We start from the raw sequence: 56,180 nt of genomic DNA, 5'->3' as shown, positions 1-56,180 counted from the left end.
CAAGCTCGAGAACGCCACCCTCGACCTGCTCGGCCGGGCTCGCAAGATCGTCGTCACCAAGGACGAGACGACGATGGTCGAGGGCGCCGGTGACCCGGAGCAGATCGCCGGCCGGGTCAACCAGATCAAGGCCGAGATCGAGAAGAGCGACTCCGACTACGACCGCGAGAAGCTGCAGGAGCGGCTGGCCAAGTTGGCCGGCGGCGTCGCGGTCATCAAGGTCGGCGCGGCCACCGAGGTGGAGCTCAAGGAGAAGAAGCACCGCATCGAGGACGCCGTCTCCAACGCGAAGGCTGCGGTCGAGGAGGGCATCGTCGCCGGTGGCGGCGTGGCTCTGCTGCACGCCAGCAACACCGCGTTCGAGAAGCTCGACCTCGAGGGCGACGAGCTGACCGGCGCCAAGATCGTCCAGCTCGCGCTGGAGGCGCCGCTCAAGCAGATCGCGGTCAACGCCGGTCTCGAGGGCGGCGTCGTGGTCGAGCGGGTGCGCGGCCTGGAGGTCGGCAACGGCCTCAACGCCGCGACCGGTGAGTACGTCGACATGATCAAGACCGGGATCATCGACCCGGCCAAGGTCACCCGCTCGGCGCTGCAGAATGCCGCGTCGATCGCGGCGCTGTTCCTCACCACCGAGGCGGTCATCGCCGACAAGCCGGAGAAGGCCGCACCGGCCATGCCCGGCGCCGGCGGTGGCATGGGCGACATGGACTTCTGACAGTCCTCCTTCACGACAGGGGCGGTCCCGCTGCGGCGGGGCCGCCCCTCGTCATGAGCAGGCGTGCCGGTCGGGCCTCAGGCGGCGTCGTCGCGTCGCGGTACGGCGCACGCGGGAGTGCCCCCGGGCAGCGAGCTGCGGTGGTCGGCCACCCATCGGTAGACGGCGTTCCACAGCGGGTCGAGCACCTGGCGTCGCAGCGGCCAGGCCAGCAACCGCCACGGTCCGCCGCAGTCGTGCAGCAACGCGGCCACCGCGTGGTGACCCGCGTAGACGGCGCCGGAGGCGTCGACGTACTGCACCGCGGCCGAACACTCCTCCGCCGACAGCGAGAACCGCGCGAGGTCGAGATCCTGGTAGGCCGCGATGCGGGCCCGGGTGGGCAGCCGGGCGGCGGCGCGGGCCGAGGTCGTGCAGAAGCCGCAGTCGCCGTCGAAGATCAGGGTGGGCTCGGCCACCTGTACAGGCTACGGCGGCCGGCGGCTGGCGCCCAGCGTGCGCCCGCGCCACGATGCAGCCATGGCCCCTCTGTCCTACGCATCCGGCACGTCCACGACCCCGCTGCTCGGCGAGACGATCGGCGACAACCTCGCGCGCATCGTCGAGCGGTCCGGCGACCGCGACGCCCTCGTCGTACGCCACCAGGACGTGCGGTGGACGTATCGCGAGCTCGACGAGCGCGTCGACGACGTCGCCCGCGGGCTGCTCGCCGCCGGCATCGAGAAGGGGGACCGGGTCGGCATCTGGGCGCCGAACTGCGCGGAGTGGGTCCTGGTGCAGTACGCCACGGCGAAGATCGGCGCGATCCTGGTCAACATCAACCCGGCCTACCGCACGCACGAGCTGGCCTATGCGCTGAGGCAGTCGGGGATCCGGTTGCTGGTCAGCGCCACGGAGTTCAAGACCAGCGACTACGTCGCGATGATCGAGTCGGTGCGGGCGGACGCGCCGGCGCTCGAGCAGACGGTGTTCCTCGGCACCGGGTCGTGGGACGCGCTGCTGACGGCCGGGCAGGCGGTCCCGGCCGGCGCGGTGAGGCAGCGGATGGCGACGCTGGCCTTCGACGACCCGATCAACATCCAGTACACGTCGGGCACCACCGGCTACCCGAAGGGCGCGACGCTGTCGCACCACAACATCCTCAACAACGGCTTCTTCACCGGTGAGATGTGCGGCTACAGCGAGGCCGACCGGATCTGCATCCCGGTGCCCTTCTACCACTGCTTCGGCATGGTGCTGGGCAACCTCGCGGCCACCACCCACGGCGCGTGCATGGTGGTGCCGGCGCCGGCGTTCGAGCCGGTCGCAACGCTGGCCGCGGTGCAGGAGGAGCGCTGCACGTCGCTGTACGGCGTACCGACGATGTTCATCGCCGAGCTGGCGCTGCCGGACTTCGGCTCCTACGACCTCACGTCGCTGCGCACCGGCATCATGGCCGGCTCCCCGTGCCCGGTCGAGGTCATGAAGCGCGCCGTCTCCGACATGCACATGGCGGAGGTCACGATCGCCTACGGCATGACCGAGACCTCGCCGGTGTCGACGCAGACGCGCGCCGACGACGACCTCGAGCGGCGGGTGTCGACCGTCGGGCGGGTGCACCCCCACGTCGAGGTGAAGATCGTCGACCCGGACAGCGGGCGGCCGACGCCGATCGGCGAGCCGGGGGAGCTGTGCACCCGCGGTTACTCGGTGATGCTCGGCTACTGGGACGACCCGGAGCGCACCGGCGAGGCGATCGACGCCGGGCGCTGGATGCACACCGGCGATCTGGCGACGATCGACGCGGAGGGCTACGTCAACATCGTGGGGCGCATCAAGGACATGGTCATCCGGGGCGGCGAGAACGTCTACCCGCGCGAGATCGAGGAGTTCCTCTACACCCACCCGGCGATCGCCGACGTACAGGTGATCGGCGTCCCGGACGAGCGTTACGGCGAGGAGCTGTGCGCCTGGGTGACGCTGAAGGAGGGCCAGTCGGTCACCGACGAGGAGGTGCGGGAGCACTGCCGCGGGCGGCTCGCGCACTACAAGGTGCCGCGCTACGTCCTGTTCGTCGACGAGTTCCCGATGACGGTGACCGGCAAGATCCAGAAGTTCAAGATGCGGGAGGAGTCGGTGCGCCGTCTCGGCCTCGAAGCCGCGGCCGCGCAGCGTCACGCATAGCCGGCCACATCAGCAGGGCGGCGCCGATGGGCAGCAGGAACGCCGTCGAGGCCAACCACAGCGGTTCGCCGCCCAGCGGGTAGAAGAACGGGCCGAACGCGCAGATCAGCGCGCCGAGCCCGACTGCCGCGAAAACCACGCCGAGCACGGACCGGAGGTCTGCGCCGGCCGGCGGTGCGCCAGGAGGCTTGCCCGCCGCGAGCGCGGCGTCGTCGTCACGCGCCACGGCGGCCTCGTCGGTCACCGGGTCAGGCTAAGCGCCGGGGTCAGGGGGTGCGGCCCTCGCCCTTCTGCCGGGCGCCGCGCTCGAGCATCTCGTCGTAGGCCTCGCCGGTCTCCTTCGACGCGGTCAGCCCGTCGGCCGCGGCCATGTCCTGCTCGTCCTGGGGCCCGCCGTCACGGCCGGGCACCGTGCCCGATACGGCTTCGTGATCGGCGCCCACTGCCTCGTCGACACTCCGACGGTCCTTCGGCTGGTCGTTCACCGGACGCCCCTTTCCTCGACGATCGGGCTCCTAGCGCTCACCTGCCCGCGCTCCACGGCGCCATAACCGGATTGGGTGCGGCGCCTGTCGGCGGCTACGCTGGGCGTTTGCTCTCCGGTCCGACGAGTCACCGAGGTCAGGCGTGCCCAGCGGCAAGGTCAAGTGGTACGACGCGGAGAAGGGCTTCGGCTTCCTCACCCGCGACGACGGCGGTGACGTCTACGTGCACTCGTCCGCGTTGCCGACCGGCGTGGAGTCGTTGCGCGGTGGTCAGCGCGTGGAGTTCGGCGTCGCCGAGGGCCGCCGCGGCGAGCAGGCGCTGTCGGTGCGGGTGCTCGACCCGTTGCCCTCGCTCGCCGCTGCGACGCGCCGTCCGGCCGACGAGTTGCACGGCATGATCGAGGACATGATCAAGGTACTCGAGGCCCGCGTGCAGCCGGCGCTGCGCAAGGGCCGCTACCCGGACCGGCAGGCCGCCCGCAAGGTCGCCGAGGTCGTCCACGCCGTCGCGCGGGAGCTAGAGGCCTGACGGCCGGCTCGTCAGCGCCCTGCGTGCAGGCCGTCGCCGGAAGTGCCGCAACGCGCCGACCAGCGCGAGCACCATCCCGACGCTCGCCAGCGCGAAGCCCGCGGTGCCCTGTGACGGCAGGGCGATCGCGATGCCGCCGCCGAGCACCCAGGCCAGCTGCAACACGGTGTCGGAGCGGGCGAACGTCGAGGTCCGGACATCCTCCTCGACGCGTTCCTGGATCGTCGCGTCGAGGGAGAGCTTCGACAGTGACTGGCCGGCGCCGTTCACCACCGACAGCACGAGCACGGTGACCAGTCCGGTCGACAGCGCCGCGATCAGGCAGGCGGCCGTCGACGTCGCGACGACGATGGTCGAGACCAGCAACGGGGCGCCGAGCTGCATGCGCGCGCCCAGCGCGGTGCCGGCAAGCCCGCCGCCCGTGAGAGCGATCGCGAACAGGCCGAGGGTGAGCTTGTCGCCGATGCCCGACAGGCCGCCGTCGCGGGCGAGGAACGCCACGAAGAGGATCACGAAACCGTTGAGTGCCCGCAGCGCGGCAGCGGAGCGCAGGACGCCGGAAACTGCCGGCCCGACGGTGCGGGGGCTGGGCAGCAGCCGCCCGAAGCCCGGCCACAGCGGTCTGCGGGCCAGCTGGGCCTCGCCGACGCGGGAGTTGACCTTCGAGGGCACCCGCAGCGCGACGAAGCCGGCGAAGAGGAAGACCAGCATCGCCAGTCGCAGGCCCCATGCCCCGCTGAGCGCCCAGACGACGCCCGCGCCGAGCGGAGCGGCGACGGCCGCGGCGATCGAGCCGGCCAGCGACAGCTTGGCGTTGGCCTGCACGAGCGTCGCGCCGGCGGGAAGCACGCGAGGCACGGCCGCGCTGCGACTGATGCCGTAGGCGCGGGAGAGCACGAGGATCCCGAACGCTGCCGGATAGAGCGCCAGCGGCGTGGAGGTGGCGAGCGCCCGGGCGATGAAGTAGGCGAGCACCGCGCGGCCGAACATCGTGGCCGCCATGGCGTAGCGACGGCCGTGCCGGAACCGGTCGAGCACCGGCCCGACCACGGGCGCCACCAGCGCGAACGGCGCCATCGTGATCAGCAGGTAGAGCGCGACCCGTCCCCGCGCCTCACCGGTGGGCACGCTGAAGAACAGCGTGCCGGCCAGGCCGACGGCGATGAGTGCGTCGCCGGCCGAGTGGACCGCGTGCAGCTCGATCAGCTTGTCGAGGCCGCTCTCCGCCGCCCCGCCGGAGCGGATCGCGGCCCGCACCCGAGCCGCCCCGCGCGAGGCGCCCCGGGCCGCCGACCGGGCCGCGTGCCGGTGCGGCGACTCGGTCTGGGCGCCGGGCGACTCCATGGCGGGGATCCGTCCCTCTCTGCTGGTGCGGTAAGAGACACTCTCTCTCGTGACCACACCGACGCGCACCAGATCGGCCGCAGCCGACGCGGCGTGCCGCGACGCGGTCGACCTCGCGCGCGCGGCCGCCGAGGCGGACGCCGGCTGCGACGAGGTCGGTGACTACCTCGGCAGCAGCGTCGACGGCGAGCGCGTGGTGACGCACTACTTCGCGAACCGCAACGGTGCCTACCGCGGCTGGCGCTGGGCCGTCAGCGTCATGCGCGCCGCGCGGGGCCGCACGGTCACGGTCGCCGAGGTGGTGCTCCTCCCCGGCGACGACGCGCTGCTCGCGCCCGCGTGGGTGCCGTGGAGCGACCGGCTGCGCCCCGGCGACCTGGGTGTCGGCGATCTCCTGCCGACGCCGGCCGACGACGAGCGGCTCACGCCGATGCTGTTCTCCTCCGAGGACCGGGCCGAGCAGGAGGTCGCGTTCGAGGTCGGCCTGGGCCGCGTGCGGGTGCTGTCCTTCGAGGGCCGCACCGAGGCGGTCGAGCGGTGGTACGCCGGGGACCACGGTCCCGAGGCGCCGATCGCCCGGGCCGCACCTTCGGACTGCGCGACCTGTGGGTTCTTCGTGCCGTTGAGCGGGGCGCTACGGCAGGCATTCGGGGTGTGTGCCAACGCGTTCGCGGCCGACGACGGGCGCGTCGTCTCGGTCGACCACGGCTGCGGGGCACACTCCGAGGCTGTCAGCATGCCGGCCACGCACGACCGCGACCAGCCGCTCGTCGACGACTTCGCCTACGACGTCGTGCCGGTCGTCGTGCCCGAGCACTCGCACGGCTCGGTCAGCGACGCCGACAGCAGCGAACCTCTGGGCCACTCGTGACCGCCGGCGAAGGCGAGGGTCAGCGCCTCGCGCGCTGAGATCTGCGCCAGAGGAAATACAGCCCGTAGAAGCCGAGGACGAACCCGGCGACGCAGGTCCAGATCCACCACATCGCGATGTGGGCCGCGCCCGACACCCGCAGCCCGTAGAGCACGCCGATCGCGACCAGCCACAGCGCCATCCCGACCGCGATCGTGGCGAGGTCGTTGGTCTGCAACGGCTGCACGCCGGGCCGCGACGCCTCCGGTCGCTGCGCGGTCTCGGTCGGTTGCGTCATACCGCCAGCGTACGGCGGGACGCATCTGGCACTCTTGCTGCGCCCGTTTCCGCTCTTCCCCCCGCCCGCCTGGAGTGTCACTCCGTCATGTCCACGTCCACGGAAGCACCGATCGACCCGACGCCGCTGTCGCGCCGACCGACGAACCCGGTCGACCGGTTCTTCCAGATCAGTGAGCGCGGGTCCACCGTGCAGCGCGAGATGCGTGGTGGCCTCGCGACCTTCTGGACGATGGCCTACATCGTCGTCCTCAACCCGATCATCCTGGCCGGCGCGACCGACAAGTTCGGCCACCACCTGTCGGTGCCCCAGCTCGTCACCGTCACCGCCCTGGCCGCCGCCATCATGACGCTGATCATGGGCGTCGGCGGCAATCTGCCGCTCGCCATCGCCGCGGGCCTCGGGCTCAACGGGGTGGTGGCCTTCCAGCTGGCCCCGACGATGTCGTGGTCGAGCGCCATGGGCCTCGTCGTCCTCGAAGGCCTCGGCATCGTCGTGCTGGTCGTCACCGGCCTCCGGCAGGCGATCATGGACGCCATCCCGATGGACCTCAAGCACGCGATCAGCGTGGGCATCGGCCTGTTCATCGCGTTCATCGGCCTGGTCGACGCGGGCTTCGTCACGCCGGCGCAGGGGACCCCGGTGCAGATGGGCCAGGGCGGCCACCTCAGCGGCTGGCCGGTCCTCGTCTTCGTGATCGGCATGCTGCTGACGTTCGTCCTGCTTGTCCGCCGGGTGCCGGGCGCCATCCTGATCAGCATCATCGTCTCGACGGCGCTGGCGATCGTGATCAACGCGGTGGCCGACATCCCGTCGAAGTCGTGGGGCCTCATCGTCCCAGCGCTGCCGAAGGACCCGGTCTCCTCACCCGACTTCGGCCTGATCGGCCACTTCGACGTCGCCGGGGCATGGTCGCAGGCCGGTGCCGTGACCGCGCTGGTCTTCATGTTCACGCTGATCCTGTCGGACTTCTTCGACGCGATGGGCACGATCGTCGGCATCTCGGCCCAGGCCGGTCTCCTCGACGAGCGCGGCCGCCCGCCGCGCATCGGCCGGGTGCTGTTCATCGACGGCCTCGCGGCGGTCGCGGGCGGGTCGTTCTCGGCATCGTCCAACACCGCGTTCATCGAGTCGTCGGCGGGCGTCGGCGAGGGCGCGCGCACCGGCTTCGCGAACCTGGTCACCGCGGCGCTGTTCGCGGGCGTGCTGTTCCTGACGCCGCTGGCGACGATCGTGCCGCAGCAGGCGGCGACCCCCGCGCTGGTGGCCGTCGGGTTCATGATGATGACCCAGGTGCGGCACATCGACTGGACGCGGTGGGAGCTCGCTTTCCCGGCGTTCTTCACGATCGTGCTGATGCCGTTCACCTACTCGATCACCAACGGCATCGGCGCGGGCTTCATCACCTACGTGCTGATCAAGACGGCCCGCGGCCAGTGGCGCGAGCCGGGGATCCTGCTCTGGATCGTGTCGCTGTTCTTCGCGGCGTACTTCGCCATCGGCCCGATCGAGCAGGCACTCGGGGTGAAGTGAAAACTCACTAGTCGTTAGCAAGGCTACTGAGTTAGGCTAACGATGTGTCCGCCAACGCTTCCGATCTGGCCATCGCCAGTGCGTTGCGGATCGCGGTCATGCGGCTGGCGCGCCGGCTGCGGACGGAACGCGCGGAGACCTCGCTCACCCTGACGCAGCTGGCGGCGCTGGCATCTCTCGACCGCCACGGGCCGATGACCCCGGGCGAGCTGGCGGCGCACGAGAAGGTGCAGCCGCCGTCGATGACGCGGGTGCTCGGCGTGCTCGGGGAGCGGGGGCTGATCGACCGCGCCCCGCACCCGACCGACGGCCGGCAGGCGCTGGTCGAGATCAGCGCCGAGGGTCGCCGGCTGGTCGCCGCCGACCGGCGGCGGCGGGACGCCTGGCTGTCCCAGCAGATGCACGACCTGTCCGACGACGAGCTCGCCCTGCTGCGCGAGCTCGCGCCGCTGCTGGACCGGCTGGCCAGCTCGTGACGATGTGGGAGTCACTCCGGGTCCGCAACTACCGGTTGTTCGCCTCGGGGCAGGTCGTCTCCCTGACCGGCACGTGGATGCAGCGGGTGGCGCAGGACTGGCTGGTCGTCGAGCTGGCCGGGCCGGGGCACCGAGGCATCGCGGTCGGTGTCACGACCGGGCTGCAGTTCGCGCCGACGCTGCTGCTCAGCCTCTACGGGGGAGTGCTCGCCGACCGGCACCGCAAGCGGCGCCTGTTGGTGCTCACGCAGGCCGCGTCGATGCTGGCCGCACTCGTGCTGGGTGTCCTGGTGGTGACCGGTGCGGTGCAGCTGTGGCACGTCTACGCCCTGGCCTTCGCCCTCGGCCTCGCCACCTCGATCGACAGCCCGACGCGGCAGGCCTTCGTCAGCGAGCTGGTCGGCCCGGACCTGGTCGCCAACGCGGTGAGCCTGAACTCCGCGACGTTCAACATCGCGCGGATTCTCGGCACTGCCGCCGGCGGCTTCCTCATCAAGTTCGTCGGCACGGGTGCGGTGTTCCTCATCAACGCCGGCACCTTCCTCGCGGTCATCAGCAGCCTGCTGCTGATCCGCGAGGCCGACCTGATGCTGGGCAAGCGGCTCGCCCGTCGGGCCGGTCAGCTGCGCGAGGGGCTGGCCTATGTGCGGCGCAGACCCGACCTGCTGCTGCCGATCGTGCTCGTCGGGGTGGTGGGCACCTTCGGCTTCAACTTCCAGCTGACGATGGCGCTCATCGCGAAGGGCACCTTCCACAAGGACGCCGCGTCCTACGGCCTGCTGTCGACCGCCATCGCCGTGGGCTCCCTCGGCGGCGCGCTGCTCGCCGCGCGGCGCGAACGACCGCGGCAGTCGCTGCTCGTCGGGTCGGCTCTGGTCTTCGGCGCGCTGGAGATCGCCGACGGCTTCATGCCCTCCTACGCCGCACTCATCATCCTGCTCATCCCGACGGGCGTGGCGGCGCTGACGTTCACGACCGCTGCCAACTCGACCGTGCAGCTCGGCTCCTCGCCGCAGATGCGCGGGCGGGTCATGGCGCTCTACGTCATGGTCTTCCTGGGGGGCACGCCGATCGGTGCGCCGCTGATCGGGTGGCTCGCCGGGGTGCTCGGCCCGCGCTACGGGCTCATCATCGGCGGCGCCGTCTGCACCGCCGTCGCCGGCGCGATCGCGGCCATGCTGCTGCGGCTGCGCATGGCGCAGCAACCGACCCGGTCGGTGCAGCCGGTCTACGACGAGGTCCGCACGACGACGTGAGGCTCTTCGTCGCGGTCGACCCGCCGGACGAGGCGGCCGACTCGCTGCGCGCGGCGCTGCCCGCCGACGACCGGTTGCGCTGGAGCGCGCCGGCGCAGTGGCACCTGACCCTCGCCTTCCTCGGCGAGGTCGCTGCGCCGGCGCTGCCGGAGCTGAGCGAGCGGCTGGCACGGGCCGCGGGCCGCAGCGCGCCCGTGCGGCTGCGCCTCGCCGGTGCCGGCCACTTCGGCCGGCAGGTGCTCTGGGTCGGCGTCGACGGCCACATCGCCGCGCTGGCCCGGCTCGCCGACCGGTGCGCTGCTGCCGCCCGCCGAAGCGGGATCCCGATGGAGGAGCGCAGGTTCCGGCCGCACCTCACCGTGGCCCGCGCGCGTGGACGTGGCGCCGACCTGCGCGGCGCCGCCCGTGCCCTGTCGGCCTACGCCGGTCCGTGGTGGGTCGCGGCCGACGTCCGGTTGGTGCGCAGCCACCCCGGCCCCCCGCTGGTGCACGAGGCGCTCGCGACTCTGCCCCTGACGGGACCTCCGGACGCCGGTGCCGGGACCGGGACGTGATCGGCTACCAGGCGTAGTCCTCCGGCGCCGTCTTGTGTCCCGGCCAGATCTCGTCCAGCCGGCCGAGCTCCTTGTCGGACAGTGAGATCTCGAGGGCTCGCAACGCGCCGTCGAGCTGCTCCATCGTGCGCGGCCCGACGATCGGCGCGGTGACCGCGGGCTGGTGCATCAGCCACGCGAGGGCGACGTCGGCGGGCTCCTCGCCGAGCGACTCGCAGAAGTCCTCGTAGGCCTGAACCTGCTCGCGGTGCTGCTCGAGCCCCTCGACCGCGCGACCCTTGGAACGTCGCCCGCCCTCGCGCTCCTTCTTGAGCACGCCGCCCAGCAACCCGCCGTGCAGCGGGCTCCACGGGATCACGCCGAGCCCGTAGTCCTGGCAGGCGGGCAGCACCTCGAGCTCGACCTCGCGCTTGAGCAGGTTGTAGATCGACTGCTCGGAGACCAGCCCGTAGAAGTTGCGCCGACGCGCCGTCTCCTGCGCCTTGGCGATGTGCCAGCCGGCGAAGTTGCTGCTGCCGACGTACAAGATCTTTCCTTGCTGGCGAAGGACTTCCATCGCCTCCCAGATCTCCTCCCACGGCGTACGGCGGTCGACGTGGTGCATCTGGTAGATGTCGATGTAGTCGGTCTGCAACCGGCGCAGCGATCCCTCGCAGGCGCGGCGGATGTTCAAGGCGGACAGAAACGTCTCGTTGGGCCAGTCGCCCATCGAGCCGTAGAGCTTGGTCGCGATGACCGTGTGCTCGCGGCGATTGCCACCCTGCGCGAACCAGCGGCCGACGATCTGCTCGGTGACACCCTCGCCCTTCTGCCAGCCGTAGACGTTGGCGGTGTCGAAGAAGTTGATGCCGTGCTCGTGGGCGCGATCCATGATCGCGTGGGAGTCCTCTTCCGAGGTCTCGGGCCCGAAGTTCATGGTGCCGAGGCACAGGCGCGAGACCGACAGACCGGTGCGGCCGAGATGGGTGTAGTCCATGCCCGGGACGCTACGCCCCGCGTTGATCGCGGCGCTGCGGCGGTTGGGCGTACGACGAAGGGCCGCCCCGGCAACCCGGGACGGCCCTCCTCGATGTCTCCGGCTAGTTCTTGCTCTGGTCGTGCGGCACGGTGACGGTCGGGATGTCCGAATTTGGGCCGGAGATGACCATGGCACAACGGTCCGACCTCGGGCCGAGGCCCTCGTGACCGCCGCGATGGAGCAGCTAGAGGTGCTCCACCACGTAGTCGATGCAGGCCGTGAGCGCTTCCACGTCGGACGGCTCGATCGAGGGGAACATCGCGATCCGCAGCTGGTTGCGGCCGAGCTTGCGGTAGGGCTCGGTGTCGACGACCCCGTTGGCTCGCAGCACCTTGGCCACGGCAGCGGCGTCGACGTCGTCCGAGAAGTCGATCGTGCCGACGACCAGCGAGCGGTGAGACGGGTCGGCGACGAACGGCGTTGCGTAGGTCGACTTCTCGGCCCACGTGTAGAGCCGGTTCGACGAGTCGGTGGTACGTCCGACCGCCCACTCGAGGCCGCCCTGGTCGAGCATCCACTCCACCTGCTCGGCCAGGAGGAACAGCGTGCCGATCGCCGGGGTGTTGTAGGTCTGCTCCAGCCGGGAGTTGTCGATCGCAATCTGCAGGTCGAGGAACGCCGGGACCCACCGGTCCTTCGTCAGCCGGGCGGCACGCTCGACGGCCGCCGGTGACAGCGCTGCGAGCCAGGTGCCGCCGTCGGAGGCGAAGCTCTTCTGCGGCGCGAAGTAGTAGGCGTCGCACTCGGTCAGGTCGACGGGCAGGCCGCCCGCGCCGCTCGTGGCGTCGACCAGCACCAGCGCGCCGTCGTCGGCGCCGGTCGGCCGGCGGATCGTGGTCATCACGCCGGTCGACGTCTCATTGTGCGGCAGGCAGTAGGCGTCGACGCCGGCCTCGGGAGCGAACGCCGCCGCGGTCCCCGGCTCGGCCTTGACCACCGAGGGGTCGGCGAGGAACGGCGCCGCGGCGGCCGCCGAGGCGAACTTCGCCGAGAACTCGCCGAAGGACAGGTGCTGCGACTTCTGCGAGATCAGGCAGAACGTCGCAATGTCCCAGAAGGCCGTCGAACCGCCGTTGCCGAGCACGATCTCGTAGCCGTCGGGCAGGGAGAACAGTGACCCGAGGCCGCGGCGTACCCGGGCGACGACGTCCTTGACCGGCTGCTGGCGGTGCGACGTGCCGAGCAGGTGTGCGCCGGTCGCGGCGAGCGCGGCCAGCGTCTCCGGCCGGACCTTCGACGGCCCGGAGCCGAAGCGGCCGTCGGTCGGCTTGAGGTTTGCGGGGAGGGTGATGTCAGGCACTTACAGTCCTTGCGCTCGTTTCGGGACGTCCTCGACCTTCCGCGACGGCGGCCCGACGTACCGGGCCGACGGGCGGATCAGCTTGCCGAGCCGCTTCTGCTCCAGGATGTGCGCGCTCCAGCCGGCCATCCGCGCGCAGGCGAACATCGACGTGAACATGGGTGCCGGCACCTCGGCCAGGTCGAGCACGACCGCCGACCAGAACTCGACGTTGGTCTCGAGGACCCGGTCGGGGTAGCGCTCGCGCAGCTCCTCGCGGGCGGCCTTCTCGAGCGCATCGGCGACGTCGTAGCGGGGGGAGCCGAGCTCCGCCGCCGTACGCCGAAGGACGCGCGCCCGCGGGTCCTCCGCGCGGTAGACGCGGTGGCCGAAACCCATGAGCCGCCGGCCGGCGTCGAGCTCACCCTTGACGAACCCGACCGGGTCGCCGGTGCGCTCGACGTCGTCGAGCATCGCCAGCACCCGTGAGGGCGCGCCGCCGTGCAGCGGTCCCGACAGTGCGCCGACCGCGGCCGACAGCGCCGCGCCGACGTCGGCGCCCGTCGAGGCCACGACCCGGCCGGTGAAGGTCGAGGCGTTCATGCCGTGCTCGGCCGCCGACACCCAGTAGGCGTCGATCGCCTTGACGTGCTTCGGGTCAGCCTCGCCGCGCCAGCGGATCAGGAACCGCTCGGGGATCGAGGTCGCCTTGTCGATGTCGCTTTGCGGCACCGGCTCCTTGTCGCCACCGCGGGCGGACTGCGCCACGAACGACATGCCGGTCACCGAGCAGCGGGCCAGGTCGTGGCGGACCTGCGCGGGCTCGATGTCGAGCATCTGCTGAAGACCCCAGATCGGCGCGAGATCGGCCAGCGCGCTCTGCAGGTCGACGCGGACGTCGCCGAAGCGCAGCGGGATCGGCTGCGGCTCGGCCGGGGGCAGCCCCGGCTCGAACGCACCGTCGACAAGCAGACCCCAGACCTGCTCGTAGGGCACCCGGCCGACCAGATCCTCGATGTCGACGCCGCGGTAGCGCAGCGCCGAGCCCTCCTTGTCGGGTTCGGCGATCTCGGACTCGAAGGCGACGACACCTTCCAGCCCGGGCTTGAACACGGTCTCGTCGGCCATTGGTCCGCGGCTCCTGTCGCTGATGGTCGGGCCCTTGCGGGCTCTGCCTTCATTCTGCCGCCTGCGCGGCGGGCCACCCCACTCGGGCCGATCGCCCGTGCTAGAGATCCGATGTGCAGCAACGGGGGCGCCGCGCTCGCGTCGTCGGCTTCCTCGGTCGGCACGCGGCCGACATCACCCCGCTGCGTGAGTTCCCCGCCTACCGGCGGCTCTGGGGTGGGCTCACGGTCTCCATGGTCGGCAACCAGATGACCTCGGTCGCCGTGCCGATCCAGGTCTACGACCAGACCCACTCGTCGCTCTACGTCGGACTCGTCGGCCTCGCCGGGTTGATCGGACTGCTGGCCTTCGGGCTGTACGGCGGCGCCATCGCCGACTCCATGGACCGCCGGCGGCTCGCGCTGTTCACGTCCAGCGTGCTCGCGCTGCTGTCCGCGGCGCTCGTCGCGCAGGCAGCGCTGGGACTGCACTCGCTGCCTCTGCTCTACGGCATCGTGCTGCTGCAGGCCGCCGTCTTCGGGGTCGACAACCCGGCGCGCAGCGCGATGATCCCGCGGTTGCTGCCGAGTGCCCGGCTGCCCGCGGCGTACGCCCTCGCCCAGGTCGGCCAGAACGTCGCCCTCACCGGCGGACCGCTCGCTGCCGGTGCGCTCATCGCGACGTCCGGGCTGTCCACCGCCTACCTGGTCGACACGTTGAGCTTCGCCGCCGCGCTCTACGCGATGTGGCGGCTGCCGGCCATCCCGCCGGAAGGCGGTGGCGCGAAGGCGGGCTGGAAGTCGGTCGCCGAGGGGCTGCGCTTTCTCGCCGGCCGCAAGATCCTGCTGATGACGTTCCTCGTCGACATCAACGCCATGGTCTTCGGCATGCCGCGGGCGCTGTTCCCGGCGATCGCGCAGAAGTTCTACGGCGGCGGCGCGACCGTGGTCGGCATCCTGTACGCCGCGATCGCCATGGGCGCCCTGCTCGGCGCGACCTTCGGCGGCTGGCTGGGCCGGGTGCGGCGCCAGGGGCTCGCCGTGATCGTCGCGATCCTGGCGTGGGGCGCGGCGATCACCGGTTTCGGCTTCACGAGGGTGCTGTGGCTCGGCGTGTTGCTGCTCGCCGCGGCCGGCGCCGCCGACATGGTGAGCGCGGTGTTCCGCAACACGATCCTGCAGACGGCGACCCCGGACGCGCTGCGCGGCCGGTTGTCGGGAGTGTTCATCGTCGTCGTCGCCGGCGGGCCCCGGCTGGGAGACGTCGAGTCCGGCGGCATCGCCGCGGCCGCCGGCCTGACCGCCTCCGTCGCCAGCGGCGGACTGCTGTGCATCCTCGGCGTGCTGCTGCTCGCGGCCGCCGTACCGGCGTTCGCCCGCTACGACGCCAGCGAGGTCGCCACGACCCGCAGGTCGGAGACCAGCCCCGCGTAGCCGTCATCTCGCCGCTGCGAGCGCGGCACCGCCGACGGGTGACGCGTGGCCCCGGTCGCCTACCTACCGCGAGCGGGAGGAGACCGGAGCCCGGCGTCGAATGGTCCCGAGAACGAGGGAAGCGGCCCCGCCCGTGACCGTGCGTCACCACCTCGGCGGGTCGTCGTTGGACAGCGCGTACGACGAGTCGCGAGGAGGTCACGGCGTTGCTGGAGCGGTTCGTCGCTGCGGGGGTGGCCGTGACCTTGGCGGCCGGCACCGCAACGGCGGTGGCCGGCGTCGCCGATCACGCGCACACCGACCGTCCCCGGGCAGCGACCACAGCGTTCTCCAACCCGCTGCCGTGGCTGCCCTCGGCCACCCCGTCGGCCTCCACCGGCGTGGCGTCACCGGCGGCAACGGCCGCGCCCGCGCGGTCGGTCCGCCACGGCGCTCCCGTCGTACAACCGCTGACGGCGTTGCACGAGGCCGACTTCCTCGTCATCGACAACCACCAGGTGACCGCCGCCGACATGCAGCGGATCGCGCGGGTGCAGGGCGTGCAGGCGCTCGACCTGGTCGACTACGGACGCATCACGGTCGCGGGTCACCCGGCCACCGCGATCGGCGTGGGGCCGTCGACGTTCCGCGCCTACACCCCGAAGCTGACCGCGCAGTCCGACGCGCTGTGGCACAGCGTCGCCGCCGGCGAGCTGACCGCGTCGTTCGGCATGGGCAACGACGCCGGGCTGCCGCTCGGGCAGACCGTCCACGTGCGCGGCACCCGGCCCATGGACCTGCGCATCGGTGCCTTCGCCTCGATGCTGCCCGGCATCGACGCCGTCGTCGCCCGCAACGAGTCGCACGGTCTCGGCCTGCCGACCTCGAACGCCGTCGTGGTGAGCGCGCCGGGCGCCGACCCGCTGAAGGTCCAGAGCGCGCTGCGTGCGGCGATGGGCGGCAGCCAGGTGCAGCTGCTGCGCAAGGTCGTCGTCATCCGTGACGCCGGCTCGTTCCTCGACCGGCGCCAGATCAACACCGTGCTGAAGGCGGCCTACAGCCGCATCGGCGCGCCCTACGTCTGGGGCGCGACCGGCCCGGCGGCGTTCGACTGCTCGGGGCTGGTCGGCTGGGCGTACCGGCAGGCGGGCATCCTCCTGCCGCGCACGTCGCAGCAGCAGTGGTACGCCGGCCCGCACGTGCCGCTGGACAGTGCGCGACCGGGCGACCTGCTGTTCTGGACCTACAACCCGGCCGACCCGTCCGACGTCGACCACGTCGCGATCTACGCGGGCGACGGCAAGATGATCGTCGCGCCGCACACCGGCGACTTCGTGCGGGTGCGCGACGTGCCGCTGTCGCACCTCGCCGGAGTCGTCCGCGTCGATCCGGCCATGGCCGCACAGGTGGGCGGCCCGCACTTCTGACCGCGCGCCGGCGTCGCCGCGCCGAGCGTCTCGGACCGGTCAGTCGTGGCGGCGCGGGTGCGCCGGGCCGCCGTCGTGCGACAGCGTGCGGGCGGTCTCGATCAGCGGCACGTGGCTGAACGCCTGCGGGAAGTTGCCGACCTGGCGCTTGGCCGCCGGGTCCCACTCCTCGGCGAGCAGGCCGACGTCGTTGCGCAGGTCGAGCAGTCGCTCGAACAGCTCGCGGGCCTCGTCGTGCCGCCCTTGCATCGCGTAGTTGTCCGCGAGCCAGAAGCTGCACGCCAGGAACGCTCCTTCGCCGGGCGGCAGGCCGTCGGGTGACTCCTGTGCCGGCTGCGTGTAGCGCATGACGAACCCGTCGGAGAGCAGCTCACGCTCCACGGTCGCGACCGTGCCGAGCATGCGGGGGTGGTCGGCCGGCAGGAAGCCCACCGAGGGCAGCAGCAGCAGTGCTGCGTCGAGCTCCTTGCTGCCGTAGTACATGGTGAAGGTCTGCCGCTCGCTGTCGAAGCCCTTCGCCATCACCTCGGCGTGGATCTCGTCGCGCAGCGCCCGCCACTTCTGCAGCGGGCCCGTGAGCCCGAACCGCTCCATCGACCGCACGCTGCGGTCGGCGGCCACCCACGCCATGACCCGCGAGTGGGTGAACTGCCGGCGCGGCCCGCGCACCTCCCAGATGCCCTCGTCGGGCTCCCGCCAGTGCTCCTCGACGAAGGCCATCAGCTCGCGCTGCAGCGACCAGCCGGACTTCTCCGGCTCGAGGCCGTTCTGCCGGGCGAGGTGCAGCGCGTCCATGACCTCGCCGTAGACGTCGAGCTGGAACTGGTCGACCGCCGCGTTGCCGATGCGCACCGGTGCGGAGCCCTCGTAGCCCGGCAGCCATTCGGGGGTCCACTCGGCGAGCCGGCGCTCGCCCGCGACGCCGTACATGATCTGCAGGTCCTCCGGGCTGCCGGCCACCGCGCGCAGCAGCCACGACCGCCAGGCGCGCGCCTCCTCGACGTGACCGGTGTAGAGCAGCGCCGTCAACGTCAGCGTCGCGTCGCGCAGCCAGCAGTAGCGGTAGTCCCAGTTGCGTACGCCGCCGAGCTGTTCCGGCAAGGACGTGGTCGCGGCCGCGACGATGCCGCCGGTGGGCGCATAGGTGAGCCCCTTGAGGGTCACGAGCGAGCGGTGGACCGCCTCGGTCCACTCGCCGTCGTAGGAGCACCTGTCGATCCACTCCTCCCACCACGACGTGGTGTCGTCGAGGGAGTCGAAGGCGTCGACCGGTTGGGGGGCGGGCAGGTGGGAGGCCTGCCAGGTGAGGACGAAGGGCACCCGGTCGCCCTCGCCGACGGTGAACTCCGCGACCGTCGTGAAGTCCCGGCCGCGCGTGCGGACCGGCGTGCGCAGCCAGAGCGCATCGGGGCCGGCGACGGCGACGAGGTCGTCGCCGAGCCGGCGCACCCACGGGATCACGTGGCCGTAGTCGAGCCGCAGCCGCAGCTCCATCCGCATCGGCACGCGGCCGCGCACGCCCTCGACGATGCGCACGACGTCGGGCGCCTCGCCGCGGATCGGCATGAAGTCGACCAGCCGGACGGTGCCCTCGTCGGTGTCCATCTCGGTCTCGAGCACCAGCGACTCGCCCCGGTAGCGCCGGCGGCTGGTGCGGACCTCGCCGACCGGGCTGAGCAGCCACCGGCCGTTGTCCGGCGTGCCGAGCAGCGCCGCGAACACCGCGGCCGAGTCGAAGCGGGGAAAGCACAGCCAGTCGATCGAGCCGTCGCGCCCGACCAGCGCCCCCGTCTGCGTGTCGCCGAGCAGGGCGTAGTCCTCGATCCGTTGAGCCACGCCCGAACCCTGCCACGATCTTGCCCGGCGGACACCTATAGCGTGCGCCACGAGAGCCTGACGAGGAGGTAGTCGCGTGGGCGACTTCGACGGCAAGACGGCGATCATCACCGGCGGTACACGAGGCATCGGCCTGGCGATCGCCGAGGAGATCGGGCGGCGGGGCGCCCGGGTGTGCGTCACCGCGCGCAAGCCCGAGGAGCTCGAGGCGGCGGTCGAGAAGCTGGGCGGCCCCGACCGGGCGATGGCCTCGCGCGGCAGCGCCGACGACGAGGACCACCAGCAGGAGACCGTGCAGGCGGTGCTCGATCGGTGGGGTTCGGTCGACATCCTGGTCAACAACGCGGCGGTCAACCCGCACTTCGGTCCGATGATCGAGGCGCCGCTGTCGACCATCCGCAAGGTGATGGAGGTCAACGTCGTCTCGCCGGTGTCCTGGGCGCAGAAGTGCTGGGAGGCCTGGATGCGCGACCACGGCGGCGCGATCCTCAACATCGCGTCGGTGGGCGGCGTACGCACCGGCCCGTTCCTCGGCGCCTACAACGCCAGCAAGGCCGCGCTGATCCACATCACCAAGCAGCTCGGCGGTGAGATGGGGCCCAAGGTGCGGGTCAACGCCGTCGCGCCCGCCGTGGTCAAGACCTACTTCGCCCGCGCGCTCTACGAGGGGCACGAGGAGGAGTCGTCCCGCGCCTACCCGATGAAGCGCCTGGGCGAGCCGGAGGACATCGGCAAGCTCGGGGCGTTCTTGCTCTCCGACGACGCGTCGTGGATCACCGGCGAGTGCGTGGTCATCGACGGCGGCGTGACCACGATGGGCGGCGCCGGCGGCTGACCGCTCGGCATGCGGGTCGAGGGGACCGAGCGGCCGAGCGGGCGGGGTTACGCTGGGGGTCGTGACGATCCCCAGCCAGCAGACGCCGGCCGAGCGCTGGGCGGCCCGTAAGACGCGGCGCCGGTCGCGGCGCGACCCACGGATGCGCGCGGCCTACTGGATGTGCGCGTCGGTCGTCCTCTTCGCGATCGCGATCATCTATCTCGTCGAGCCGTCGAAGAAGCTCCCGCACTTCCTCCCCGGCTATGACCCGGACCTCGCGCTCCACCAGATCGCGCACGCCGTCATGGCCGGTTTCTTCGCGATCGTGGCCTTTTTCGGTGCGCTCGCGTCGCTGATCGCCGGCGGCATCCCCGACGTGCAGGAGCCACCGTCGTCGCACATCCACACCGTCCCACCGGGAGACGGTGACCGCTGACGGGAAGCCGTCCCGCGTTACTGAACTCACGTCCAACGTGGGTTGACCGGCCCGACCGTGACCTGCGACGGTCGGCGCAGATCTCATCCGAGGAGTGGACGTGGCGCATGTAGCAGTGGTGACCGGCGGTGCATCGGGCATCGGCCGGGCGGTCAGCGAGGGCCTGGTCCGGCGCGGCTCGCACGTCGTGATTGCCGATATCAACGCGCAGGGCGCGTCCGAGGTCGCCACGATGCTGTCGTCGCTCGGTCCGGGGACGGCCTCGGGGGTGGCGCTCGACGTACGCGACGCCGATGCCGTCGCCGCTGTCTACCAGCAGGCGCAGATCGAGCACGGCCGGCTGGACGCCGTCTTCAACAACGCGGGCGTCGCGGTCGGCGGCGAGGTCGAGGAGCTGACCGTGGCCCACTGGGATCGCGTCATCGACGTCAACCTGCGCGGGGTCGTCTACGGCGTGGCTGCGGCCTACCCGCTGATGATCAAGCAGGGGTTCGGCCACATCGTCAACACCGCATCGTTGGCCGGGCTGATCCCCGCGCCGTTGCTCACTCCCTATTCGATGACCAAGCACGGCGTCGTCGGGCTCTCGCTCGCGCTGCGGGCCGAGGCGCGGCCGTTCGGAGTCAAGGTCACTGCGGTCTGCCCGGGCTTCGTCGACACCCCGATGCTCGACGGCCTCGGCCCCGAGGACCTGCCGCAGACGTCGATGGCCCGGCGGGCGCAGGAGATGCAGGCCAGCGCCGAGCGGCAGCTCGGCCGCCCCTACCCGGTCGACAAGCTCGCGCGCGACGTGCTGCGGGGGGTGGACCGCAACAAGGCTCTGATCGTGACGCCGCTGTCGGCGCGGGCGCTGTGGCGGCTGCACCGTCTGGCTCCGAGCCTCATCAGCACGGTCGGCGCGCGTGGTGTCGCGCTCATCCGCAAGCGGATGGATTCGGCGACGTTGCAGCCCCGCCAACCGATCTGAGCAATCGGGTCGGGCAGACTGCGAGGCATGGCTGACCCGACCTACGAGCAGATTCTCTATCGCGTCGAGGACCGGATCCTCACGCTCACGCTGAACCGCCCCGACAAGCTCAACGCGTTCACCGCGACGATGATGCACGAGCTCATCGACGCGTTCGACCGGGCCGACGCGGACGACGGCGTGCGCGTGGTCGTGATCACCGGCGCCGGGCGGGGCTTCTGTGCCGGCGCGGACCTGTCGGCCGGCGGCAGCACGTTCGACGGCCGGGCGCAGGGCGGCGGCGAGGGCGACGGTGACGGCCCCCCGGTGCGGCGCGACGGCGGCGGCCTGGTGACGTTGCGCATCTTCCGCAGCCTCAAGCCGGTGATCGCCGCGGTCAACGGACCGGCGGTCGGTGTGGGCGCCACGATGCAGCTGCCCATGGACGTGCGGCTGGCGTCGACCGAGGCCCGGTTCGGGTTTGTCTTCTCCCGCCGGGGCGTCGTGCCCGAGGCCTGCTCGTCGTGGTTCCTGCCGCGCGTGGTCGGCATCAGCAAGGCCAGCGAGTGGGTCATGACCGGGCGGGTCTTCTCGGCACAGGAGGCCTATGACGCCCGGCTGGTGAGCGGCCTCTACGAGCCCGACGAGCTGCTGCCCGCGGCCTACGCTCTCGCCCGCGAGGTGGCCGACAACACCTCGGCGATGTCCGTGGCGCTCTCCCGGCAGATGCTCTGGCGGATGCTCGGCGAGGACCACCCGATGGCCGCACACCGCATCGACTCGCGGGGCATTGCCTACATGGGCGCCTCGGCCGACGCTTACGAGGGTGTGCAGTCGTTCCTGGAGAAGCGGCCCCCGGAGTTCACGATGAAGCCCTCGACGGACATGCCCGACTACTTTCCGTGGTTCACCGAGCCGGAGTTCTCGTGACCTACGAGCACGTGCTCGTCGAGCGCTCCGGCGACTACACGACGATCACGATGAACCGCCCGCAGCGACGCAACGCCCTGTCGCTCGAGCACATGCGCGAGCTGATCGACGCGTTCGCCCGTGCCGGCGAGAGCGACGCCCTGGGCATCGTGCTGGCCGGAAACGGGCCGGTGTTCTCGGCGGGGCACGACTTCGCCGACGTCGTGTCCGCCGACCTCGAGGAGGTACGTCGCCTGCTCGCCGTCTGCACCGAGCTGATGACGCTCATGCAGCAGGTGCCGCAGCCGGTGGTCGCCCGCGTGCACGGGCTCGCGACCGCGGCGGGTTGTCAGCTGGTCGCGTCGGCCGACCTCGCGGTCGCCTCCGACGACGCGGGATTCGCCGCTCCCGGTGGCAAGGGCGGGTGGTTCTGCCACACGCCGATGGTCGCGATCGCCCGCAACGTCGGCCGCAAGCGCGCCGCGGAGCTGGCGTTGTCCGGTGACGCGATCGATGCGGCGACCGCGCTGGACTGGGGGCTGGTCAACGCCGTCGTACCGGCGGCGCAGCTCGACGTCGCGGTCATGGACCTGTTGCAGCGCTGCACCCGCGGATCCGCGCAGAGCAAAGGCATCGGCAAGCAGGCGCTCTACGCGCAGATCGACCTCGAGCAGCCGAAGGCCTACGCCTACGCGATGGAGGTCATGGCGGCGACCAGCCAGCTGCCCGACGCGCGGGAGGGCATGAACGCCTTCCTGGGCAAGCGCAAGCCGCAGTGGGCCCGCGGCCGCAACTGACCCGTGCTAGGCGGGCGAGCCGGCGCGTAGTGCTTCGTAGCGGACGCCGGTCAGCTCCTCGGAGATGTCCCACAGTCGGCGCGCGGCCACCTCGTCGTGGGAGGCCTTCGACGACGAGACCCGCTTCGGGGCACCACGGCTCTCGAAGAGCTGGCCGGGCCCGTAGAACTCGCCGCCCCGGACACCCGGTGCGGCCGCGGCGTACAGGGACGGCAGCGCGCCCGCAGCGTCGCTCTGCGCCAGCAGCGCGTTGCCGAGCCGCATGACGGTCTCCGTCAGCGGGCGGCCCGCCATCTTGGCACCCTTGGTCTGCAGGTCGGTCGCGGCGTAGCCGGGGTGGGCGGCGACGCTGGTCAGCGGCAGCTGCGCAGTGCGGGCGCGCCGGTCGAGCTCGTAGGCGAACAGCAGGTTCGCCAGCTTGGACTGCCCGTAGGCCTGCCACCTGCGGTAGCGCTTCTCCCCCTGCAGGTCGTCGAACCGCATGACGCCGGTGCGGTGCGCGGTGCTGCTGACCGTCACGACGCGGGGCTCGGGCGCCTCGAGCAGCTGCGGCAGCAGCAGGCCGGTGAGCGCGAAGTGCCCGAGGTGGTTGACGCCGAGCTGCATCTCGAACCCGTCGGCCGTGTGCTGGTACGGGATCGCCATGAGGCCGGCGTTGTTGACGAGGATGTCGACGCGGGGGTGGTCGGCGGCGATGTGCCGGGCGAACGTGCGGACCGAGTCCAGGTGCCCGAGGTCGAGCGCGAGCAGCTGGGCCGACACCGATGCCGCCTCGAGGCGGGCGAGTGCTGCGGCACCGCGGTGCGGGTCGCGGCAGCCGAGCACCACGAGTGCCCCGTGCTTGGCCAGCTGCAGCGCGGTGTGGAACCCGATGCCGCTGTTGGCGCCGGTGACGATCGCCGTGCGCCCGTGCAGGTCAGGAATGTCGTTCGCGGTCCAGCCCATGCGCAGCAGCGTTCCCCGGATCGCGGCGAGCAGGCAAGGCAGGTGGCCGGTGAGCCATGTCACCACACCGCCCGCTCAGGTGAGGATGTCCTTGCGCCGGAACGCCGCGAACGCCAGGGCCAGGAAGACCGCGACGTAGGGCAGCTGCGTGAGCGTGCCGGTCACCATGTCGCCGACGTGCAGGGTGGGCGCGAACAGCTGCGTCCACGCGTGCCAGTAGTGCGTCGGCAGGCCGTAGCGAACGTTGCCGAACGACGGGATGTTGTCGAGGATTTGCGACACGATCGCGAAGGCGAGCCCGCCGAACACCGCGCCGAACGGCGAGTCGATGAGCGCCGACAGCAGGAAGGCGAAGGCCACGGTGCTCGCCATCGTCCAGGCCACGTAACCCGTCGCGGCGAGCAGCCGCCACAGGGCGCTCGCGGGATCCAGCAGGCCGAACGTCGGGATGCCGTCGGTGACCTGGCTCTGGGGGTTGACGACGGCGACGTCGTGCCAGCCGAAGGCGGGCAACCCGGCCGCGAGACCGAAGATCGGGATCAGCAGGGTGGCCAGCACGACCAGCAGCGCGACGATGGCGAGCTTGCTGGCCAGCAGCCGCGTCCGGGTCACGGGTCGGATCAGCAGGTAGCGCAGCGTGCCCCAGCTGGCCTCGCCGGAGACCGTCTCGCCGGCGAACAGCGCGACGACGATGACGAGCAGGAAGTTCTGCATGAGGGTCAGCGCGGACACCGGCATGTTGAGCCCGGACCGGGTGCTCAGCGCGAACAGCCCGTTGTCGTGGTCGTGCGGCGGGCCGCCGACGGCGAAGCCGATCGTCATGATGACCGGCACGACGGCCATCACGAGCAGGGCGACCCAGGTCCGCGCGCGCGGCAGCTGCTTGCGCAGCTCGACCCCGATCACGGCTTGTCCTCGGCGAGCAGCTCGATGAACGCGTCCTCCAGGTGCCGCCGGGCCATCGCCTGCTCGACCGCGACCCCGCCGTGCACCAGCCGCGCCACCACGTCGGAGGAGCGGATGCCCTGCAGGCGTACGACGAGGCCGTCGTCCTGCTCGCCGACGTCGACGACACCGGTCGTGACGCCGAGAATGCTGCGCGCCAACCCTCGGTCGTCGACGTCGAGCAGGACGCTGTTGGACGGGCCGGTCAACGCGGCGACGGTCCCGGTCGTCACCAGCCGGCCGCGGTTCATGACGGCGGCATGCGTGCAGACCTGCTCCACCTCGGCGAGCAGGTGGCTGGAGAGCAGCACCGTGGTGCCGTCGTCGGCGAGCCGTGTCATCAGCCTGCGCACCTCCCGCATCTGCTGCGGGTCCATGCCGTTGGTCGGTTCGTCGAGGATCACGAGCTCAGGCCGACCCAGCAGCGCCTGGGCGAGCCCGAGCCGCTGGCGCATCCCCTGCGAGTAGGTGCGGACCTTCCGCCGTACGGCGTCGCCGAGCCCGGCGACCTTGAGCGCGGCGTCGAGGTGCATGTCGTCGTGCGGGTTGGGCCCGGCGGCCCAGTAGAGATGCAGGTTGGCCAGACCGGACAGGTGCGGCACGAACGCGGGTGACTCGACGAGAGCGCCGACGCGGGCCAGGACCGGCGCGCTGGGGCGCACCCGTTCGCCGAGGATGCTGGCCGAGCCCGCGCTCGGCCGGATGAGGCCGAGGAGCATGCGCAGCGCGGTCGTCTTGCCCGCGCCGTTGGGACCGAGCAGGCCGAACACCTGGCCGCGCCCCACGGCGAAGTGCACGTCGTCGACGGCGAGCACCTCGTCGCTGAAGGACTTGGTCAGGCCGTCGATGACGACAGCGGGCGCATCGTCCGGCGCCGCCCCGTGGTCCACGGCACAGGACGCTACCGGGTGAGCCACACTTCGCGCGTGACTCGTGAACTGTGGACGGCGGTGGACGACTACATCGACGGCCTGTTCGTGCCGCCCGACGCGGCCCTCGACGCCGCGCTCGCCGATGCCCGTGCCGCCGGGTTGCCGCCCATCAACGTGGCGCCCAACCAGGGCAAGCTGCTGATGCTGCTGGCCAAGGCGGTCGGTGCCCGCCGGATCCTGGAGATCGGCACGCTGGCGGGCTACAGCACGATCTGGCTCGCTCGCGCGTTGCCCGCCGACGGCGTGGTGATCACGCTGGAGGCGGACCCGCGGCACGCAGAGGTCGCGCGCGCCAACCTCGCGCGGGCCGGCTGCGGCAACGTCGAGGTGCGGCTCGGCGACGCGGCCGAGACGCTGCCGACGCTCGAGGACGAGGCGCCCTTCGACCTGGTGTTCATCGACGCCGACAAGGAGGGCTACCCGACCTACTTCGACTGGTCGATGCGGCTGTCGCGGCCGGGCACGCTGATCGTGGCCGACAACGTGATCCGGGCCGGTGGGGTCGTCGACCCGGATACCGACGATGCCCGCGTGCTCGGCGTACGCCGTTTCAACGAGCTCGTCGCGGCGGACCCGCGGGTCAGCGCCACCGCGGTGCAGACGGTCGGCAGCAAGGGCCACGACGGGTTCACGCTGGCAGTGGTGCGCGAGACGTGACGGCCTACGCCGTGCTCCTCCGCGGCGTCAACGTCGGCGGGCACGGGAAGATCCCGATGGCCGAGCTGCGCGAGGTCGTGGCCGGCCTCGGTTGCAGTGACGTCGCGACCTACGTGCAGAGCGGCAACGTCGTCGGCCGCAGCGACGACCGTCCCGCCGAGCTGGCCGGCAAGGTGAGCCAGGCCATCCGCGACCGGTGGGGTCTCGACGTGGGCACCGTCGTGCGTACCCACGAGCAGCTGCAGCAGGTCGTACGCGACAACCCCTTCGGCGAGCCGGATCACGGCAGCCGGCTGCACGTGGCGTTCCTGCTGGGCGAGCCGGCGCGCGACGCCCTGGAGGCGTTCGACCAGTCGGGGTTCGCGCCCGACCGGTTCGCCCTCGCCGACCGGGAGATCTACCTGTCGCTACCCGACGGCATCGGTCGCAGCAAGCTCGCTGCTGCCCTCACCGAGCGTCGCGCCGGCACGACCATGACCGTGCGCAACTGGAACACCGTGCGCAAGCTGCTCGAGATGACGGCGTCATAGCCGTCAGGCGCTGCCCGCGGAGCCGCTCAGACCCGTGGCGCGGGTCAGGAGCACCCCCATCAGCTTCTGCTCCAACTGCGGCGGGAGGGGCACCGCGACGTTGGTGAAGCTGCCGGTCACCTCGGCTCGGTCGGCGAGGAAGCCGATGACGTCGACGTAGAGCGGCACCTTGCTGCCGTCCTGGGCGCTGATGGTGAAAACCATTCGCAGCGCGAACGAACCGTCGGCCATCGGCGGCACCGACAGCGGTTGGACGTCGGTGGCCGACATCTGCCCGCCCGGTGCGAACGCCGTCACCATGGCCGACAGCGCACCCTTGAGGCAGTCGGCCATCTTCGCGGACTTGAACAGCGACAGGTCCCGGCGGGCCTCGGCCGTCGTGTGTGCGAACTCCACCGACGACTGGATGCTCGCGACCGCGTAGGTGAAGGTCGGCGAGTCGACGCTGACGCGATCCGGGTCGCCGAAGGCGTTGGGCGTGCCGAGACAGGTGTTCAGCTGCTTCGCGAACTGCTCGGAGTCCGTCGAGTCGTTGCTGCTCGAGGCTGCCGCCCAACCGGTGGGCACGTCCTGCAACGTGAGGTTGATCTTCTTGGCCGCTGCGGTGTCGGCCTGCCGCCTGGTGAAGTCGTAGCCGTCGCTGCTCGGGCCAGCCGTCGTGCTCGGCGAGGCGGAACTGCCGGGACCGTTGTCCTTGGCGACCGGCACCGTGGCTGCCGGGGTCGAGCCGCCGCCTCCCACAGCCCAGTAGATGACCCCGCCGACCGCAACCGCGAGCAGCACCACGAGCAGCAGGTGCCAAGGCTTGGCCCGGTCCTCCGGCGGGCCGCCGGGCGTGATCTCGTCTCCCCCCACCACGGGCGGAATGCTCGCATACCGAGCGCAGTAGCGGGCCGCTTCTTCCAGGTTGGCGCGGTCAGGCGTTGCGCGGCAGCTCGCGGAACGGTCGCTCACCGATGCCGAGGTCTGGCTCGCGCGGCAGGCCGAGGAGCCGCTCGGCCACGATGTTCTTCTGCACCTCGTCGGTGCCGCCGGCGATCGACTGCGCCGGCACCGACAGCAGCACCTCGGTGATCGTGCCGCCGAGTGGCGCGTCGGGCCCCGCCAGCATCCCGGTCGGCCCGGCGATCAGCGAGTGCGCTCGCGCCGCGGCGCGGGCCACCTGGCTCAGCGCCAGCTTGCCGATCGAGCCCTCCGGTCCGGGCTCGCGGCCGGCCGCCCGGTTGGCCCGTGCCCGCTCGGCCGTCCAGGCGCTGGCCCGTTGCAGCGACAGCACCCGGGCGATCTCCTGGCGCACCGCGGGGTCGTGCGCGCGGCCGCTCGCCTTCGCCCGCTCGACGAGCAGGTCGACCCGCCCGGCGCGCTGGGGATACCAGACGTACGGCGCGAAGTGCTCTGCCATCTCGGCGCGCGCCTCGTCCACCGCGCGTCCCTGCCGGTCGGCGTACGGCGCGGGGCGCATCGCACCGAAGCGGCGTTCGTGCGCCAGCGTCGTACGCGCCACCGCCCAGCCGCCCCCGATCTCACCGATGACGTGGTCGGCGGGCACCCGCGCGTCGGTGAAGAAGACCTCGTTGAACGACGCGTGGCCGTTCATCTGGCGCAGCGGGCGCACCGTGACCCCGGGCTGGTGCATCGGGATGGCGAGGTAGGTGATGCCCTGGTGCTTGGGCACGTCCCAGTCGGAGCGGGCGGCGAGCAGGCCGAGGTCGGCGTGGTGGGCGCTGGTGTTCCAGACCTTCTGGCCGTTGACGATCCACGTGTCGCCGTCGAGCACGGCGCGCGTCGTCAGCCCGGCCAGGTCGGAGCCGGCGCCGGGCTCGCTGAACAGCTGGCACCAGGTGTGCTCGCCGGTGAGGATCGGCAGCAGGAAGCGCTCCCGCAGGTGGTCCGGGCCGTGGGCGAGGATCGTCGGGGCGGCGAGCCCCATGCCCACGCCCATCGGGGTGCCGACCGCCCCGTGCGCCTGGATCTCACTCGCCACGACGTCGTCGGCCCAGGCCGGCAGGCCGCGCCCGTGCCAGCGCTCCGGCCAGGACGGCGCCGCCCAGCGCGCCTCGGCGAGCAGCCGCCGCCAGGTCAGCAGGGAGAGGTCCGGATCCCAGTGGCCCTGGAGCCAGCCGCGGAACTCCCGGCGTACGCCGTCCGCCGTTTCGGTCATCGGGCCTCCTCCCACCGAATGCCACGCTAATGTCCGCGATCCACGACGCCGAAAGAACCCGTTATGAGCGAACTCGATCAGGAGCCCGCGCGCCCCTCGACCCCCGACGTGCTGGTCATCGCGCCACCGTCCGGGCCGAGCCGCCGGCGCCGGGTGCTGCCGGTCGTCGCGCTCGCCGCGACCGTGGCCGTCGCCGGCGGGACCTACGCCGCGACGCGGGGCTCCGACTCGACGCTGCAGAGCCGCCCGGTGGCGTCCGTGACGCAGCTGGTGCACGGTGCCGCAGCCAAGACCGAGGCCGCGAAGAGCAGCCAGTTCGCCATGACGATGGACATGAACTTCGGTGGGCAGTCGATCACGGCGACGGGTTCGGGCGCGTTCGACTACGCGCACGAGACGGGCGACGTCCTGATGGTCATCCCGCAGATCGGGCAGATGCGGATGCTCATGGTGCCGGGCGTCTTCTACATGCAGATGGGCGGCCTCATGGCCAAAGCGCTACCCGCCGGCAAGTCGTGGGTGAAGGTCGACCTGAGCGAGATCGGCAGGCTGAGTGGCGTCGACCTGCAGGGTCTGATGGACCAGGCTCAGCAGCAGAACCCCGTCGACAACCTGAAGGTGCTTGCGCAAGCGGGCGACGTGCACAAGGTCGGCCGCGACAGCGTGCGCGGCGTGCCGACGACGCACTACGCGGGTCACGTCTCGATCGCCGACGTCGCGGGCTTCTACAAGGGCGCGCTGTCCCAGCAGCTCAGCCAGCTCTCGCAGAAGATGGGCAACCAGCCCATCGGTGTCGACGTCTGGCTCGACGACCAGGGCCTGCCGCGGCGGATGTCGGAGAGCTTCTCCTTCGACAAGACGATGACGATGCGGCTGACCATGGACCTCTACGACTTCGGTGCGCCGGTGCAGGTGACGCCGCCGCCGACCAGCCAGGTCGTCGACGTGACCAGCCTCATGGGGACCCGCGGGTAGTCACCCGGCCGCGTGCCGGACGAGCACCTTCGCCTGCTCGTCGGGGTGTTTGAGCGCGTCGAACGCCGACTCGACGTCGTCGAGCCCGACGGTCGTCGTGATCAGGGCGTCCGCGTCGACCTTCCCCTCGCCCAGCCGCTGCAGCGTGCGGGTGAACTCCTCGTCGGAGTAGCCGAGGACGAACCGCACGTCGAGCTCCTTCGTGATGGCGATCGCCGGCTGGAAGGTGTCGGGCTCCATGCAGACGCCGACGACCACCACGCGCGCCTGCGCCGCCGCGCCCTCGACGATCGACTCCAGGACTCCCGGGACGCCGACTGCTTCGAAGACGACCGCGTCGGGGGGCGTGGCACCGAGCATCGTCGCCATCGACCGCTCCATGCCGGTCGCGGGTACGCCGAACTGCGACCAGCGATCGAACGGCGAGTCCTGCCCCGGGTCGAGCACCACGTCGGCACCCATCTGCTCCGCCAGCCGGCGCCGGAGCGGCGAGAAGTCGGCCGCGATCACGGGACCGAGGCCCCGGGACTTCAGGGCAAGGATCACGGCGAGCCCGACCGGCCCGCAGCCGACGACGACGCAGACCGAACCCGGCTGCACGTCGGCGCGCACCACGGCATGCTCACCCACTGCCAGCGGTTCGGTCAGCGCCGCGTGCAGCGGGTCGAGCCCGGCCGGCACCGGTCGCAGCAGCATCTCCTGCAGCACCATGTGCTCGGCGAACCCGCCCGGGTAGCGGTGGGAGTAGCCGATGGCCTCGGGCCCCTCCGCGCCCAGCACCATCGGCATGGAGCACACCGTGGTGCCGACCGGGATCACGCGCTCGGTGTCGGGGCCGTAGTCGAGGACCTCCGCGGAGAACTCGTGACCGAAGACCAGCGGCCGGTCGGCCTGCAGCATGTCGCGGCCGGAGACGCGGCCCGAGAACGACGCGAACTCCGCGAAGTGCTCGCGGGCGTGCAAGTCGGACCCGCAGATGCCGCAGGCGATCGTCCGCACCAGCACCTGACCGGAGCCGGGCACCGGGTCGGGCATCTCGGTCACCTGCAGGCGTCCGGAGCGGAAAGCTGAAGCGCGCATCAGGTTGCCCCGTCTCAATTCGTCATCCTTCGTGGACGCTGCCCGCGATCATGCGATAGGCACCCGTCATGCAACCACCGCTTCGCTTCGGCATCTTCCTTGCACCCTTCCACCCGGCCGGGCAGAACCCGACCCTGGCTCTCGAGCGCGATCTCGAGCTGATCGTGCGACTCGACCAGCTCGGCTACGACGAGGCCTGGATCGGCGAGCACCACTCCGCCGGCTACGAGATCATCGCCTCGCCCGAGGTCTTCATCGCCGTTGCCTCGCAGCGGACCAAGCACATCAAGCTGGGCACGGGCGTCAGCTCGCTGCCCTACCACCACCCGCTGATGCTCGCCGACCGGATGGTGCTGCTCGACCACCTCACCCGCGGCCGGGTCATGTTCGGTGTCGGGCCGGGCGCACTCCCGTCCGACGCGTTCATGATGGGCATCGACCCGGCGCGGCAGCGCGACATGATGGAGGAGTCGCTCGAGGCGATCCTCGCCCTGCTCGACGGAAGCGAGCCGGTGACCCGGCAGACCGACTGGTTCACCCTTCGCGACGCGCGCCTGCAGCTGCGTCCCTACACCCACCCGCGCTTCGACGTGGCGGTCGCCGCGCAGGTGTCCCCGGCCGGCCCGCGGGCGGCGGGCCGCTTCGGGGTCGGCCTGCTGTCGATCGGTGCAACCTCGGCCGGCGGCTTCGACGTCCTCGGCAGCCACTGGCAGGTGATGGAGGAGCGCGCGCAGGAGTTCGGCACCGTGGTCGACCGCAGCAAGTGGCGGCTCGTCGGCCCCATGCACATCGCGCCCACCGAGGAGCAGGCCCGCGCCGAGGTGGCCTACGGGGTCGCCGACTGGATCGACTACTTCCGCCGCATCGCCGCACTGCCTCTGGCGCCGGACGCGGAGGACGCGGAGAGCATGGTCGATGCGCTCAACAACTCCGGGATGGCCGTTGTCGGCACACCGGAGATGGCGGCCGCCCAGGTGCAGCGGCTGATCGACCAGTCCGGCGGCTTCGGCACCTACCTGTTCATGGCGCACGAGTGGGCCGACCGCGAGGCGACCCTGCGCTCCTACGAGCTGTTCGCCAAGGAGGTCATGCCGCAGTTCCAGGGCTCCGCGTCGATGACGACGACGTCGCGCGACTGGGCCGCGGAGAACCGGCCGGAGTTCATGGGGGCAGCGGTCAACGCGGTCATGAGCGCCGTGCAGTCGCACCAGGAGGAGCGCGCCGCCCGGGCAGGAGCGGAGTCGCGATGACCACGACCGGGGAGCGGCCGTCGGTCGACAAGGACTGGATCCGGCGCAAGTACCGCGAGGAGCGCGACAAGCGCGTCCGGCCCGACGGCAACGACCAGTACATCCGGGTGGCCGGTCAGCTCGCGCACTACCTCGACGACCCCTACACGCCGGTCGTCGAACGGGCGCCTCTCACCGACCACGTGACGGTCGCCTTTATCGGTGGCGGGTTCGCCGGGCTGGTCACCGGCGCTCGGCTCAAGGAGGCCGGCGTCACCGACGTACGCATCGTCGAGAAGGGCGGCGACTTCGGCGGCACGTGGTACTGGAACCGCTACCCCGGTGCGCAGTGCGACACGGCGTCGTTCGTCTACATGCCGTTGCTCGAAGAGACCGGCCACATGCCGAGCGAGAAGTACGCGCACGCGCCGGAGATCCTCGAGCACTGTCAGCGGATCGGTAAGCAGTTCGGGCTCTACGACAACGCGTTGTTCCACACCGAGGTCACCGATCTCGAGTGGGACGCGACGCGGTCGCGCTGGATCGTGCGCACCAACCGCGGCGACGAGTTCACCGCGCAGTTCGTCGCGATGGGCCCGGGCCCGCTGCACGTGCCCAAGCTGCCCGGCATCCCCGGCCTGGAGTCGTTTCGAGGGCACTCGTTCCACACCAGCCGGTGGGACTACGACTACACGGGCGGCGACCCGCTCGGCGCGCCGCTGGACCGGCTCGCCGACAAGCGGGTCGCCATCATCGGCACCGGCGCGACGGCCGTGCAGTGCGTGCCGCATCTCGCGAAGGCGTGCAAGGAGCTCTACGTCTTCCAGCGCACGCCGTCTTCGGTCGACGTGCGCGACAACCGGCCGACCGACGCCGAGTGGTTCGCCACGATCGCCACGCCCGGCTGGCAGCAGCGGTGGCTCGACAACTTCACCGCCAACCAGACCGGCGGCATCGCCGACGAGGACCTCGTCATGGACGGCTGGACAGACCTGTCCCGCCGCATCCGGACGAAGATCATGGCGCTGCCGCCGGAGGAGATGACCGTCGAGAACATGATGGCGGCGTTCGAGGACTCCGACCACGAGAAGATGGAGGAGATCCGCGCCCGCGTCGACACGATCGTGCAGGACCGCTCGACCGCTCATGCGCTCAAGGCGTGGTACCGGCAGCTGTGCAAGCGGCCGTGCTTCCACGACGAGTACCTGCAGGCGTTCAACGAGCCCGGCGTGCACCTCGTCGACACCGACGGCAGGGGTGTGGAGCGGATCACCGAGACGGCCGTCTGGGCCGGCGGCACGGCGTACGACGTCGACTGCATCATCTACGCCTCCGGGTTCGAGGTCGGGACGGAGTACACCCGCCGTACCGGCTACGACATGACCGGCCGCGACGGCGTCACGCTGTCCGACTACTGGCGCGAGGGGATGCGCACGCTGCACGGAATCCACGTGCACGGCTTCCCAAACCTGTTCATCGTGCAACCGACGCAGGGCGCCAACCTGATCTCCAACGTGCCGCACAACCTGACCGAGTCGGGCAAGACGATCGCCGCCGTCGTCAAGCACGCCGTCGACAACGGCTATCGCGAGGTCGAGGTGACCGCGGAGGCGGAGGCCGCGTGGATCGAGCTGCTGCTCTCGGGCCCTGGGCGCATGGTGATCGGTTCGCTCGACTGCACGCCGGGCTACTACAACAACGAGGGGCACGATCCCGGGCCCGCGGCGCGGCTCAACGTCGGCTACCCGGCGGGAGCGACGGCTTACTTCGCCTACATCGACGAGTGGCGCAAGTCCGGGAGATTCGAGGGCCTAGCCTTTAGCTGACGCGCCCCTCCCGGGAGGCCCGATGACCGTGGGCGAGCAGGCGGCCCCGATGCCCGCTGCGTTCATCGGGCACGGCAACCCGATGAACGCGTTGGAGGTCAACCGCTACACGTCCGCGTGGCGGGAGTTCGGCCGGTCGGTGCCCAGGCCCCGAGCCGTGCTCGTCGTCAGCGCGCACTGGTACATCAACGCGACCGCGGTGACCGCCATGCCGCGACCGCGCACGATCCACGACTTCTACGGCTTCCCGCAGGAGCTCTTCGAGGTCGACTACCCCGCGCCAGGGCTGCCCGAGCTGGCCGAGGAGATCAGCGATGCGGTCACGCCGACCTGGGTCGGCGCCGACCTCGACAGCTGGGGCATCGACCACGGCACCTGGTCAGTGCTGGTGCACGCCTTTCCCGACGCGTCGGTGCCCGTCGTGCAGCTGTCGATCAACGCCGACAAGGATCTCGGCTACCACCTCGACCTCGGCGCGAAGCTCGCGCCGCTGCGCCGGCGAGGCGTGCTGGTCGTCGCGAGCGGCAACGTGGTGCACAACCTGCGCGGGATGGACTGGCAGCTCACCGACGGCGGCTACGACTGGGCACAGCGCTTCGACGAGGACGCCAAGGAGCGGATGCTCAGCGACCCCACGGACGTCGCGCGGATGGACGCGCATCGCGACTACCGCAACGCGGTGCCCACGCCCGACCACTTCATCCCGTTGCTCTACCTGGCGGGTTTGGCCGGCTCGGCCGCGGACGACGTCGAGGTGATGGTGGACGGCTACGCCTACGGGTCGCTGTCGATGACGGCGTACACCCTGGGCATGTCGGCGCCCGCCGTGAGTGACGGTGCCGGTGCCGGTGCACCGGAGGGGCCTGCCGGGCTGCCACCTGACGAGTCGAACATCTGAGGGTCTAGAGCCAGCTCATCCGGGCGCTCTCGGGTGTCTCGTCGGGCGCGACCGCGAGCTCACCCGCGCGCACCCGCTCGAGCAGCCGTCGGGCCGTCGCCACGATCTCCGGGGCGGCCGCCTTCAGCTGCGCGGCATCGCTCGGGTGCGCCTCGTCCCTCGAGATCTCGGCCTCGTCGAGCAGTGTGTCGAGGTCGCTGAGCCGGCTCTCGAGCCAGCCCAGCGGGTCGGCCGACAGCCCTCGCTCGAACTTCCGCTTGCCGGGCTCCCAGCCCCTCATCGTCGGGTGGTGATGGGTGCGGTCGTGGCTTCCGGGTTTGCCGGCGACCGACTCGAGCAGGTCCGCCCGCCACACCGGGCGGCCGACGAGGATCGGCCTCGAGGCGTAGATCGAGCCGTCGAGCGGCTGCTTCTCCAGCAGCCGCACCTCGAGGCGTACGCCGTGCTCCGCGCCTTCCTGCCCCGGCTCCGGATCCGGGTTGACGAAGTAGAGGTCGGAGACGGCGACACCGATGCGCTCGAACCCGTAGACGTGCAGCATGAGCCGACTCTGCCACGCGACTCGGGGCGGTGCCAGACGCAGGCCGCCCGGTGACGTGGCTTCAGGCGTACCGGGAGAACCAGGAGCCCGAGAACGTCGTCTGTTCCGGCCGCAGTGGGTCCGACGCCACGCAGGAAGATCCGGATCGGCCGCTCGTCTGCCAGGGGAGTGGCACGGGCGCCTCAGCGGCCCGAATCATCGGGTTGGCACGGGTGCCCTCGAGAGGATTCGAACCTCCGACACACGGTTTAGGAAACCGTTGCTCTATCCCCTGAGCTACGAGGGCGGGCGATCAGGATTCCGGCTGGGCCTTGGGTCGGGAGAGTACGGCCGCTCGAGCCCTGGCCCATCCTCTCTCAAGTGCCAGCCTAGCCGGGACCGCCCGCCGACGGCCCTGGCAGGAAGCGCTGTCTTGGTGTTACCCAGGGACGCGGGCTGGCGACCGCAAGGACTGTCCGCGCGTCGGCGCGCGGCAGCCAGCGCGCCGCGCTGCTACCCAGGGGTGCTCGTCACCCCGCCGGGCCGGTCAGCCGATCTCGAGCGCTTCGGCGACGGCCACGGCGTCCTCCTGGGTTGGTTTCGTCACGGGGACGACGTCGACCTGGCCCGACTCCGCCGCGGCCAGCAGGCGGTGCCCGGTGGCGAGGACGAAGATGGCCAGCACGAAGGTCGCGGCGCCGACGTAGAAGGGCACGCTGAGCGAGGAGGCGTCCGCAATCTTGCCGGCGACGTAGGGCGCCAGACCACCGCCGATGAACCGCACGAAGCCGTACGCCGACGACGCGACCGGCCGGTCCACGGGCGAGACCAGCATCACCGCCTGCGTCGTCAGCGTGTTGTTGATGCCGATGAACGCCCCGCTGGCAACGACTGCGCCGATGACGACGTCCGGCGTGTTGACGCCTGCAGCGATTGCGGCCATCACGCCACCGAGCAGCAACAGGTTGGCGTAGAGCACGCGCGCAGTGCCCCACCTGGCCTGCAGTCGTGGCGCGACGAACACGCTGAACAGTGCGACCAGCAGGCCCCAGCCGGTGAAGACGAGGCCGAGGTGGCGCGCGTCCAGATGCATCGGGTAGGGCGCGTGCGCGCAGGCTGTGCGCGAGGGCGGGCAGGATCGGATCGACCAGTCCGATGCCCATGAACGAGATGACGCAGGCGAAGGCCACTGCCCACACGGCGCGCGGCTGCCGGAACGGGTTGGTGCGGGGGACGGTCATGCGATATCTCCACGAGCCCCGGCCCGCGCCGGAGATTCCGTCGATGTGATGGGGGACAGCGAGACGAGCCGGTTCAGGGCCGGCAGCGCGGCACGAATGGCGCGGCGGTCCGCGGGCTCGAGCCGGCCGAGCATCTCGCGCAGCGCGGAGGCGCGTTCCTCGCGGCGTTGCGCGACGACCGCGCGCCCGATGGCGGTGACCTCGACCATGACGACGCGCCCGTCGTCTCGAGACGGCGTGCGCAGCGCGTAACCGTCGCGTTCGAGGCGGCTGACGAGCTGGGTCATCCCGGGTTGCGAGACACCCTCGTGCCCGGCGAGCTCGGTCAGCCGTTGCGGCCCTTCCCGGGCCAGCCGGGCGAGGACGGATGCGGCAGGCAGGCTGAGCTCACCAGTGGTCGCCAGCCGGCGGGTCATCCGCACCAGCTGTTCGAAGACGGCGGCGAGGCGAGCGTCGACCGAGCTCGATTGCATAAGGCCACTATATAACGTGGCTATGCATTCACTGTCGCAGGACGGCCATCACGTCGTCGAGCGGGGCGTGGTCGGAGGCGTCGTCGTCCAGGTGCGAGTAGCGCACGTCGTCACCCGGTGCGATGACGAACGTCGCGCCCAGCTGGGTCGGCCGCTTGCCGGACCGGTGCTGCCGTACGCCGGACCGGAAGGCACGCATGCCGGCCGGCCACGTCATCGGGGAGACGAGCCGCAGCAGGCTGGAGTCGCGCACCGAGGCCGCTCGCGCGGCGGAGGCGTCGTCGTCGACCAGCACGAGGAATGGGATGCGTTCCTGGTCGACGAAGCTCGCGGCGTACCTCGCGTCTCCGGTCCCGATCGCGACGACGTCGGCGCCGGTGCTGCGGATCTCGTCGTAGGTGTCGCGCAACTGCGCGGCGTGCTCGCGGCAGTGGATTCAACCGAAGTGGCGGAGGAAGACCACGATCTCCGGGTGGTCGCGCCACAGGTCGCCGAGGCGGTGCGCGGTGCCGGTCCGGTCGGGCAGGTCGAGCGCAGCGAGCGCCTGGACGTCCACGCGCCGGATGCTAGACCGCACTGACGAGCGGAGACCAGACCCACGTGCTGGCGGAATGACCCGTGCGGGCCTCTCGGCGGCCGGTGGTGACCTGCCTTGCGGGCGCCGCAGCGCACGCGGACGATCTCCGCGTGCATCCACGCCGCCGCGCGGCCGTCCTGGTCGTCGCTGCTTGCCTGCCGCTCGCCGCCTGCGGCTCCCGCCTGACGGCCGAGCAGCAGCAGCTCGCGATCGGGCAGTTGCAGGGCAACGCCCAGGCCAACGGCGCGGCCGGCAGCACCGGCGACTCCGGCGGCTCGACCTCGGCCCGGGGTGGCACTCGGGCGGGCCCCGCCGGCGGCAACGGCGTCTCGGGGGCCAGCACCGGCAACGGTTCGCCGGGCTCGACCGCGACCAACGGGTCGGCTCAGCAGACGACCAGGGCTGTGCAGGCCGCGAGCAGCTGCCGGGCTACCAAGGCGACCGACGTCGGGGTGACGCCCACGAGCATCACGCTGGCGAACATCGCCGACGTGACCGGCCCGGTGCCGGGCCTGTTCCAGTCGGCGCAGCAGTCGGCGCTGGCCTTCTCGGCGTACTGGAACGCCACCCATGGCGGCATCTGCGGCCGCCAGATCAAAGTGGAGACGCTCGACTCGCGCACCGATGCCAACGGCTACCGCGAGCAGATGCTGACGGCCTGCAAGTCGGCGTTCGCCTCGGTGGGGTCGATGTCGGCGTTCGACAACGGTGGCGCGCAGGTCGAGGACCAGTGCGGCATCGTCGACGTCTCGGCCGCTGCGGTGACGCAGGAGCACCAGCACACGCGCGTGACCTACGCGGCCAACGCGACGCAGGTCGGTCAGGTCTCCTCGACCGTCCCGGGCTGGATCGCCGAGAAGTACCCGCAGGCTGTCGGAAAGGCGGCGTTCCTCTACATCAACGCCGGCGCCGCCGCCGTCAACGCGGTCGCGGACGTCAAGGCCTACGAGGCCTACGGACACGGCTGGAAGTTCGTCTACACCCAGCCGGTCGACATCTCGACGTTCAACTACGCGCCCTTCGTGCAGAAGATGAAGCAGAACGGCGTGCGTTTCGTGCAGTGGCTGGGCGCCTACCAGGAGGCGGTCCGGCTCGCGCAGGCGATGCAGCAGCAGGGGTTCAAGCCGGACATGTTCCTGCTCGACCCGACCGGCTACAGCTCCGACTACGTCCAGTCCGGCGGCAGCGCGGTCGACGGCACGGTCGTCTATCTGGATTCGCAGATGTTCGAGGACGCGTCGACCAACCCCGAGATGCAGACCTACATCACGTGGCTGCACCGTGTCGCGGGCAGCGATGCGCAGCCGTCCTACTTCGGTGTCTACGCCTGGTCGGCCATGCGGCTGTTCGCGCAGACCGCGGAGAAGATCGGCCCCGACCTCACCAGGGCCAAGATGCTGGCCGCACTGGCCCAGGTCGACAACTGGACCGGCAACGGGCTGCACGGGCCGCAGCACGTGGGCCGCCGGGTCAGCGCCGAGTGCCTGCACTTCATCCAGCTGCGCGGCGGCACCTGGCACAAGCTGCAACCGACCGACGCCACCTTCGACTGCCGTCCGGTCATCAAGGTGCAGTAGCCGGTCGAACCTGGCTCAGGCCTCCAGCTCGACCCGCTCGAGCGCGCGCAGTGCGGCGAAGCACTCGCGCACCTCGGCCCGCCGGCTGCGGTCCATCGCGAGGTTGACCAGCTCGCCCGGGTCCCCGGCCAGGTCGTAGAGCTCGTGGTCGCAGTCGTCGAAGGAGGCGTCGACGTCGAACAGCTTCGCGGACGGCTTGCGGCTGAAGTCGTCGTTGGGCAGTCCGCCACCCACGCCGTAGTAGCGGGCGTACTTCATCCGGCCGTCGAAGTAGCCGCGCACGGCGTACCTCGTCTGGCGGATGTGGCTGGTGTGCGCCGAGTCCATCGCGAAGAGCACGTGGTCGCGCACGGCGCCGGCCGGGTCGGCCAGCACGGGCCGCAGGTCGACGCCGTGCAGACCCGGCACCGCGGCGGGGTCGAGTCCGGCGAGCCCGCAGATCGTCGGGGCGAGGTCGACGTGGCTCGCCAGCGCGGGCGTGGCTGCGCCCGGGGTCGTTATGCCCGGCGCGCGGACGTAGCACGGCACCCGCATGATCTCGTCGTAGACGAACGGCCCCTTGGACCGCAGCCCGTGACCGCCGCACATGTCGCCGTGGTCGGAGGTGAACACCACGATCGTGTCGTCCCAGCGACCCGCGTCGACCAGCGCGCCGAGCACGGTGCCCAGGCTCTCGTCGGCGAGCTGGTGCAGCTTCACGTAGTAGTCCAGCTGGCGCAGCCAGGCCCGCTTGTCCTTCGGGTCGATGTAGCCCCAGACGCCGTGCTGCTGGTCGTGGCGCCAGGCCCGGTGCGCCGCGGGCTTGGTGTGCAGGTCGTCGTCGAAGTTGGCCGGCAGCTCCTCCACGACCTCGTCGTAGTCGAGCGTGAACGGCGGGATCGGCTCGCCGTCCTTCCACTGCGCCGCGGCCAGGAAGTCCCGCGCCGCGGCCGTCTCGGCTGCGTGCGACGCCTGCCAGTCCGGCTGGTCGATCGGGAACCACATGACGTCGTGCGGGTTGACCAGAGCAACGGTCAGGAACCACGGCTGCGACGCGTTCGCGTTGGCGCGCAGCCAGGTCGCGGCGCTGTCCGCGATCAGCGGGTCGAAGTGCACGCCGGTGCCGGCCCAGCCCATGAAGTGCTGGTCGTTGCCCTCCCAGTCGCCGTAGCCGTAGGCGACCATGTCGGGTTTCGGCCCGTAGGACAGGTGCCACTTGCCGATGTACGACGACCGGTAGCCGGCGTGCTCCGCGAGCAACCGGCCCATGGTCGGGATGCCGCTGTCGAGCTCCGTGTGCCAGGGGAAGATCACGTTGTCGACGACGCGATGACCCGGGAGGTAGCGGCCGGTCATCATGGTCGCCCGTGACGGCGAGCAGGGCGAGGAGTGTGTCCAGTAGTTCGTGAACTCGAGCCCTTCGGCCATCAGCCGCTCGCGCCACGGCAGCCGCACGCCGGCGGGCAGCCAGCTGCGCTGGCGCTCCTGGTCGGACACGACCAGCAGGATGTTGGGCCGGGCGGCCGCCATCGGACCCCCTACGACGTCCGCGAGGAGAGAGGTACGCCGGACCGTAGCAGCGGCCGGTAGCGTGCGCAGACGTGGCGCGAACAGGAGTGTTGAGCGGACTGCGGGCCGTCGAGCTCGGGGTGTGGGTCGCCGGGCCGTCGGCCACCGGAGTCATGGCCGACTGGGGAGCCGACGTCATCAAGGTGGAGCCACCCGCGGGCGACCCGTTCCGGGCGATGTTCGCCGCCACCGGCTACAGCGCTGAGATCCCGAACGCCCCGTTCGAGCTAGACAACCGTGGCAAGCGCAGCGTCGTCCTCGACCTGCGCAACGACGAGGCGCGCGAGGCGCTGCACCGCCTGCTCGAGACCGCCGACGTCTTCCTGACCAACCTGCGCCTCGAGCCGCTGCAGCGGATGGGCCTGCTCGCCGACGACGTGCTGGCCCGGCACCCGCGGCTGGTCTACGCGCTGGTCACGGGACACGGCTCGACCGGCCCCGACGTGCACCGCCCGGGCTACGACATCGGCGTGTTCGGTGCCCGGGCCGGCGTCGTACACCAGCTGGTGCCCGCCGGCGACGCGCCACCGCCCCTTCCCCGCGGGCTGGGTGACCACTTCACCGGGCTGGCCGCGCTGTCCGGCATCCTCGGCGCGCTCTGGCAGCGCCAGCACACCGGCCGCGGGCAGCTCGTCGAGACCTCCCTGCTGCGCTCGGGCGTCTACGCGCTCGGTTGGGACCTCGCCATCCAGCAGGCGCTCGGGAAGGTCGCGGGCACCGTGCCGCGCGAGGAGGCGGCGCAGCCCACCGCCAACAGCTACCGCGCCGGGGACGGCAAGTGGTTCTGGCTCCTCGGCGTCGAAGGCGACCGCCACTTTCCCTTGCTGGTCAAGGCGACCGCTCGCGAGGACCTGCTCGACGACGAGCGGTTCGCCAGCGCCCGGTCGCGACGGCACAACCGCAGGGAGCTCATCGCCGAGCTCGACCGGACGTTCGCGAGCCGGCCGTTCGCCGAGTGGACCGAGCGGTTCGACGCCGAGGACGTCTGGTGGTCGCCGGTGCAGTCGCCGGCCGAGGTCGTCACCGACCCGCAAGCGGAGGCGGCCGGCGCGTGGGTGCCGGTCGAGGGTGGGCGCTACCGGTCGGTCGCGACGCCGGTCGACTTCTCCGAGCACCCGCAGCAGAGCGTCGGCCGGATGCCCGCGCTGGGTGCCGACACCGCCGACGTGCTGGGTGAGATCGGCTACGACGCGGCCGCGATCAAGCGGCTCAACGCGCCCCGGGCCTAACGACGGCGTCGGTCGTCGGCCGGCTGCTCACCGGCGGAGCCGAGTCCGCGGTTCGGCGGTGGCACGAAGAACGCCGGGTCCTGCTCCTGACGCTTGGGCCCGGCGTTGGCGACGGTGACCGCGATCCAGGGCAGCACCAGAGAGATGGCGATCGCGACCCACTGCTCCCAGCCGCGCAGCAGCCACACCGCGAGGATGAACGCGAGCGTGCGCACGGCCATCGACCAGAGGTAGCGGCGGACCCGTTCGTCGCGTTCCTCGACGCGGCTGCGGGCGGCGTCGGTGACCAGGACGACGTCGTCCTGATCCATGAGGTGAGCATGCCCCGGCCGCGTCCCTCGCAGCTTGGTGTCGCCCACCCGTCCAGCATGCGCCACCTGGCTCGCCCGCGCACGCCCGGGCCGCGGCGCTGCCGGTACCCTGCAGCCGTGCGAGTGGCGGAGGTCATGAGCGACGCCAGCGTCACCGACGCGCCCTCCGACACCCTGAAGGCGGCCGCTTCCCGGATGTGGTCGCAGCAGACCGGCTCGCTGCTGGTCATGGACGGCGAACGGCTCGTCGGCATCGTGACCGAGCGTGACGTGATGAAGGCCGTGGCGCGCGGTCTCCCGGTCGACAGCACCCCGGTCAGTACGATCATGACGACCAACGTGCTGACGGTGACGCCCGAGACGCCGCTGCACGAGGCGGCGGAGCACATGGCCCGGCGCTGGATCCGGCACCTCCCCGTGGTCGAGGGCGAGCGGGTTGTCGGCATGGTCAGCCAGCGCGACCTCGTCGGCGTTCTCGCGTCGTCGGGCGAGAACCTCGACCAGCAGGCGGGTGAGGATCTCGTGCGGGCGCGCCGGTTGGCCCGCCTCGACCGGGGCGATCTCGGCTGAGCGGCGACGAATGACCGAACCCGTGCTCCCCGGCCGCCCCGAGGGCGAGAGCGACGCGGCCTGGTCGGAGGAACGGCCCGACGACCCGGACGAGCGACTGCGGCGGGAGCGCCCCCCGCATCATGACCGCTGGCAAGACGAGTCCGACTAGGCAGCGGCCCGAATCGATCAGCCGCGCAGCGTGATGGACAGCCTCGACGTGACACCGGCCAGGGCCAGCCGCGACGCCGTCGGCCGGTCGGTGGCGAGGAGGAGCAGCGCGCCCTCACCGGCGGCGTCGTCAGCGCGCGGCACGACCAGCACCCGCACCCCCTCGGCGACCGTGGTGGCCGAACCCGCGGCCGTGCCCGCCGTCGGCGGGGTGGCGGCCAGCACATCGACCAGGTCGCCCGTGCGCACGAGCCGCGCCGCTCCGGCGTCGGCGATCCGCACCGGCGTCGCGACCAGGCCGTCGCTCGCCAGGTCCTGCAGCAGTGGCCGACCCACGAAGCGGAGGTCGGTGAAGGGCTCGCCGGCCCGCACTCCGGCCGCGAGCACCAGCCCCACCGCGTCATCGGTGCGGGCCAGGGACCCGTCGGGAGCGGTCCCTGGGGCGAAGCGCGCGACACGCAGGTCAGCCGCGCGCACGGTCGTGCCGGCCGGTAGGTCGCGAGCCGCGACCACCACGCGCACCGTGGCCGCAGCCGGCGGTTGGAGGACCGTCAGCGCGCACGCGATCGCCGCTGCGGCAAGGCCGGCGGCGAGCAGCCTGCGGCGCCGCGCGACCGCCCGGCGCAGCTCCTTGAGCTGACGCGACAGCTCGCCGCTCACGGCAGCTCGAGCGGGAGATCGATGCCGTCCAGCGCGGCCCCGCACACGCAGCCCGGGTCGGCGGGCAGCGCGGCCACCACGTCGAGCAGCAGCTCACGCAGCCGGGCGACGTTGGCGGCGAAGAACCCGAACACCTCCGACTGGCTCACCGCCGACCCGGCGTCCATGCCGGCGTCGAGGTCGGTGACCAGTGCGACGGCCGTGTAGCAGAGCGCCAGCTCGCGGGCCAGCGTCGCCTCCGGATGCCCGGTCATGTTGACCAGCGACCACCCGGCCGTCGCATAGGACTGCGACTCGGCCCGGGTCGAGAAGCGCGGGCCCTCGATCACGACCATCGTGCCGCCGTCGACCGGGTCCCAGCCGGCCGTGCGGGCCGTCTCCAGCACCGCCCGCCGGCCGCGCGGGCAGTAGGGGTCGGCGAACGACACGTGCACCGCACCGGAGTCGAAGTAGGTCTGCAGCCGCCCGCTGGTGCGGTCGACGAGCTGGTCGGGGACGACGAGGGTGCCAGGTCCGAGGTCGGGTCGTAGCCCGCCGACAGCGCACGGGCCGAGCACCTGCCGGACGCCGAGCGAACGCAGTGCCCACAGGTTGGCGCGGTAGGGGATGCGGTGGGGCGGAAACCGGTGGTCGCGACCGTGCCGGGCGAGGAACGCGACCCGCCGGCCGGCGACCGTGCCGATCACCGGATTGTCGCTCGGAGGACCGTAGGGCGTCTGCATCGGCACCTCGACCGCGTCGTCGAGGAAGGCGTAGAAGCCCGATCCGCCGATGACGCCGATCTCGGCGGTCTCCTGCTCGGTCATGACCCTCCCTCCGTCGGAGGGCCCGACCCTAGCCAGCCGCTACGGCGTCTCGCGATCCCGCGCGGGCGAGCTGTGGACGGTCGGTCAGGCGACCTTCTCGCCGGTGGACGAGCTCGACGAGGACGAGCTCGACGAGGACGAGGTGGACGAGGACGAGGAGTCGGACGACGTGCCCGACGCCGACGAGCCGGTGCTCGACGAGCTCTCGGACTTCGCCGGCTCCTTCGGGACGCTGCTGCTCGACGAGGACGACTTGGAGGAGCGGCTGTCGGTCTTGTAGAAGCCGGAGCCCTTGAAGACCACGCCCACGGCGGAGAAGACCTTGCGCAGCCGGCCCTGGCACTTCGGGCACTCGGTCAGCGCGTCGTCGGTGAACTTCTGCACGACCTCCAGCTGTTCGCCACATGACGTGCAGGCGTACTGGTAAGTCGGCAACGGTCCCTCCGAGCATCACGATCTGCTGGCACTCTAAGCCATCGACTGCTAATTATCGCTCATCAGGTGCCTTGCCGTCCAGCGCCTCGGCTTCTGCGCCCTCGAGCGAGTCGGTTCCTGGCCGAGGCGGGCAAGCCGCAGGAGCCGCCCGTGCCCGGAGAGCACGCAAGGCGACGAGGCCGAAGCCGGGCGACGGTCAGGGGCCGGCTAGTTGACCTGGCGGTCGCGGCCTTCCCAGTAGGGGGCCCGCAGCTTGAACTTCTGCAGCTTGCCGGTCGCCGTACGCACGAGGGCGTCGCGGAACTCCACAGAGGTCGGCGCCTTGTAGCGGGCCAGACGCTCCTTGCAGTGGGCGATGATCTCCTCTTCGGTGACCTCGGCGCCCGGCGCGCGTACGATCAGGGCCTTGATCGTCTCGCCCCACTTCTCGTCCGGTACGCCGATGACCGCGACCTCGGAGACGGCCGGGTGGCTGAAGATCACGTCCTCCACCTCGACCGAGGAGACGTTCTCGCCGCCGGTGATGATGATGTCCTTCTTGCGGTCGCTGACGATCGCGTAGCCGTCGTCGTCGATCGTGCCGCCGTCACCGGTGTGGAACCACCCGCCCTCGAGCGCCGCCGCGGACGCCTCCGGCTGCTGCCAGTAGCCCTCGAGCACGACGTTGGAGCGGGCCAGCAGCTCGCCGGAGCCGTCGACGCGCAGGGTCACCCCGAGGGCCGGAGTGCCCGCGCGGCCGAGCTTGGCGGCACGGTCGAGCGGGGTCAGGTCGTCCCACTCGGCGCGGGTCCGGTTGACGGTCAGCAGCGGCGAGGTCTCGGTGAGTCCGTAGATCTGGATGAACTCCCACCCGAGATCGGTCTCGATCCGCTCGATGGTGCGGGTCGGGGGTGGGGCGCCGGCGACCACGATGCGCACCCGGTCGCGACCGGGGATTTCCCCCTGCCAGGTCTCGGCCGCGGTCAGCACCGCATTGACCACCGCGGGGGCTGCGCACATCAGCGTCACCCCGTGCTGGTCCACGCGGCGCAGGATCTCCGGGCCGTCGACCTTGCGCAGGACGATGTGCTGGCCGCCCGCGCCGGTCACGGCATAGGGCATCCCCCAGCCGTTGGCGTGGAACATCGGCAGCGTGTGCAGGTAGACGTCGCGGTCGGTGACGGTCACGTGCCAGCCGAAGGTGGCCGCGTTGACCCAGCAGTTGCGGTGCGTGAGCTGCACACCCTTGGGCCGCGCGGTGGTGCCGCTCGTGTAGTTGATGGTCGCCGTCGCGGCCTCGTCGGGGGTCCACTGCTTCGGCTCGACCCCGAAGCGGTAGAGCTGCTCGTCGGCCTCCGCACCCAGGACGAACTTGTGCTTGCAGGAGATGCCGTCGAGCGGCTCGGCGAGCTCCGGGTCGACGAGCAGCATCGAGGCGCCGGAGTGCTCGACGATGTAGGCGACCTCGGCCGGGGACAGCCGGAAGTTGACCGGCACCATGATCCGGCCATGGCCCGACAGCCCGAAGAACGACGTCAGCAGCCGGGCGGAGTTGTGCGACACGATCGCGACCCGGTCACCGAAGCCGACGCCGAGCTCGTCGAGCGCGGCGGCCTGGGCACGTGCCAGCTCGGCGATCCGGCCGTAGGTCAGCTCGCCGAGCGACGGCGCCGGCTGGTCCGGTTCGTCGACGACGCCGATGCGGGCGGAGTAGACCTGCTCCGCGCGGTCGAGGAAGTCGCTCACGGTCAGCGGGACGAACATCGCAGCCTCCAGGACGGCACGATCGGACCGGCTGTCAGTCGACGGCCTGACGGTACCCGTCCGGGCGGCGGCCGCTCGCGCTTGCCGGTGATCTCCCGCGGTGCGAGTCAGCGGCGCCGCGACCCTCCCGACAGGACCGCGGTGGCGGTGACGGCGGCTGCGGCGCCCACCGCCGACAGGGCGGCGAACCGCCTCGCCTTCAGCGTCACCGGGGCCTTCGGCCGCTTGCCGTAGTAGCCCTTCTCGGGCCGACGGCCGCGGGGCCCGTCGGGCCCTTCCTTGCGGGCCATCTGCATCACCTGGGCGACGTGCAGCGCCCGCCTCCCGGTGCCGGCTTGGTCGATCTGCGTCTTGCACGAGAAGCCGTTGGCGACGATCAGCGTGTCGTCGCGGGCGGCGCGTACCGCCGGCAGCAGTGCCTGCTCGCCGCAGTCCATCGAGATGTCGTACTTGCCCTGCTCGAAGCCCCACGATCCGGCCAGTCCGCAGCAGCCGCCCTTGAGCGGTTCGGTGTCGACGCCCATCCGGGTGAGCAGCTTCCGCTCCGGCTCGCTGCCCCCGGTCGCCCGGTGGTGGCAGTGCGTCCACATCAGCGCCTTGCGCTCCAGCCGTGGCACCGGTACGTCGTACTTCTCGAAGAACTCGCTGAAGTGGTGGGCGTTGTGCTTCAGCCGCTCGGCGTCGTCGTCGTGCGGCAACATGTTGGTCAGCTCGTCCTTGAACACCGCGAGGCAGCTGGGCTCCATGCCGACGATCGGCGTGCCTGCGCGGATCTCGTCGCGCAGTTGGTCGATCACGTCGTGCAGGTAACGCCTGGCGACGTCGAGGAAGCCGTAGTCGTAGAGCGGCCGGCCGCAGCAGATGTGCCCCTGCGGCATGACGACCTGCCAGCCGGCCGCCTCGATCGCCTCGACGCAGGCGACGCCGACGTCGGTGTGCATCCGGTTGTTGAACGTGTCGGGGAAGACGACCACCCGGCGGCCACCGGGGTTCTGCGTGCCGCCACGTCTGCGCCACCACTCCTGCAGCGTCAGCGGCGCGAAGGAGGGAGCCGTGCGCCTCTGGCTGATCCCGGCGGCGGCCTTCACCAGCTGGGCGAACGGCGGCACGTGCAGCGCGAGGTTGGCCAGCCCGGGCACGTGTGACGCGAGCCTGGACGCCTGGTCGATGAAGCCCATCGCGTAGGCGTAGCGCGGTCGCCACCGGCGGGCGGACCGGTAGTGGTGGTAGAGGAACTCCGCCTTGTAGGTCGGCATGTCGACGTCGACGGGGCAGTCGCTGGTGCAGCCCTTGCAGGACAGGCACAGGTCGAGGGCGTCGTAGACCTCTTCCGACTTCCAGCCGTCGGTGATGACCTCGCCCTGGAGCATCTCGAACAGCAGCCGGGCCCGGCCGCGGGTGGAGTGCTTCTCCTCCCGAGTGACCTGGTAGCTCGGGCACATCGTGTTCTGCGCCTCGGGCACCCGGCACTTGCCGACGCCCACGCAACGCAGCGCGGCATGCGCGAAGTCGCCGCCGTCCCGGTCGTAGGCGAACTGCACCTCCGGGCGCCACGGGTTGTAGTCGGTGCCGAGCTTGAGATTCTCGTCGAGACGGTAGGGGTCGATGACCTTGCCGGGGTTCATCTTCCAGTCGGGGTCCCAGATCCGCTTGAACTCCCGCATAGCCGCCATGAGCTCCGGGCCGTACTGCCGGTCGAGCAGCTCGGCCCGCTGCTGGCCGTCGCCGTGCTCGCCCGACAGCGACCCGCCGTACGACGTGACGAGGTCGGCCGCCTCCTCCATGAAGGCGCGGTAGGTCTTGAGGCCCTGCTCGGTGCGCAGGTCGAAGCTGATCCGGGAGTGGATGCAACCCTGGCCGAGGTGGCCGTACATCGCGCCGCGCAGCCCGTGCTTGCGGTAGAGCCTCTTCAGGTCGCGCAGGTAGTCGCCGACCCTCGGCGGTGGCACTGCGGAGTCCTCCCAACCCGGCCAGTGGTCGGTGCCGTCGGGCGGGAACGCCGTCGAGCCGAGGCCGCTCTCGCGGATCGCCCAGAAGTCCTCGCTGTTGCCACCCTCCTGCTTGCTCTTCGCGAGGACCATCCGGTCGGGTTCGAAACCCTTGTCGGCCGTCAGCCAGGCACAGAACTCCGCGGCCTGGCGCTCGCTGTCCGCCGCCTCGTCGGCGCCGAACTGCACCAGCAACCAGGCGTGCTCACCCGGCCGCGGCAACTCCTCGAGGTCGTGCACGTTGATGTCGAGCGCCTGCTGGTCCTCGATGAGCACGTGGTCGATGGCCTCGAGGCCGATCGGCTTCCACTTGTCGACGATCTCCTGCACCAGGTCGCCGGCCGTGCAGATGTCCTCGAACTGCACCACGACGAGCGTGCGCATGAGCATCGCCGGCGTAAGCAGCAGGGTGACGTTCAGCGCGGTGGCACAGGTGCTCTCCGTCCCGACCAGTGCGCGGGCGACGTTGAAACCCTTCTCGGGCAGCAGCTCGTCGAGGTTGTAGCCGGAGACCCGCCGCGGCATCTCGTCGACCGAGGGGTAGCCCGCGCGGATCGCGTCGGCGTAGCGGTCGCGCAGGTCGCGCAGCTGCGCGTAGATCTCTCCCTTGCGGCCACCGGCGGCGATGATCTCGTCGAGCCGGTCCTCCTCGTCGACGCCGACCCAGAACCGCTCGCCGTCGTAGGTCACGACCTCCATGGCGTGGACGTTGTCCGACGTGCGCGGGCCGGGCCCGTAGAGGTGCGACTGCACGGAGTGGATGCCGCACGAGTTGTTGCCGACGTTGCCGCCGATGGTGCAGCGGGAGTGGGAGGAGGGGTCGGGTCCGAAGACGAGGTTCTGCTCGCCGGTGTGCTTGTTCAGCTGCTCGTTGATGACCCCCGGCTGCACGGTGACCTTGCGGCCGGGCACGTCGAGGCCGCCGATCTCCGTCAGGTACTTCGAGTTGTCGATGATCACCGCCCAGTTGACGGTCTCCCCAGACAGGCTGGTGCCGCCGCCGCGGTTGGTGATCGGGGCGCCGAACCGGTGGCAGATGCGATGCGCGGTGACGATGTCGTCGACGGTCTTCGGGATGACCACGCCGATGGGCACCTGGCGGAAGTTCGAGGCGTCGTTGGCGTACATCGCCTTCGAGCCCTTGTCGAAACGCACCTCGCCGGTGATGCCCTTGCGCAGCGCGCGTTCGAGACCCGCCACGTCGATCACGGCCGAGGAGTAGACGCCGCCGGGCACCAGTGGGTCGGTCTTGGCGGGCACCGCCCTGGTCGGGGTGTCGGTCTCCATGCGGACTGGCAGCCATCTCACGCCTGGACTCATGCAGGGCGCTTTCCCGGGCCGGCGGCGCCGACACCTGAGGGCCAGCGGGTGTGTCGCCGGACGAGACACCGGGCACGGCTAAAGGGACGAAACAGACAGCCCGCCGACGAGGAGTGACTGATGGCCGACGTTGCCCACTACATGCTCGAGCGCCTGCGCGACTGGGGCATCCACCGGATCTTCGGCTACCCGGGCGATGGCATCAACGCCTTCCTCGGGGCCTTCGAGAAGGTCGGCGACGACCCGTTCTTCGTGCAGACGCGGCACGAGGAGATGGCCGCGTTCATGGCGTGCGCCCACGCGAAGTTCACCGGCACGATCGGTGCCTGCATCGCCACGTCCGGCCCGGGCGCCATCCACCTCGCCAACGGGTTGTACGACGCGAAGCTCGACCACCAACCGGTGCTGGCGATCGTCGGCCAGCAGAAGCGGCAGTCGGTCGGGGCGCACTACCAGCAGGAGATCGACCTTCAGTCGTTCTTCAAGGACATCGGCGGCTTCGTCTCGACCGTGATGGACCAGCACTCCGCCCGCCACGTCCTCGACCGGGCGATCAAGTCCGCCCTGACCGAGCGGCGCCCGGCGGTTGTCATCGTCCCCGACGACGTCGCCGAGTCGGAGTACGCCGAACCACCGCGCATGCACGGCAGCGTCTTCTCCAGCGTCGGCTGGAACCAGCCGCACATGGTGCCCGACGGGGACCTCCTGCGGCAGGCGGCCGACGTCCTCAACCAGGGCCAGAAGGTTGCGATGCTGATCGGCCAGGGGGCGGCCAAGGCGCGCGACGAGGTGCTCCAGGTCGCCGACCTGATCGGTGCCGGGATCGCGAAGGCGCTGCTCGGCAAGGACGCCGTGCCCGACACGCTGCCCTTCGTGACCGGCTCGCTCGGGCTGCTGGGCACCGAGCCCAGCCACAAGATGATGATGGGCTGCGACACCCTGTTCATGATAGGCACCAGCTTCCCCTACGCCGAGTGGCTGCCGGAGCCCGGTGCGGCCAAGTGCGTCGAGATCGACATCGACGGTTCGATGATCGGGGTGCGCTACCCCAACGACGTGTCGCTCGTCGGGGACTCGAAGGACACGCTCAAAGCGCTGATCCCTCTGCTGCAGCACAAGAAGGACCGCTCCTGGCAGAAACTGATCATGGGGGAGCGGCACACCTGGGACAAGGTCCTCGAGGAGCGGGCCCACCAGAAGGCCGACCCGGTCAACCCGCAGCTGGTGTTCTGGGAGCTCAACGAGCGGTTGCCGCGCGACGTCATAACGACGTCCGACTCCGGCTCGGCGACGAACTGGTGGGCACGCCACCTCTACCTGCACGACGAGATGAAGTCGTCGTTGTCCGGCACGCTCGCCACGATGCTCCCCGGGGTGCCCTACGCCATCGGCGCGAAGTTCGCCTTCCCCGAGCGGCCGGTCATCGCGTTCACCGGTGACGGCGCCTTCCAGATGCTCGGCATGAACGAGCTGCTGACCGTCAAGCGCTACCAGGAGCGGCTGCTCGAGAAGAACCCGACGCTGATCTTCGCCGTACTCGTCAACAAGGACCTCAACCAGGTCTCCTACGAGCAGCGGGTCCTCTCGGCCGACCCCAAGAACCCCGAGACGCAGACGGTGCCCTACGTGCCCGCCGCGGAGCTCGCCCGGCTGCTCGGCTTCGAGGGCATCAAGGTCGACCGGCCGGAGGACGTCGGGCCGGCGTGGGATCGTGCCCTCGCGGCCGACGGGCCGGTGCTGCTGGAGTTCGTGACCGACCCGCAGATCCCCCCGCTGCCGCCGCACGTGCGGCCCTCGATGCTCAAGAAGACGATGAAGGGTCTGGCGCACGGCGACGAGGACGCCGTCGGCATCGCGACCAAGGGCTTCAAGGGCAAGCTCACGGAGTTCACCGAGCACGCCAAGGACGCGCTGAGCCGCAGCTGAGCCCGGCCCGTTGCGGCCCCGGCGCAAGGAACGGGTGCGGAGGTTCCTTCTCGGAGCGGCGCAGGTACCGTTGAGGCCGTGCGCGAGGTCCTGCTCACCCGCCGCTGGCTGATCCTCACCGTGGTGATCGTGCTGGCGCAGCCGGCGTTCGCAGGTCTCGGCTGGTGGCAGTGGGGCCGGGGCTCCCGCACCCACGACATCCAGAACCTCGGCTACGCCTTCCAGTGGTGGTCGTTCGGCATCCTCGCGATCGGCGGTTGGATCAAGATGCTGCACGACGAGCTCAAGGAGCGTGACGAGGAACCCGCCGACACGACGACGGACGACCTGGCCGAGGAGCTCGCACCGGTGCTGCCGACGATCCACCAGAAGCAACGCCGCCGTGCGGTCGCGGTCGCTGTCGCCCAGCGCAGCTCGGTGGCGGTCCACGACGACGGCGCCGACGAGGAGCTGGCCGCCTACAACGCCTACCTCGCCTGGCTCGCTGCCAACCCGCGCTCGTGACCACCGCACCCGAGGGGCCCGCGCCGCGGACCGCCGGCCGCCGCACGCACCGGATCGGCGGCTCGCTGACGCGCTACCGCGTGATGGCCTACATCGTCGGGGTCTGGCTCACCGGCCTCTGCCTTGTCGGCCTGCCGTTGGAGTACATCGGGGGTTATCACCAGGTCGGTTTCGCGTGGACCGTGCACGGGCTGCTGTTCATCCTCTACGTGCTCGCGGCGTTCGAGCTGACCGTGATGCGGCTGCGCTGGCCGCTGCTGCGCAGCGTCGGAGTGCTCCTCGCCGGCACCATTCCCTTCCTGTCCTTCGTGGTCGAACGGCGCGTCACCGCGCGCGTCCGCGCGAACGAGGAGATCTGACGTGCGCCTGCGCCTTCGACCGACGAAGACGACCTTCTACGACATGTTCACGGACTCGGCCGACAACCTCGTCGACGGCATCCGCCTCATGAGCGCCCTCCTCGCCGCCGCCCCCGGCGACCGGCAGGTGATCGCGTCGAAGATCCGCGACTGCGAGCACGCCGGCGACGACGCCACCCACCGGATCCTGCGCGAGCTGAACTCCACGTTCGTGACGCCCTTCGACCGCGAGGACATCTACCGGCTGGCGAGCCGACTCGACGACGTCATGGACTTCGTCGAAGCCGCCTCCGACCTGGTCGTGCTCTACGACCTCGACGACCTGCCCTCGGAGCTGACCGCGATCACCGAGGTGCTGCAGCAGGCTGCGGTCACGACTGCCGAGGGGCTGCGGCGGCTGCAGTCGCTGCACAACCTCGAGGACTACTGGATCGGCATCAACGAGCTCGAGAACCGCGCCGACCAGCTCTACCGCCGGTTCCTCGCCAAGCTGTTCAGCGGGACCTACGACGCGCTGATGGTGCTGAAGCTCAAGGAGGTCGTCGACCAGCTCGAGGCCGCCGCCGACGCGTTCGAGAACGTCGCCGACACCGTCGAGACGATCGCCGTGAAGGAGTCATAGGCGCTCATGGCGCTCGACATCGGGCTGGCACTGCTCATCGTCATTGCTCTCGGATTCGACTTCACCAACGGTTTCCACGACGCGGCCAACGCCATCGCGACCTCGGTGTCGACCCGGGCGCTGACGCCCCGGGTGGCACTCGGGATGGCGGCAGTGCTCAACCTGGCCGGCGCCCTGCTCGCGACGGGGGTCGCGGCGACGATCGGCAAGGGAATCATCGAGATCCCCGTCGACCCCGGCGGGGCGATCGTGCTGGCGACGGCGGCCCTGGTCGGGGCGATCACCTGGAACCTCATCACCTGGTACTTCGGCCTGCCCTCGTCGTCGTCGCACGCGCTGATCGGCGGCCTCGTCGGCGCCGCGATCGCCGCGTCGTCGACGGTCAAGTGGACCGGCGTGATCGACAAGGTGATCATCCCGATGGTGCTCTCACCGATCGTCGGAATCGTCGTGGGCTACCTCTTCCACCTGGCCCTGCTCTGGATCGTGCACCGGGGCTCGCCGAGCAAGCTCAACCGCGGCTTCCGCCATGTCCAGACCCTGTCGGCGGCGGCGATGTCGTTCAGCCACGGCACCCAGGACGCGCAGAAGACGATGGGCGTGATCACCTTCGCGCTCGTTGCGACCGGCCACGTGTCGCGTGAGCACTTCCACGTGCCCTGGTGGGTGATCGGCCTGGCGGCCGGCGCGATCAGTCTCGGCACCTACTCCGGCGGCTGGCGGATCATGCGGACGCTGGGGCGGAGGATCATCCAGCTCGACCCGTCACGTGGCTTCGCGGCGGAGACCACGGCCGCCAGTGTGCTCCTGTCGGCCGCGCACTTCGGCGTACCGCTGTCGACCACCCACGTGATCACGTCATCGATTCTCGGCGTGGGCGCGACCAAGCGGTTCTCGGCGGTGCGGTGGGGCGTGGCCGGCAACATCGTGATCGCCTGGGTCCTCACGCTCCCGGCGGCCGGCACGGTCGCCGCGGCCGTCTTCTTCCTCCTGCACTGGGGTGTCTACGGCCACCCCCTTCCCTGAACCCTCGAAGAGCGCTCGCCGCGCCGCGCGTCGCAGGGCCAGGAGCACGGGACGACCCGCGATCACCACGAGGGCGGCCGTGGTGAGCGCCCGGGGCACGTCGAAGCCCAGCGACGTGGCCACGTCGTGGTGCACCCAGTGGTGCAGGTTGGTGGCCAGCGAGCCGCCGGGCACGAATGCGATCGCGGGCGGCAGGTCGTGCGCGAACGGCCAGAACCACAGGTTGAGCAGCAGCCCGTAGAGCAGACCGGCCACCGCGCCGTACGCCGCGAGCAGCGCGATCTCCCAGCGGCCGCGAGCCCGCGGCAGGCAGCCCGCACCGAAACCAACCCAGGCCGCCCCGAGCATCTCGAAGGGCAGCCACGGCCCGACGCCACCGGTCAGCAGCGCGCCGGCGAACATCGTCACCGCGCCCAGCACGAACCCGAACCCGCGCCCGAACACGCGTCCGGCGGGCAGCAGCAGGAAGAACATCGGCTGGAACCCGGTCGCCCCGCCGCCGAGCGGGCGCAGGGCCGCCCCGCAGGCGGCGAGCACCCCGAGCAGCGCGACCCCCTTCACGTCGAGGCCGCCGTCGGACACCTCGGCGAAGACGACGGCGAGCAGCAGGGGCAGCAGCGCCACGAACAGCCACGGCGCGTCGACCGCGTGCGAGCCGGCCAGCCGGCCGCCGGCGAACAGCGGCCAGGTGAAGCCGGCCAGTCCCGCAAGCGTCACCGCGGTGACCGCCAGGGCTGACCGGGGCCGCAGGGCCAACGCGGCCCGTCCGGATGCCGTCGGCATCGTCGCGGAGGTGGCGGTAGTCGTCATCCGGCCAGCGCCTCACGCACGTCGGTGACGGTCAGCATGGGCAGCGGCGCCAGCACCTTCGCGACCTGCGGCGCGAACGCCGGCGACGCGGTGACCACCTCGCGGGTCGGGCCGTCGGTGACCACCTCGCCCTCGGCGAGCATCACGACGCGGTCGGCCAGCTCGGCGACGAGCTCGACGTCGTGGGTCGCGAGCAGCACGCCGTGACCGGCGGCGGCGAGCCGGCGCAGCGCGGCGGCCAGCATCCGCTTGGCGGGGTAGTCGAGGCCCCTGGTCGGCTCGTCGAGCAGCACGAGCGGCGGGGCGGCGGCCAGCACGACGGCCAGGGCGAGCGCGAGCCGGCCACCCTCGGACAGGTCACGCGGGTGCAGGTCGCCGTCGGCGTCGGGCAGCAGCTCGGTCAGCAGCCGCCACGCGGTGCCCGGCGCCGCTCCGCCGTCACGATCGGCGTCGGCACACTCGCCCGCCACGGTCTCGGCGTAGAGGAGGTCGCCGGGTTGCTGCGGGACCAGGCCGACGTGTCGCAGCAGGTCGCGCGGCCGCAGCCGGGCCGGGTCGGCGCCACCCACCCGGGCCGTGCCGGACGCGGGCGCCCGCATGCCCACCAGTGCGCCGAGCAGCGTCGACTTGCCCGCCCCGTTGCGACCCATGAGCGCAACGACCTCGCCCCGGCGTACGACGAGGGAGACGCCCCGCAACGCGACCGTCGCGCCGTAGCGGACGACGAGGTCACCGGCCTCGCCCACGGGCCCCTGCGCCGACGCCGGCGCGGGGACCGGCACGCGGCCGGCCAGCCGGTCGCGCAGCTCGGCGCTGCGCCGGCGCGCGTCGCGGATCGAGAGCGGCAGCGGGGACCAGCCCGCGAGGCGGCCGAGCTCGACCACGGGTGGTGCGACCGGCGAGGTCGCGAGCACCGCTGCCGGGGGGCCGTCGACGAGCGGTGCGCCGCCGCCCGGGACGAGCACGAGGCGGTCGGCGTACTGCACGACGCGCTCGAGCCTGTGCTCGGCCAGGAGCACGGTGAGGCCGAGGTCGTGGACGAGGCGCGTCAGGGTCGCGAGCACCTCCTCGGCAGCGGCCGGGTCGAGGGCGGACGTCGGCTCGTCGAGCACGAGCACCCGAGGACCGCTGGTCAACACCGAACCGATCGCCACCCGCTGCTGCTGCCCGGCAGACAGCGCGAGCAGCGGCCGGTCGCGAAGGTCGACCAGCCCCATCAGGTCGAGGGTCTCCTCGACCCTGCGGCGCATGACGTCTGGGGCGACGCCCAGCGACTCGAGGCTGTAGGCGAGCTCGTCCTCGACGGTGTCGGTGACGAAGCCCGCGAGCGGGTCCTGCAAGACCGAACCCACGGTGTCGGCCAGCTCGCGCGGCGGGTGCTCGCGGGTGTCGCGGCCGTCGACGGTCACGCGGCCCGCGA

At 71.3% G+C, this 56,180-nt stretch carries 56 protein-coding genes, 1 tRNA gene and 1 pseudogene (2 of these 58 cut by a window edge); 30 read left to right on the top strand and 28 right to left on the bottom strand.

Annotated features, from left to right (window positions below; all coding sequences use genetic code 11):
* Window positions 1-715 carry the 3' portion of a chaperonin GroEL gene (groL, locus tag VFJ21_02390; GenBank protein ID HET7405971.1) on the top strand. Its footprint begins 914 nt before the window's first position, so the window shows 715 of its 1,629 coding nt (coding positions 915-1,629); the start codon falls outside the window, past its left edge; the stop codon is at window positions 713-715.
* Window positions 716-792: 77 nt separating this feature from the next.
* Here the strand turns inward: groL and VFJ21_02385 are convergent, their stop codons facing one another.
* Complete coding sequence (locus tag VFJ21_02385; protein ID HET7405970.1) at window positions 793-1,173, bottom strand: DUF393 domain-containing protein; 381 nt, start codon at window positions 1,171-1,173, stop codon at window positions 793-795.
* 61 nt (window positions 1,174-1,234) lie between these two features.
* Here VFJ21_02385 and VFJ21_02380 point away from each other — a divergent pair, with 61 nt between their 5' ends.
* Window positions 1,235-2,878 (top strand): AMP-binding protein, encoded by a 1,644-nt coding sequence (locus tag VFJ21_02380; protein HET7405969.1) that lies wholly within the window; start codon window positions 1,235-1,237, stop codon window positions 2,876-2,878.
* On the opposite strand, the gene VFJ21_02375 is transcribed toward VFJ21_02380, so the two are convergent.
* Complete coding sequence (locus VFJ21_02375; protein HET7405968.1) at window positions 2,811-3,122, bottom strand: hypothetical protein; 312 nt, start codon at window positions 3,120-3,122, stop codon at window positions 2,811-2,813. The genes VFJ21_02380 and VFJ21_02375 overlap by 68 nt on opposite strands.
* A 22-nt stretch (window positions 3,123-3,144) precedes the next feature.
* Window positions 3,145-3,363: a hypothetical protein gene (locus VFJ21_02370; protein ID HET7405967.1), complete on the bottom strand. Its 219-nt coding sequence runs from the start codon at window positions 3,361-3,363 to the stop codon at window positions 3,145-3,147.
* Window positions 3,364-3,505: 142 nt separating this feature from the next.
* On the opposite strand from VFJ21_02370, the gene VFJ21_02365 reads away from it, so the two are divergent.
* Window positions 3,506-3,892 (top strand): cold shock domain-containing protein, encoded by a 387-nt coding sequence (locus tag VFJ21_02365; GenBank protein HET7405966.1) that lies wholly within the window; start codon window positions 3,506-3,508, stop codon window positions 3,890-3,892.
* Here VFJ21_02365 and VFJ21_02360 read toward each other — a convergent pair.
* Complete coding sequence (locus VFJ21_02360) at window positions 3,881-5,236, bottom strand: MFS transporter (protein HET7405965.1); 1,356 nt, start codon at window positions 5,234-5,236, stop codon at window positions 3,881-3,883. The two genes, VFJ21_02365 and VFJ21_02360, sit on opposite strands and share 12 nt — an antisense overlap.
* A gap of 49 nt (window positions 5,237-5,285) precedes the next feature.
* Here VFJ21_02360 and VFJ21_02355 point away from each other — a divergent pair, with 49 nt between their 5' ends.
* Complete coding sequence (locus VFJ21_02355; GenBank protein ID HET7405964.1) at window positions 5,286-6,107, top strand: DUF3027 domain-containing protein; 822 nt, start codon at window positions 5,286-5,288, stop codon at window positions 6,105-6,107.
* A gap of 19 nt (window positions 6,108-6,126) precedes the next feature.
* On the opposite strand, the gene VFJ21_02350 is transcribed toward VFJ21_02355, so the two are convergent.
* Window positions 6,127-6,384: a DUF2530 domain-containing protein gene (locus VFJ21_02350; protein ID HET7405963.1), complete on the bottom strand. Its 258-nt coding sequence runs from the start codon at window positions 6,382-6,384 to the stop codon at window positions 6,127-6,129.
* Window positions 6,385-6,471: 87 nt separating this feature from the next.
* On the opposite strand from VFJ21_02350, the gene VFJ21_02345 reads away from it, so the two are divergent.
* From VFJ21_02345 to thpR, 4 genes are all read left to right on the top strand, one after another.
* Complete coding sequence (locus VFJ21_02345; protein HET7405962.1) at window positions 6,472-7,917, top strand: NCS2 family permease; 1,446 nt, start codon at window positions 6,472-6,474, stop codon at window positions 7,915-7,917.
* Window positions 7,918-8,015: 98 nt separating this feature from the next.
* Window positions 8,016-8,393 (top strand): MarR family transcriptional regulator, encoded by a 378-nt coding sequence (locus VFJ21_02340; GenBank protein HET7405961.1) that lies wholly within the window; start codon window positions 8,016-8,018, stop codon window positions 8,391-8,393.
* A 2-nt stretch (window positions 8,394-8,395) separates the two neighbouring features.
* Window positions 8,396-9,649 (top strand): MFS transporter, encoded by a 1,254-nt coding sequence (locus VFJ21_02335; GenBank protein HET7405960.1) that lies wholly within the window; start codon window positions 8,396-8,398, stop codon window positions 9,647-9,649.
* Window positions 9,646-10,203, top strand: coding sequence for an RNA 2',3'-cyclic phosphodiesterase (gene thpR / locus VFJ21_02330; GenBank protein HET7405959.1), 558 nt, complete (start codon window positions 9,646-9,648; stop codon window positions 10,201-10,203). The genes VFJ21_02335 and thpR overlap by 4 nt, the downstream gene beginning before the upstream one ends.
* A 4-nt stretch (window positions 10,204-10,207) precedes the next feature.
* On the opposite strand, the gene VFJ21_02325 is transcribed toward thpR, so the two are convergent.
* The 3 genes from VFJ21_02325 to VFJ21_02315 form a co-directional block, all read right to left on the bottom strand.
* Window positions 10,208-11,179, bottom strand: a complete 972-nt coding sequence (locus tag VFJ21_02325; protein ID HET7405958.1) for an aldo/keto reductase — start codon at window positions 11,177-11,179, stop codon at window positions 10,208-10,210.
* A gap of 226 nt (window positions 11,180-11,405) precedes the next feature.
* On the bottom strand, window positions 11,406-12,521 hold the full coding sequence (gene serC / locus VFJ21_02320; protein HET7405957.1) for a phosphoserine transaminase: 1,116 nt from the start codon (window positions 12,519-12,521) through the stop codon (window positions 11,406-11,408).
* A complete protein-coding gene (locus tag VFJ21_02315) occupies window positions 12,522-13,628 on the bottom strand; it encodes a citrate synthase 2 (protein ID HET7405956.1) in 1,107 nt (368 codons plus the stop codon).
* Between the two features lie 113 nt (window positions 13,629-13,741).
* On the opposite strand from VFJ21_02315, the gene VFJ21_02310 reads away from it, so the two are divergent.
* The gene (locus VFJ21_02310) at window positions 13,742-15,040 is read left to right on the top strand and encodes an MFS transporter (protein ID HET7405955.1); all 1,299 of its coding nucleotides are present in this window, start codon (window positions 13,742-13,744) and stop codon (window positions 15,038-15,040) included.
* A 206-nt stretch (window positions 15,041-15,246) separates the two neighbouring features.
* Window positions 15,247-16,446: a C40 family peptidase gene (locus VFJ21_02305; GenBank protein ID HET7405954.1), complete on the top strand. Its 1,200-nt coding sequence runs from the start codon at window positions 15,247-15,249 to the stop codon at window positions 16,444-16,446.
* 39 nt (window positions 16,447-16,485) lie between these two features.
* Here VFJ21_02305 and VFJ21_02300 read toward each other — a convergent pair whose 3' ends face one another.
* A complete protein-coding gene (locus VFJ21_02300; protein ID HET7405953.1) occupies window positions 16,486-18,390 on the bottom strand; it encodes a glycoside hydrolase family 15 protein in 1,905 nt (634 codons plus the stop codon).
* Between VFJ21_02300 and VFJ21_02295 the strand changes: the two genes are divergently transcribed.
* The 5 genes from VFJ21_02295 to VFJ21_02275 all read left to right on the top strand — a co-directional run bounded on the left by VFJ21_02295 (window position 18,359) and on the right by VFJ21_02275 (window position 22,187).
* Window positions 18,359-19,117 carry an SDR family oxidoreductase gene (locus VFJ21_02295; GenBank protein ID HET7405952.1) on the top strand — a complete coding sequence of 253 codons (759 nt, stop codon included), beginning with the start codon at window positions 18,359-18,361 and terminating at the stop codon, window positions 19,115-19,117. The genes VFJ21_02300 and VFJ21_02295 overlap by 32 nt on opposite strands.
* 61 nt (window positions 19,118-19,178) lie before the next feature.
* Window positions 19,179-19,535 carry a hypothetical protein gene (locus tag VFJ21_02290; GenBank protein ID HET7405951.1) on the top strand — a complete coding sequence of 119 codons (357 nt, stop codon included), beginning with the start codon at window positions 19,179-19,181 and terminating at the stop codon, window positions 19,533-19,535.
* Window positions 19,536-19,635: 100 nt separating this feature from the next.
* Window positions 19,636-20,502 (top strand): SDR family oxidoreductase, encoded by an 867-nt coding sequence (locus tag VFJ21_02285; GenBank protein HET7405950.1) that lies wholly within the window; start codon window positions 19,636-19,638, stop codon window positions 20,500-20,502.
* Between the two features lie 27 nt (window positions 20,503-20,529).
* Complete coding sequence (locus VFJ21_02280) at window positions 20,530-21,411, top strand: crotonase/enoyl-CoA hydratase family protein (protein ID HET7405949.1); 882 nt, start codon at window positions 20,530-20,532, stop codon at window positions 21,409-21,411.
* Entirely contained in the window at window positions 21,408-22,187 is a 780-nt protein-coding gene (locus tag VFJ21_02275) for an enoyl-CoA hydratase-related protein (GenBank protein HET7405948.1), read from the top strand. Before VFJ21_02280 ends, VFJ21_02275 begins: the two co-directional genes overlap by 4 nt.
* Window positions 22,188-22,193: 6 nt before the next feature.
* Here the strand turns inward: VFJ21_02275 and VFJ21_02270 are convergent, their stop codons facing one another.
* The 3 genes from VFJ21_02270 to VFJ21_02260 form a co-directional block, all read right to left on the bottom strand.
* Window positions 22,194-23,132, bottom strand: a complete 939-nt coding sequence (locus tag VFJ21_02270; protein ID HET7405947.1) for an oxidoreductase — start codon at window positions 23,130-23,132, stop codon at window positions 22,194-22,196.
* Window positions 23,133-23,207: 75 nt separating this feature from the next.
* Window positions 23,208-24,038 (bottom strand): ABC transporter permease, encoded by an 831-nt coding sequence (locus tag VFJ21_02265; GenBank protein HET7405946.1) that lies wholly within the window; start codon window positions 24,036-24,038, stop codon window positions 23,208-23,210.
* A complete protein-coding gene (locus VFJ21_02260) occupies window positions 24,035-24,967 on the bottom strand; it encodes an ABC transporter ATP-binding protein (GenBank protein ID HET7405945.1) in 933 nt (310 codons plus the stop codon). Before VFJ21_02260 ends, VFJ21_02265 begins: the two co-directional genes overlap by 4 nt.
* Before the next feature lie 36 nt (window positions 24,968-25,003).
* Between VFJ21_02260 and VFJ21_02255 the strand changes: the two genes are divergently transcribed.
* On the top strand, window positions 25,004-25,666 hold the full coding sequence (locus tag VFJ21_02255) for an O-methyltransferase (protein ID HET7405944.1): 663 nt from the start codon (window positions 25,004-25,006) through the stop codon (window positions 25,664-25,666).
* Complete coding sequence (locus VFJ21_02250) at window positions 25,663-26,196, top strand: DUF1697 domain-containing protein (GenBank protein HET7405943.1); 534 nt, start codon at window positions 25,663-25,665, stop codon at window positions 26,194-26,196. Before VFJ21_02255 ends, VFJ21_02250 begins: the two co-directional genes overlap by 4 nt.
* Window positions 26,197-26,199: 3 nt before the next feature.
* On the opposite strand, the gene VFJ21_02245 is transcribed toward VFJ21_02250, so the two are convergent.
* Both VFJ21_02245 and VFJ21_02240 read right to left on the bottom strand, forming a co-directional pair.
* Window positions 26,200-27,054 carry a hypothetical protein gene (locus VFJ21_02245; GenBank protein ID HET7405942.1) on the bottom strand — a complete coding sequence of 285 codons (855 nt, stop codon included), beginning with the start codon at window positions 27,052-27,054 and terminating at the stop codon, window positions 26,200-26,202.
* A gap of 58 nt (window positions 27,055-27,112) precedes the next feature.
* Complete coding sequence (locus VFJ21_02240; GenBank protein HET7405941.1) at window positions 27,113-28,357, bottom strand: acyl-CoA dehydrogenase family protein; 1,245 nt, start codon at window positions 28,355-28,357, stop codon at window positions 27,113-27,115.
* A gap of 63 nt (window positions 28,358-28,420) precedes the next feature.
* On the opposite strand from VFJ21_02240, the gene VFJ21_02235 reads away from it, so the two are divergent.
* A complete protein-coding gene (locus VFJ21_02235) occupies window positions 28,421-29,332 on the top strand; it encodes a hypothetical protein (protein HET7405940.1) in 912 nt (303 codons plus the stop codon).
* On the opposite strand, the gene VFJ21_02230 is transcribed toward VFJ21_02235, so the two are convergent.
* Window positions 29,333-30,412 (bottom strand): zinc-binding dehydrogenase, encoded by a 1,080-nt coding sequence (locus VFJ21_02230; GenBank protein ID HET7405939.1) that lies wholly within the window; start codon window positions 30,410-30,412, stop codon window positions 29,333-29,335.
* Window positions 30,413-30,480: 68 nt separating this feature from the next.
* On the opposite strand from VFJ21_02230, the gene VFJ21_02225 reads away from it, so the two are divergent.
* From VFJ21_02225 to ygiD, 3 genes are read left to right on the top strand one after another with little or no spacing between them, the layout of a single operon-like run.
* Window positions 30,481-31,662 carry an LLM class flavin-dependent oxidoreductase gene (locus tag VFJ21_02225; GenBank protein HET7405938.1) on the top strand — a complete coding sequence of 394 codons (1,182 nt, stop codon included), beginning with the start codon at window positions 30,481-30,483 and terminating at the stop codon, window positions 31,660-31,662.
* A complete protein-coding gene (locus VFJ21_02220; GenBank protein HET7405937.1) occupies window positions 31,659-33,467 on the top strand; it encodes an NAD(P)/FAD-dependent oxidoreductase in 1,809 nt (602 codons plus the stop codon). The genes VFJ21_02225 and VFJ21_02220 overlap by 4 nt, the downstream gene beginning before the upstream one ends.
* A gap of 49 nt (window positions 33,468-33,516) precedes the next feature.
* Window positions 33,517-34,365: a 4,5-DOPA dioxygenase extradiol gene (gene ygiD, locus VFJ21_02215; protein ID HET7405936.1), complete on the top strand. Its 849-nt coding sequence runs from the start codon at window positions 33,517-33,519 to the stop codon at window positions 34,363-34,365.
* A gap of 4 nt (window positions 34,366-34,369) precedes the next feature.
* Here the strand turns inward: ygiD and VFJ21_02210 are convergent, their stop codons facing one another.
* From VFJ21_02210 to VFJ21_02190, 5 genes are all read right to left on the bottom strand, one after another.
* Window positions 34,370-34,906 (bottom strand): hypothetical protein, encoded by a 537-nt coding sequence (locus VFJ21_02210; protein HET7405935.1) that lies wholly within the window; start codon window positions 34,904-34,906, stop codon window positions 34,370-34,372.
* Window positions 34,907-35,119: 213 nt separating this feature from the next.
* Window positions 35,120-35,192 (bottom strand) — tRNA-Arg (locus VFJ21_02205).
* 240 nt (window positions 35,193-35,432) lie between these two features.
* Window positions 35,433-35,978 (bottom strand): MFS transporter, encoded by a 546-nt coding sequence (locus tag VFJ21_02200; GenBank protein HET7405934.1) that lies wholly within the window; start codon window positions 35,976-35,978, stop codon window positions 35,433-35,435.
* Between the two features lie 144 nt (window positions 35,979-36,122).
* Window positions 36,123-36,599 carry a MarR family transcriptional regulator gene (locus VFJ21_02195; GenBank protein ID HET7405933.1) on the bottom strand — a complete coding sequence of 159 codons (477 nt, stop codon included), beginning with the start codon at window positions 36,597-36,599 and terminating at the stop codon, window positions 36,123-36,125.
* Between the two features lie 28 nt (window positions 36,600-36,627).
* Entirely contained in the window at window positions 36,628-37,035 is a 408-nt protein-coding gene (locus VFJ21_02190) for an AhpC/TSA family protein (protein HET7405932.1), read from the bottom strand.
* A 251-nt stretch (window positions 37,036-37,286) separates the two neighbouring features.
* On the opposite strand from VFJ21_02190, the gene VFJ21_02185 reads away from it, so the two are divergent.
* Complete coding sequence (locus VFJ21_02185; GenBank protein HET7405931.1) at window positions 37,287-38,753, top strand: ABC transporter substrate-binding protein; 1,467 nt, start codon at window positions 37,287-37,289, stop codon at window positions 38,751-38,753.
* Window positions 38,754-38,768: 15 nt separating this feature from the next.
* On the opposite strand, the gene VFJ21_02180 is transcribed toward VFJ21_02185, so the two are convergent.
* Window positions 38,769-40,262, bottom strand: a complete 1,494-nt coding sequence (locus tag VFJ21_02180) for a sulfatase-like hydrolase/transferase (GenBank protein HET7405930.1) — start codon at window positions 40,260-40,262, stop codon at window positions 38,769-38,771.
* Window positions 40,263-40,333: 71 nt separating this feature from the next.
* Here VFJ21_02180 and VFJ21_02175 point away from each other — a divergent pair, with 71 nt between their 5' ends.
* Window positions 40,334-41,530: a CoA transferase gene (locus tag VFJ21_02175; protein HET7405929.1), complete on the top strand. Its 1,197-nt coding sequence runs from the start codon at window positions 40,334-40,336 to the stop codon at window positions 41,528-41,530.
* On the opposite strand, the gene VFJ21_02170 is transcribed toward VFJ21_02175, so the two are convergent.
* Entirely contained in the window at window positions 41,527-41,841 is a 315-nt protein-coding gene (locus tag VFJ21_02170) for a DUF3099 domain-containing protein (GenBank protein ID HET7405928.1), read from the bottom strand. The two genes, VFJ21_02175 and VFJ21_02170, sit on opposite strands and share 4 nt — an antisense overlap.
* A 117-nt stretch (window positions 41,842-41,958) precedes the next feature.
* Here VFJ21_02170 and VFJ21_02165 point away from each other — a divergent pair, with 117 nt between their 5' ends.
* Complete coding sequence (locus VFJ21_02165) at window positions 41,959-42,411, top strand: CBS domain-containing protein (protein ID HET7405927.1); 453 nt, start codon at window positions 41,959-41,961, stop codon at window positions 42,409-42,411.
* 168 nt (window positions 42,412-42,579) lie between these two features.
* Here VFJ21_02165 and cpaB read toward each other — a convergent pair whose 3' ends face one another.
* Both cpaB and VFJ21_02155 read right to left on the bottom strand, forming a co-directional pair.
* Window positions 42,580-43,221 (bottom strand): Flp pilus assembly protein CpaB, encoded by a 642-nt coding sequence (cpaB, locus tag VFJ21_02160; GenBank protein ID HET7405926.1) that lies wholly within the window; start codon window positions 43,219-43,221, stop codon window positions 42,580-42,582.
* Window positions 43,218-44,027 carry an S-methyl-5'-thioadenosine phosphorylase gene (locus VFJ21_02155; GenBank protein HET7405925.1) on the bottom strand — a complete coding sequence of 270 codons (810 nt, stop codon included), beginning with the start codon at window positions 44,025-44,027 and terminating at the stop codon, window positions 43,218-43,220. Before VFJ21_02155 ends, cpaB begins: the two co-directional genes overlap by 4 nt.
* On the opposite strand from VFJ21_02155, the gene VFJ21_02150 reads away from it, so the two are divergent.
* A complete protein-coding gene (locus VFJ21_02150; GenBank protein HET7405924.1) occupies window positions 44,026-44,307 on the top strand; it encodes a hypothetical protein in 282 nt (93 codons plus the stop codon). The two genes, VFJ21_02155 and VFJ21_02150, sit on opposite strands and share 2 nt — an antisense overlap.
* A gap of 14 nt (window positions 44,308-44,321) precedes the next feature.
* Here VFJ21_02150 and VFJ21_02145 read toward each other — a convergent pair.
* From VFJ21_02145 to VFJ21_02135, 3 genes and pseudogenes are all read right to left on the bottom strand, one after another.
* Window positions 44,322-44,462 (bottom strand): annotated as a pseudogene (locus VFJ21_02145) (FmdB family zinc ribbon protein).
* Between the two features lie 207 nt (window positions 44,463-44,669).
* A complete protein-coding gene (locus tag VFJ21_02140) occupies window positions 44,670-46,205 on the bottom strand; it encodes an AMP-binding protein (GenBank protein HET7405923.1) in 1,536 nt (511 codons plus the stop codon).
* A gap of 107 nt (window positions 46,206-46,312) precedes the next feature.
* Complete coding sequence (locus VFJ21_02135; protein HET7405922.1) at window positions 46,313-49,501, bottom strand: FAD-linked oxidase C-terminal domain-containing protein; 3,189 nt, start codon at window positions 49,499-49,501, stop codon at window positions 46,313-46,315.
* Between the two features lie 132 nt (window positions 49,502-49,633).
* On the opposite strand from VFJ21_02135, the gene VFJ21_02130 reads away from it, so the two are divergent.
* The 5 genes from VFJ21_02130 (at window position 49,634) to VFJ21_02110 (ending at window position 53,950) form a co-directional block, all read left to right on the top strand.
* The gene (locus VFJ21_02130; protein HET7405921.1) at window positions 49,634-51,439 is read left to right on the top strand and encodes a thiamine pyrophosphate-requiring protein; all 1,806 of its coding nucleotides are present in this window, start codon (window positions 49,634-49,636) and stop codon (window positions 51,437-51,439) included.
* A 78-nt stretch (window positions 51,440-51,517) separates the two neighbouring features.
* Complete coding sequence (locus tag VFJ21_02125; protein HET7405920.1) at window positions 51,518-51,943, top strand: hypothetical protein; 426 nt, start codon at window positions 51,518-51,520, stop codon at window positions 51,941-51,943.
* On the top strand, window positions 51,940-52,302 hold the full coding sequence (locus VFJ21_02120; protein ID HET7405919.1) for a DUF3817 domain-containing protein: 363 nt from the start codon (window positions 51,940-51,942) through the stop codon (window positions 52,300-52,302). The genes VFJ21_02125 and VFJ21_02120 overlap by 4 nt, the downstream gene beginning before the upstream one ends.
* Window position 52,303: 1 nt before the next feature.
* Window positions 52,304-52,924: a DUF47 family protein gene (locus tag VFJ21_02115; protein ID HET7405918.1), complete on the top strand. Its 621-nt coding sequence runs from the start codon at window positions 52,304-52,306 to the stop codon at window positions 52,922-52,924.
* A 6-nt stretch (window positions 52,925-52,930) separates the two neighbouring features.
* Window positions 52,931-53,950 (top strand): inorganic phosphate transporter, encoded by a 1,020-nt coding sequence (locus VFJ21_02110; GenBank protein ID HET7405917.1) that lies wholly within the window; start codon window positions 52,931-52,933, stop codon window positions 53,948-53,950.
* Window positions 53,951-54,756: 806 nt separating this feature from the next.
* On the opposite strand, the gene VFJ21_02105 is transcribed toward VFJ21_02110, so the two are convergent.
* A protein-coding gene (locus tag VFJ21_02105) for an ATP-binding cassette domain-containing protein (protein ID HET7405916.1) crosses the window boundary here: on the bottom strand, window positions 54,757-56,180 show its 3' portion. 181 nt of this gene lie beyond the right edge of the window; only the last 1,424 of its 1,605 coding nucleotides appear in the window; its start codon lies off the right edge, out of view; the stop codon is at window positions 54,757-54,759.

The sequence above is a fragment of the Mycobacteriales bacterium genome (genome assembly GCA_035690485.1).
Taxonomy (GTDB): Bacteria; Actinomycetota; Actinomycetes; order JAFAQI01; family DASSKL01; genus DASSKL01.
This window is presented reverse-complemented; position numbering and strand designations above follow the sequence as displayed.

Excerpts from the sequence above, each read along its gene's own strand:
- VFJ21_02380 (HET7405969.1), top strand. The coding sequence starts at position 1,235 with ATGGCCCCTCTGTCCTACGCATCCGGCACGTCCACGACCCCGCTGCTC.
- VFJ21_02360 (HET7405965.1), bottom strand. The coding sequence starts at position 5,236 with ATGGAGTCGCCCGGCGCCCAGACCGAGTCGCCGCACCGGCACGCGGCC.
- VFJ21_02350 (HET7405963.1), bottom strand. The coding sequence starts at position 6,384 with ATGACGCAACCGACCGAGACCGCGCAGCGACCGGAGGCGTCGCGGCCC.
- VFJ21_02345 (HET7405962.1), top strand. The coding sequence starts at position 6,472 with ATGTCCACGTCCACGGAAGCACCGATCGACCCGACGCCGCTGTCGCGC.
- VFJ21_02340 (HET7405961.1), top strand. The coding sequence starts at position 8,016 with ATGCGGCTGGCGCGCCGGCTGCGGACGGAACGCGCGGAGACCTCGCTC.
- VFJ21_02335 (HET7405960.1), top strand. The coding sequence starts at position 8,396 with ATGTGGGAGTCACTCCGGGTCCGCAACTACCGGTTGTTCGCCTCGGGG.
- VFJ21_02325 (HET7405958.1), bottom strand. The coding sequence starts at position 11,179 with ATGGACTACACCCATCTCGGCCGCACCGGTCTGTCGGTCTCGCGCCTG.
- VFJ21_02315 (HET7405956.1), bottom strand. The coding sequence starts at position 13,628 with ATGGCCGACGAGACCGTGTTCAAGCCCGGGCTGGAAGGTGTCGTCGCC.
- VFJ21_02300 (HET7405953.1), bottom strand. The coding sequence starts at position 18,390 with ATGATCGCCGTCTTGCCGTCGAAGTCGCCCACGCGACTACCTCCTCGT.
- VFJ21_02280 (HET7405949.1), top strand. The coding sequence starts at position 20,530 with ATGGCTGACCCGACCTACGAGCAGATTCTCTATCGCGTCGAGGACCGG.
- VFJ21_02270 (HET7405947.1), bottom strand. The coding sequence starts at position 23,132 with ATGGGCTGGACCGCGAACGACATTCCTGACCTGCACGGGCGCACGGCG.
- VFJ21_02240 (HET7405941.1), bottom strand. The coding sequence starts at position 28,357 with ATGACCGAAACGGCGGACGGCGTACGCCGGGAGTTCCGCGGCTGGCTC.
- VFJ21_02235 (HET7405940.1), top strand. The coding sequence starts at position 28,421 with ATGAGCGAACTCGATCAGGAGCCCGCGCGCCCCTCGACCCCCGACGTG.
- VFJ21_02230 (HET7405939.1), bottom strand. The coding sequence starts at position 30,412 with ATGCGCGCTTCAGCTTTCCGCTCCGGACGCCTGCAGGTGACCGAGATG.
- VFJ21_02225 (HET7405938.1), top strand. The coding sequence starts at position 30,481 with ATGCAACCACCGCTTCGCTTCGGCATCTTCCTTGCACCCTTCCACCCG.
- VFJ21_02220 (HET7405937.1), top strand. The coding sequence starts at position 31,659 with ATGACCACGACCGGGGAGCGGCCGTCGGTCGACAAGGACTGGATCCGG.
- ygiD (HET7405936.1), top strand. The coding sequence starts at position 33,517 with ATGCCCGCTGCGTTCATCGGGCACGGCAACCCGATGAACGCGTTGGAG.
- VFJ21_02210 (HET7405935.1), bottom strand. The coding sequence starts at position 34,906 with ATGCTGCACGTCTACGGGTTCGAGCGCATCGGTGTCGCCGTCTCCGAC.
- VFJ21_02200 (HET7405934.1), bottom strand. The coding sequence starts at position 35,978 with ATGCATCTGGACGCGCGCCACCTCGGCCTCGTCTTCACCGGCTGGGGC.
- VFJ21_02195 (HET7405933.1), bottom strand. The coding sequence starts at position 36,599 with ATGCAATCGAGCTCGGTCGACGCTCGCCTCGCCGCCGTCTTCGAACAG.
- VFJ21_02180 (HET7405930.1), bottom strand. The coding sequence starts at position 40,262 with ATGGCGGCCGCCCGGCCCAACATCCTGCTGGTCGTGTCCGACCAGGAG.
- VFJ21_02170 (HET7405928.1), bottom strand. The coding sequence starts at position 41,841 with ATGGATCAGGACGACGTCGTCCTGGTCACCGACGCCGCCCGCAGCCGC.
- VFJ21_02150 (HET7405924.1), top strand. The coding sequence starts at position 44,026 with ATGACCCTCCCTCCGTCGGAGGGCCCGACCCTAGCCAGCCGCTACGGC.
- VFJ21_02155 (HET7405925.1), bottom strand. The coding sequence starts at position 44,027 with ATGACCGAGCAGGAGACCGCCGAGATCGGCGTCATCGGCGGATCGGGC.
- VFJ21_02140 (HET7405923.1), bottom strand. The coding sequence starts at position 46,205 with ATGTTCGTCCCGCTGACCGTGAGCGACTTCCTCGACCGCGCGGAGCAG.
- VFJ21_02130 (HET7405921.1), top strand. The coding sequence starts at position 49,634 with ATGGCCGACGTTGCCCACTACATGCTCGAGCGCCTGCGCGACTGGGGC.
- VFJ21_02110 (HET7405917.1), top strand. The coding sequence starts at position 52,931 with ATGGCGCTCGACATCGGGCTGGCACTGCTCATCGTCATTGCTCTCGGA.